This is a genomic window from Rhodococcus sp. NPDC019647 (assembly GCF_044389235.1).
GTDB classification, from domain to species: Bacteria; Actinomycetota; Actinomycetes; order Mycobacteriales; family Mycobacteriaceae; genus Rhodococcus_F; species Rhodococcus_F oxybenzonivorans.
On record NZ_JBIRXS010000009.1, the window covers coordinates 1 to 57,671 of the forward strand.

The 57,671-nt window shown below is 65.8% G+C and carries 53 protein-coding genes; 19 read left to right on the forward strand and 34 right to left on the reverse strand.

Translation table 11 applies throughout. The annotated features are described in order from the left end of the window. Positions 1–220: 220 nt before the first annotated feature. Positions 221–1,498, reverse strand: coding sequence for a tyrosine--tRNA ligase (gene tyrS, locus ACH49N_RS18210; RefSeq protein ID WP_358273945.1), 1,278 nt, complete (start codon positions 1,496–1,498; stop codon positions 221–223). 8 nt (positions 1,499–1,506) lie between these two features. Then, positions 1,507–2,178, reverse strand: coding sequence for a DNA-3-methyladenine glycosylase (locus ACH49N_RS18215; protein ID WP_213572326.1), 672 nt, complete (start codon positions 2,176–2,178; stop codon positions 1,507–1,509). A gap of 39 nt (positions 2,179–2,217) precedes the next feature. Here ACH49N_RS18215 and ACH49N_RS18220 point away from each other — a divergent pair, with 39 nt between their 5' ends. From ACH49N_RS18220 to ACH49N_RS18230, 3 genes are read left to right on the forward strand one after another with little or no spacing between them, the layout of a single operon-like run. After that, entirely contained in the window at positions 2,218–2,949 is a 732-nt protein-coding gene (locus tag ACH49N_RS18220; protein ID WP_358273943.1) for an ABC transporter ATP-binding protein, read from the forward strand. After that, complete coding sequence (locus ACH49N_RS18225; RefSeq protein WP_250774378.1) at positions 2,949–3,704, forward strand: ABC transporter permease; 756 nt, start codon at positions 2,949–2,951, stop codon at positions 3,702–3,704. The genes ACH49N_RS18220 and ACH49N_RS18225 overlap by 1 nt, the downstream gene beginning before the upstream one ends. Then, on the forward strand, positions 3,701–4,309 hold the full coding sequence (locus ACH49N_RS18230; RefSeq protein WP_109329436.1) for a TetR/AcrR family transcriptional regulator: 609 nt from the start codon (positions 3,701–3,703) through the stop codon (positions 4,307–4,309). Before ACH49N_RS18225 ends, ACH49N_RS18230 begins: the two co-directional genes overlap by 4 nt. 15 nt (positions 4,310–4,324) lie before the next feature. Here the strand turns inward: ACH49N_RS18230 and ACH49N_RS18235 are convergent, their stop codons facing one another. The 17 genes from ACH49N_RS18235 to infC all read right to left on the reverse strand — a co-directional run bounded on the left by ACH49N_RS18235 (position 4,325) and on the right by infC (position 22,626). Beyond that, the gene (locus tag ACH49N_RS18235) at positions 4,325–4,537 is read right to left on the reverse strand and encodes a Trm112 family protein (protein WP_109329435.1); all 213 of its coding nucleotides are present in this window, start codon (positions 4,535–4,537) and stop codon (positions 4,325–4,327) included. A gap of 38 nt (positions 4,538–4,575) precedes the next feature. Beyond that, positions 4,576–7,560, reverse strand: a complete 2,985-nt coding sequence (locus ACH49N_RS18240; protein WP_358273942.1) for an acyl-CoA synthetase — start codon at positions 7,558–7,560, stop codon at positions 4,576–4,578. 110 nt (positions 7,561–7,670) lie between these two features. Continuing rightward, positions 7,671–9,089, reverse strand: coding sequence for an argininosuccinate lyase (gene argH, locus ACH49N_RS18245; RefSeq protein ID WP_358273940.1), 1,419 nt, complete (start codon positions 9,087–9,089; stop codon positions 7,671–7,673). Between the two features lie 2 nt (positions 9,090–9,091). After that, entirely contained in the window at positions 9,092–10,291 is a 1,200-nt protein-coding gene (locus ACH49N_RS18250) for an argininosuccinate synthase (protein ID WP_109329432.1), read from the reverse strand. A gap of 47 nt (positions 10,292–10,338) precedes the next feature. Beyond that, the gene (locus ACH49N_RS18255; RefSeq protein WP_230990167.1) at positions 10,339–10,857 is read right to left on the reverse strand and encodes an arginine repressor; all 519 of its coding nucleotides are present in this window, start codon (positions 10,855–10,857) and stop codon (positions 10,339–10,341) included. After that, the gene (gene argF, locus ACH49N_RS18260; protein WP_317768209.1) at positions 10,854–11,801 is read right to left on the reverse strand and encodes an ornithine carbamoyltransferase; all 948 of its coding nucleotides are present in this window, start codon (positions 11,799–11,801) and stop codon (positions 10,854–10,856) included. Before argF ends, ACH49N_RS18255 begins: the two co-directional genes overlap by 4 nt. Next, on the reverse strand, positions 11,798–12,997 hold the full coding sequence (locus ACH49N_RS18265) for an acetylornithine transaminase (protein ID WP_159921891.1): 1,200 nt from the start codon (positions 12,995–12,997) through the stop codon (positions 11,798–11,800). Before ACH49N_RS18265 ends, argF begins: the two co-directional genes overlap by 4 nt. Beyond that, positions 12,994–13,920, reverse strand: a complete 927-nt coding sequence (gene argB / locus ACH49N_RS18270; protein ID WP_109329429.1) for an acetylglutamate kinase — start codon at positions 13,918–13,920, stop codon at positions 12,994–12,996. The genes ACH49N_RS18265 and argB overlap by 4 nt, the downstream gene beginning before the upstream one ends. Next, positions 13,917–15,158, reverse strand: a complete 1,242-nt coding sequence (argJ, locus tag ACH49N_RS18275) for a bifunctional glutamate N-acetyltransferase/amino-acid acetyltransferase ArgJ (RefSeq protein ID WP_201453568.1) — start codon at positions 15,156–15,158, stop codon at positions 13,917–13,919. The genes argB and argJ overlap by 4 nt, the downstream gene beginning before the upstream one ends. After that, complete coding sequence (gene argC / locus ACH49N_RS18280) at positions 15,155–16,210, reverse strand: N-acetyl-gamma-glutamyl-phosphate reductase (protein ID WP_159921889.1); 1,056 nt, start codon at positions 16,208–16,210, stop codon at positions 15,155–15,157. Before argC ends, argJ begins: the two co-directional genes overlap by 4 nt. Before the next feature lie 63 nt (positions 16,211–16,273). Continuing rightward, complete coding sequence (locus ACH49N_RS18285; RefSeq protein ID WP_213572332.1) at positions 16,274–16,672, reverse strand: hypothetical protein; 399 nt, start codon at positions 16,670–16,672, stop codon at positions 16,274–16,276. A 44-nt stretch (positions 16,673–16,716) separates the two neighbouring features. Continuing rightward, a complete protein-coding gene (gene pheT, locus ACH49N_RS18290; RefSeq protein ID WP_358273937.1) occupies positions 16,717–19,203 on the reverse strand; it encodes a phenylalanine--tRNA ligase subunit beta in 2,487 nt (828 codons plus the stop codon). A gap of 62 nt (positions 19,204–19,265) precedes the next feature. Then, positions 19,266–20,336: a phenylalanine--tRNA ligase subunit alpha gene (gene pheS, locus ACH49N_RS18295; RefSeq protein WP_358273935.1), complete on the reverse strand. Its 1,071-nt coding sequence runs from the start codon at positions 20,334–20,336 to the stop codon at positions 19,266–19,268. Positions 20,337–20,428: 92 nt separating this feature from the next. Then, complete coding sequence (locus ACH49N_RS18300; protein WP_358273933.1) at positions 20,429–21,238, reverse strand: RNA methyltransferase; 810 nt, start codon at positions 21,236–21,238, stop codon at positions 20,429–20,431. A 38-nt stretch (positions 21,239–21,276) separates the two neighbouring features. Beyond that, positions 21,277–21,666, reverse strand: coding sequence for a 50S ribosomal protein L20 (gene rplT / locus ACH49N_RS18305; RefSeq protein WP_005247385.1), 390 nt, complete (start codon positions 21,664–21,666; stop codon positions 21,277–21,279). Between the two features lie 64 nt (positions 21,667–21,730). Beyond that, a complete protein-coding gene (gene rpmI / locus ACH49N_RS18310) occupies positions 21,731–21,925 on the reverse strand; it encodes a 50S ribosomal protein L35 (protein WP_109329424.1) in 195 nt (64 codons plus the stop codon). Between the two features lie 59 nt (positions 21,926–21,984). Beyond that, complete coding sequence (infC, locus tag ACH49N_RS18315; protein ID WP_159927154.1) at positions 21,985–22,626, reverse strand: translation initiation factor IF-3; 642 nt, start codon at positions 22,624–22,626, stop codon at positions 21,985–21,987. 374 nt (positions 22,627–23,000) lie between these two features. On the opposite strand from infC, the gene ACH49N_RS18320 reads away from it, so the two are divergent. Both ACH49N_RS18320 and ACH49N_RS18325 read left to right on the forward strand, forming a co-directional pair. After that, positions 23,001–23,387 carry a DUF1844 domain-containing protein gene (locus ACH49N_RS18320; RefSeq protein ID WP_358273931.1) on the forward strand — a complete coding sequence of 129 codons (387 nt, stop codon included), beginning with the start codon at positions 23,001–23,003 and terminating at the stop codon, positions 23,385–23,387. A gap of 11 nt (positions 23,388–23,398) precedes the next feature. Beyond that, positions 23,399–24,133 (forward strand): alpha/beta hydrolase, encoded by a 735-nt coding sequence (locus ACH49N_RS18325; RefSeq protein WP_358273929.1) that lies wholly within the window; start codon positions 23,399–23,401, stop codon positions 24,131–24,133. A gap of 6 nt (positions 24,134–24,139) precedes the next feature. Here ACH49N_RS18325 and uvrA read toward each other — a convergent pair whose 3' ends face one another. After that, the gene (gene uvrA, locus ACH49N_RS18330) at positions 24,140–27,160 is read right to left on the reverse strand and encodes an excinuclease ABC subunit UvrA (RefSeq protein ID WP_201453567.1); all 3,021 of its coding nucleotides are present in this window, start codon (positions 27,158–27,160) and stop codon (positions 24,140–24,142) included. Between the two features lie 152 nt (positions 27,161–27,312). Here uvrA and ACH49N_RS18335 point away from each other — a divergent pair, with 152 nt between their 5' ends. The 4 genes from ACH49N_RS18335 (at position 27,313) to ACH49N_RS18350 (ending at position 31,891) form a co-directional block, all read left to right on the forward strand. Then, positions 27,313–28,002: an MBL fold metallo-hydrolase gene (locus tag ACH49N_RS18335; protein WP_159921877.1), complete on the forward strand. Its 690-nt coding sequence runs from the start codon at positions 27,313–27,315 to the stop codon at positions 28,000–28,002. Between the two features lie 125 nt (positions 28,003–28,127). After that, complete coding sequence (locus ACH49N_RS18340) at positions 28,128–29,066, forward strand: DoxX family protein (protein WP_159921875.1); 939 nt, start codon at positions 28,128–28,130, stop codon at positions 29,064–29,066. Between the two features lie 159 nt (positions 29,067–29,225). Beyond that, positions 29,226–31,508 (forward strand): ATP-binding domain-containing protein, encoded by a 2,283-nt coding sequence (locus tag ACH49N_RS18345; RefSeq protein ID WP_358273927.1) that lies wholly within the window; start codon positions 29,226–29,228, stop codon positions 31,506–31,508. After that, positions 31,505–31,891 (forward strand): DUF732 domain-containing protein, encoded by a 387-nt coding sequence (locus ACH49N_RS18350; protein ID WP_358273925.1) that lies wholly within the window; start codon positions 31,505–31,507, stop codon positions 31,889–31,891. Before ACH49N_RS18345 ends, ACH49N_RS18350 begins: the two co-directional genes overlap by 4 nt. Before the next feature lie 15 nt (positions 31,892–31,906). Here ACH49N_RS18350 and ACH49N_RS18355 read toward each other — a convergent pair whose 3' ends face one another. From ACH49N_RS18355 to uvrB, 3 genes are all read right to left on the reverse strand, one after another. Then, on the reverse strand, positions 31,907–32,359 hold the full coding sequence (locus ACH49N_RS18355) for a universal stress protein (RefSeq protein ID WP_109329417.1): 453 nt from the start codon (positions 32,357–32,359) through the stop codon (positions 31,907–31,909). Between the two features lie 199 nt (positions 32,360–32,558). Next, the gene (locus ACH49N_RS18360; RefSeq protein WP_317768200.1) at positions 32,559–33,431 is read right to left on the reverse strand and encodes a hypothetical protein; all 873 of its coding nucleotides are present in this window, start codon (positions 33,429–33,431) and stop codon (positions 32,559–32,561) included. 22 nt (positions 33,432–33,453) lie between these two features. Beyond that, positions 33,454–35,616 (reverse strand): excinuclease ABC subunit UvrB, encoded by a 2,163-nt coding sequence (gene uvrB / locus ACH49N_RS18365; protein WP_109329415.1) that lies wholly within the window; start codon positions 35,614–35,616, stop codon positions 33,454–33,456. A 76-nt stretch (positions 35,617–35,692) separates the two neighbouring features. Here uvrB and ACH49N_RS18370 point away from each other — a divergent pair, with 76 nt between their 5' ends. Beyond that, the gene (locus ACH49N_RS18370) at positions 35,693–36,208 is read left to right on the forward strand and encodes a DUF402 domain-containing protein (protein WP_317768198.1); all 516 of its coding nucleotides are present in this window, start codon (positions 35,693–35,695) and stop codon (positions 36,206–36,208) included. A 2-nt stretch (positions 36,209–36,210) separates the two neighbouring features. Here the strand turns inward: ACH49N_RS18370 and coaE are convergent, their stop codons facing one another. Continuing rightward, positions 36,211–37,425, reverse strand: a complete 1,215-nt coding sequence (coaE, locus tag ACH49N_RS18375; protein WP_358273962.1) for a dephospho-CoA kinase — start codon at positions 37,423–37,425, stop codon at positions 36,211–36,213. Positions 37,426–37,594: 169 nt separating this feature from the next. On the opposite strand from coaE, the gene ACH49N_RS18380 reads away from it, so the two are divergent. After that, the gene (locus ACH49N_RS18380) at positions 37,595–37,816 is read left to right on the forward strand and encodes a hypothetical protein (RefSeq protein WP_358273922.1); all 222 of its coding nucleotides are present in this window, start codon (positions 37,595–37,597) and stop codon (positions 37,814–37,816) included. A 151-nt stretch (positions 37,817–37,967) separates the two neighbouring features. Here ACH49N_RS18380 and rpsA read toward each other — a convergent pair whose 3' ends face one another. Next, a complete protein-coding gene (gene rpsA, locus ACH49N_RS18385; protein ID WP_358273920.1) occupies positions 37,968–39,455 on the reverse strand; it encodes a 30S ribosomal protein S1 in 1,488 nt (495 codons plus the stop codon). Between the two features lie 214 nt (positions 39,456–39,669). On the opposite strand from rpsA, the gene ACH49N_RS18390 reads away from it, so the two are divergent. Further along, a complete protein-coding gene (locus tag ACH49N_RS18390) occupies positions 39,670–40,566 on the forward strand; it encodes a class I SAM-dependent methyltransferase (protein ID WP_358273919.1) in 897 nt (298 codons plus the stop codon). Positions 40,567–40,594: 28 nt separating this feature from the next. Here ACH49N_RS18390 and ACH49N_RS18395 read toward each other — a convergent pair whose 3' ends face one another. The 6 genes from ACH49N_RS18395 to ACH49N_RS18420 all read right to left on the reverse strand — a co-directional run bounded on the left by ACH49N_RS18395 (position 40,595) and on the right by ACH49N_RS18420 (position 46,014). Next, positions 40,595–41,374, reverse strand: a complete 780-nt coding sequence (locus tag ACH49N_RS18395; protein ID WP_358273917.1) for an ABC transporter permease — start codon at positions 41,372–41,374, stop codon at positions 40,595–40,597. Further along, positions 41,371–42,063: a phosphate ABC transporter ATP-binding protein gene (locus ACH49N_RS18400; RefSeq protein WP_358273916.1), complete on the reverse strand. Its 693-nt coding sequence runs from the start codon at positions 42,061–42,063 to the stop codon at positions 41,371–41,373. The genes ACH49N_RS18395 and ACH49N_RS18400 overlap by 4 nt, the downstream gene beginning before the upstream one ends. Next, positions 42,060–42,821, reverse strand: coding sequence for an amino acid ABC transporter ATP-binding protein (locus ACH49N_RS18405; protein ID WP_109329408.1), 762 nt, complete (start codon positions 42,819–42,821; stop codon positions 42,060–42,062). Before ACH49N_RS18405 ends, ACH49N_RS18400 begins: the two co-directional genes overlap by 4 nt. After that, positions 42,818–43,801, reverse strand: a complete 984-nt coding sequence (locus tag ACH49N_RS18410; protein ID WP_284708525.1) for an amino acid ABC transporter permease — start codon at positions 43,799–43,801, stop codon at positions 42,818–42,820. The genes ACH49N_RS18405 and ACH49N_RS18410 overlap by 4 nt, the downstream gene beginning before the upstream one ends. Positions 43,802–43,821: 20 nt before the next feature. Continuing rightward, positions 43,822–44,751 carry an ABC transporter substrate-binding protein gene (locus ACH49N_RS18415; protein ID WP_358273914.1) on the reverse strand — a complete coding sequence of 310 codons (930 nt, stop codon included), beginning with the start codon at positions 44,749–44,751 and terminating at the stop codon, positions 43,822–43,824. Positions 44,752–44,916: 165 nt separating this feature from the next. Next, on the reverse strand, positions 44,917–46,014 hold the full coding sequence (locus tag ACH49N_RS18420) for an isocitrate/isopropylmalate dehydrogenase family protein (protein WP_250774404.1): 1,098 nt from the start codon (positions 46,012–46,014) through the stop codon (positions 44,917–44,919). 19 nt (positions 46,015–46,033) lie between these two features. On the opposite strand from ACH49N_RS18420, the gene ACH49N_RS18425 reads away from it, so the two are divergent. From ACH49N_RS18425 to trxA, 3 genes are all read left to right on the forward strand, one after another. Further along, positions 46,034–46,555, forward strand: coding sequence for a 2'-5' RNA ligase family protein (locus tag ACH49N_RS18425; RefSeq protein WP_358273913.1), 522 nt, complete (start codon positions 46,034–46,036; stop codon positions 46,553–46,555). Between the two features lie 210 nt (positions 46,556–46,765). Further along, entirely contained in the window at positions 46,766–47,764 is a 999-nt protein-coding gene (locus tag ACH49N_RS18430) for a helix-turn-helix domain-containing protein (protein WP_109329404.1), read from the forward strand. 73 nt (positions 47,765–47,837) lie between these two features. Beyond that, positions 47,838–48,206, forward strand: coding sequence for a thioredoxin (gene trxA / locus ACH49N_RS18435; RefSeq protein WP_109329403.1), 369 nt, complete (start codon positions 47,838–47,840; stop codon positions 48,204–48,206). A gap of 87 nt (positions 48,207–48,293) precedes the next feature. On the opposite strand, the gene polA is transcribed toward trxA, so the two are convergent. Continuing rightward, positions 48,294–51,038 (reverse strand): DNA polymerase I, encoded by a 2,745-nt coding sequence (polA, locus tag ACH49N_RS18440; protein ID WP_358273910.1) that lies wholly within the window; start codon positions 51,036–51,038, stop codon positions 48,294–48,296. Positions 51,039–51,264: 226 nt separating this feature from the next. On the opposite strand from polA, the gene ACH49N_RS18445 reads away from it, so the two are divergent. Genes ACH49N_RS18445 through ACH49N_RS18460 form a run of 4 tightly spaced genes read left to right on the forward strand, consistent with a single transcriptional unit; the run spans position 51,265 to position 55,432 of the window. Then, positions 51,265–52,635, forward strand: a complete 1,371-nt coding sequence (locus ACH49N_RS18445; protein ID WP_236603450.1) for a branched-chain amino acid ABC transporter permease — start codon at positions 51,265–51,267, stop codon at positions 52,633–52,635. A 4-nt stretch (positions 52,636–52,639) separates the two neighbouring features. Beyond that, positions 52,640–53,629 (forward strand): branched-chain amino acid ABC transporter permease, encoded by a 990-nt coding sequence (locus ACH49N_RS18450; protein ID WP_159921853.1) that lies wholly within the window; start codon positions 52,640–52,642, stop codon positions 53,627–53,629. Further along, on the forward strand, positions 53,622–54,641 hold the full coding sequence (locus ACH49N_RS18455; RefSeq protein WP_358273908.1) for an ABC transporter ATP-binding protein: 1,020 nt from the start codon (positions 53,622–53,624) through the stop codon (positions 54,639–54,641). The genes ACH49N_RS18450 and ACH49N_RS18455 overlap by 8 nt, the downstream gene beginning before the upstream one ends. Continuing rightward, positions 54,638–55,432: an ABC transporter ATP-binding protein gene (locus ACH49N_RS18460; RefSeq protein ID WP_358273906.1), complete on the forward strand. Its 795-nt coding sequence runs from the start codon at positions 54,638–54,640 to the stop codon at positions 55,430–55,432. The genes ACH49N_RS18455 and ACH49N_RS18460 overlap by 4 nt, the downstream gene beginning before the upstream one ends. A gap of 78 nt (positions 55,433–55,510) precedes the next feature. Here ACH49N_RS18460 and ACH49N_RS18465 read toward each other — a convergent pair whose 3' ends face one another. Together ACH49N_RS18465 and ACH49N_RS18470 are read right to left on the reverse strand one after the other, a co-directional pair. After that, positions 55,511–56,836, reverse strand: coding sequence for an ABC transporter substrate-binding protein (locus tag ACH49N_RS18465; protein ID WP_109329397.1), 1,326 nt, complete (start codon positions 56,834–56,836; stop codon positions 55,511–55,513). 159 nt (positions 56,837–56,995) lie between these two features. Beyond that, positions 56,996–57,622: an ANTAR domain-containing response regulator gene (locus ACH49N_RS18470; protein ID WP_109329396.1), complete on the reverse strand. Its 627-nt coding sequence runs from the start codon at positions 57,620–57,622 to the stop codon at positions 56,996–56,998. Between the last annotated feature and the right edge of the window lie 49 nt (positions 57,623–57,671).

A 57,671-nucleotide genomic window follows, 5' to 3' on the forward strand; every position in this document is an offset into this window, starting at 1 on the left:
GGGAAGTTCAGGCGCCTTCGTCCAACCTCGTGTCCCCCGCCTTCCGGCCGGGGTCGGTGTCCGTGTCGCTCTGACTTGGAATAAGTTACGCGACGGATAACGGAGCGTCAAATCCCCAGTTCGGAAAAGTCCGGCGCGTTAAATCCGCAGGTGGAACGCGCACAGCGTCAGCCACCTGCGGATCACGTCCCGAACTTACAACGGTGTGATGCCGGGCACCCTAGCCCGCAACCACCTGGATGCCGGCGAAGTGCCGTTTACCGCGCCGAATCACGAGCCAGGTTCCATGGAGAAGATCGTCGCCCGAGGGGGTCCACTCCTCGCTGCTGATCTTGGTGTTGTTCACCGACGCGCCGCCTTCCTTCACCGCACGGCGGGCAGCGCCCTTGCTCTCGCACAGCCCACTGAGCACGAGCAGATCCACGATGCTGGCAGGCGACCCGGGCGCCAACTCTGCGACCGCCGCTTCGCGGAGCGCCGCAGCCAGCGTCGGTTCGTCGAGATCCCGCAATTCACCCCTGCCGAACAGTGCCTTGCTAGCCAGCTCCACGGCGTGGGTGTTCGCTTCTCCGTGGACCAGAGTTGTCATTTCCGCTGCCAGCCTCCGCTGGGCCTCGCGAGCATGCGGACGTTCAACTGTCGCCGCCTCGAGCTCCGCAAGCTCCTCCGGCGAAAGGAAGGTGAACCATCGCAGGTATTTCACGACATCGGCGTCGCTCGTGTTCACGAAGTACTGGTACCAGGCGTAGGGGCTCGTCATCTCGGGATCGAGCCACAGGCTCCCACCACCGGTCGACTTGCCGAACTTCCTACCGTCGGCGGAGGTCACCAACGGAACGGTGAGTCCGTGCACCGTCGCGGCGTCGATACGGCGGTTCAGGTCGACACCGGCGATGATGTTGCCCCACTGATCCGACCCGCCCACCTGCAACGTGCACCCGTGGCTACGGCGCAGATGGAGGTAGTCGTTGGCCTGGAGCAGCATGTAGCTGAACTCCGTGTAGGACATGCCGTCGGATTCGAGCCTGCGTTTCACCGTGTCCCGCGCCAGCATGACGTTGACCGAGAAGTGCTTGCCGACATCTCGGAGGAAGTCGATCGCCGACAGCTTCCCGGTCCAGTTCATATTGTTCTCGACGACGGCGCCGCTGGGGGAATCGTCGAAGTCGACGAACCGTTCGAGTTGGCCGCGGATGCGATCGGCCCACGCGGCCACCGTGTCGGAGGAGTTCATTGTCCGTTCACCGACATCACGCGGGTCACCGATGAGTCCCGTCGCGCCACCTGCCAGGACCACTGGCCGGTGCCCTGCGCGCTGGAACCGTTTGAGCGCGAGCAGAGGTACCAGGTGCCCGGCGTGCAGACTGGGTCCAGTCGGGTCGAACCCCGCATACAGCGTGACCGGTCCGGCGTCGAGATCACGACGCAATGCGTCCAGATCGGTTGATTGAGCGATCAGCCCGCGCCAGGTCAGTTCATCGATGATGTTCTCAGTCACGTGATCGATCATCCCATCCGCTCGTCGACGGGCATCGCACGCGGGCTTCTCCGATAGGCCGACACGGCAGCGGACTCGGGAATCCAGAAACGCCACGGCCGGTCAGCGGCCGCGCTGACCCCCACCCGGGGACCACTCACCCATCCTTCCGACTCGGTGATCTCGAGCCGGATCGGTGAATCAGCCGCGAACAGCGGCGCACCATTGTCGGCGAGGGTGACGCCGGTGGCCGACCCCAAGTTCCCGGGACCGCGCGCGAAATCAGCGGGCCGGGTGACCCGCGATCGTCGTGCACGGACAGTCTCCGCACCGTCGAGGATTTCACCTGCGCGCAGAAGCACTCCGCCGGCCGTCCCGACCGGCCCGTACGACACATTCATGCAGAAGTGCATTCCGTAGCTGCGGTACACGTACAGGTGTCCGGCAGGGCCGAACATCACCGCGTTCCGCGGCGTCTTCCCCCGATACGAGTGCGATGCCGGGTCCGGCCATGGTCCCTCGGCTTCTCCGCCGTACGCCTCGACCTCGACGATGCGAAGGCGTACGTCCGCGACGATCAAGGTGGACCCCAGCACGATTCTTGCGGCTTCGGTGGGGTGGGCCTCGGCAAGTCGATCGACAGTCACCCTCCGATTGTGCCCAACCGTTGACGCACAGCTCTCCGTGGACGCATAATTCATCAGGCAGTGAATTCACCCAGTGATGAATTGAGGCACGCCATGAACGGCAGCCCTGCGATCGACATCCGGGATCTCCGCGTACGGCGAGGAAAGCACGAGGTCTTGCACGGCGTCGACGTGCAAGTACCGGGCGGGTCCATCACCGGACTTCTCGGTCCTTCCGGGTGCGGCAAAACGACACTGATGCGGTGCGTGGTCGGTACTCAAATCGTGGAGTCCGGTTCCGTCACCGTCCTGGGATCGCCCGCTGGTTCGGTCTCGCTACGGAGCCGAGTGGGGTACGTCACCCAAACACCGAGCGTGTACACCGACCTCACCGTCAAGAAGAACGTCGCTTACTACGCCGCGCTCTACGGCCGGCCGGCAGGTGCGGTCACCGACGCGATCGACGCTGTCGGACTCACCCGGTTCGCCGGCCAGAAAGCAGCGGACCTCTCCGGGGGCCAACTCGGACGAGCTTCACTCGCCTGCGCACTGGTCGCGGACCCGGAGATCCTCGTACTCGACGAGCCCACCGTCGGCCTCGATCCGTTGCTTCGTGTCGAACTGTGGGAGCGGTTCGAGGCCCTCGCTGCCGGAGGAACGACCCTCCTGGTGTCCAGCCATGTGATGGACGAGGCCGAACACTGCGATTCACTGCTCCTGATGCGCGACGGGCACGTACTCGCGCAGGAATCTCCCACCGGCCTGCGCCGCCAGACCGGTGAGTCGAGCCTAGAAGACGCCTTCTTGACCTTGATCCGCACATCACAGGTGGGAAGTGAAAACTGATGAACGCCAGAATCTTCCTCGCGACGGCAGGTCGGATACTCGCACAGTTGCGGGCCGACCATCGCACGGTCGCCATGATCCTCGTGGTACCGAGCCTGCTGATGGTGTTGCTGTATTTCCTGTACCAGAACGTGCCGGCGGCCCCCGGCCAACAATCGCTTTTCGAGCGGGTCGCGATCACGATGCTCGGCATCCTTCCCTTCGTGGTGATGTTCCTCGTCACGTCGATTGCGATGCAACGCGAACGCACGTCGGGAACCCTGGAACGCCTCCTCACGACACCACTGGGCAAACTGGACCTTCTCGGCGGCTACGCGGCAGCCTTTTCCACGGCAGCCGCCGCACAAGCCGCACTGGCCTGCGCCGTCGCATTCGGCTTACTCGGTCTCGACACCGAAGGCAGCGTGAGCTGGGTTCTGCTGATCGCGGTACTGAACGCGATTCTCGGTGTTGCGCTCGGTCTCCTGTGCAGCGCCTTCGCCCGCACCGAGTTCCAGGCCGTGCAGTTCATGCCCGTCATCGTGGTTCCCCAACTGTTCCTGTGCGGGCTGCTCGTCCCCCGCGATCAGCTCCCCACCTGGCTCGAATGGATCAGCAACGTCCTGCCCCTGAGCTACGCCGTCGAAGCGCTCCAACAGGTCGCGACCCACCCGGGTACCACCGGAATCATGTGGCGCGATCTCACCGTGGTCGCCGCCTTCGCACTACTCGCGCTGTCGCTCGGAGCCGCCACACTGAGGCGTCGCACACCATGACGGCACCACGCGCACGAACGCGTTCGGGCCGCAGACCCGGAAATCAGGACACTCGATCTCGGATACTGGCAGTCGCACGAAAGCTGTTCGCACAGAATGGTTTCGACAAAACGAGTGTGCGTGCAGTCGCCCTGAGCGCAGGCGTCGATGCGGCGCTCGTGCATCACTACTTCGGGACCAAACGCCAGCTGTTCCTGGACTCCGTCGACATTCCCGTCGACCCCACCCAGGTGATTGCACCGGTCCTCGACATCCCGACCGACGAGGTCGGGCGCCATCTCGCGGAAGCTGTCTTCTCGGTCTGGGAGTCACCGCACCGACCGGCAGTTGTCGCGGCGTTCCGTTCCGCGATGGCGGGAAACGAACCGACCCTGATCCGAACCTTCCTCGTGGAAGTGGTATTTCGTGACCTCGGCCCGAGAGTCGACGAGCCACCCGGAACCGGGATCCTGCGTATGCAGCTGGTGGCGTCGCAGATGGTAGGGATTCTGGTGACCCGGTACATCCTCGAGTTCGAACCCCTCGCTTCTCTCCCGATCGAGGATCTGGTCGACGTGATAGCGCCGACGCTCCAGCGCTATCTCACCGGACCCGTGCCGGGCTGATTCAACGCGCCGCGATCACGACTGCGCAGATGCCCGGGCGACCAGCTGCTCGTGCTCCTCGGCATCCACGTCCCGCGCCTCGTCGATGAGGAGGACCGGGATCCCGTTCTCGATGGGATAGGCGCGCCGAAGTCGAGGGTTGTAGAGCAACTCGTCTCCGACCAGCAGGAGCGGGCCCTTGTCCTGCGGGCACGCCAGAATGCTGAGCAGTGTCGGATCAATAACCACGGATGTCCTCTCCAACCGTTCGGGTGAGCAGCCTCAGGTTACCGCGCACCAGCGGGCATGCCGGCCGAGCCGTCGTGGAACTGCGCTGCTACTGCTTTCGTCAGCCGTTTGTACTCCTGTGAGGTCGCGTCGAGATACCAGACGCGGGTGCCCGGCTTCGGCAAACCTGCCGCACTCAGACCGTCGGCATTGGGGCGGAACGACGAGCCCAGCGGAATGGTGTCCACCGCATGGACGATGTCGGGACGCCACCCGAACGGGAGTGCTTCGATGGCCTCCGCCACATCGGCCAGCCGTGGCGGGCGTCCGTCGCGGAGGGTGAAGGCCGCAACCGCCAACGTGCTGCCGCCGACCTCGATACCGTAGGCCACGGCCAGGTCGATCCTGTCGACGGCCGCCAGGGCGTCCACGATCGGTTGCGTGAACACAGGTCCTCGGGCGGTGGTGATGACGGTCTTCTTGTGATCGACCAGCCAGTAGTCACCGTCTGCATCGCGGCGAAAGAGGTTTTCCGTCGCGATCCACGCGTCGCCGGCAGCGAAGATGCCCCGCATGGCCACACCGGACATTTCACCGTGCACGCCCGCCTTGCCGAGGAGTAGACCGACCTCGTTGTCCGCACATTCGCGGACGAAGCCCCGGTCGTCTTCGAGCAGACGTCCGGAGATCGGGTCGTATGCGGCCAGTCGCACCTCGGCGCTACCCGGCAACGGCCTGCCTTTGCACCCGATCTTGGCGCCTGCGACGTTCGCGAGAACGACATCACCTTCGGTCGACGCGTAGAACTCCAGCACCTTCGCGGGCGCGAAGCACTCGGTGGTGCGCCGCCACAACCCCTGTGGCATACCGGAACCGAGGAACAGGCGGATCGGGTAGTTACCGAGCAGATCGAGGCTTTCCGCATCGAGGATTTCACGCATCATCGTCCACGTGTAGCTGACGACGGTCACGCCGTAACGCTGGACCTCCTCGGTGAAGCGCTCGGCGTCGAGGCCCTTCGACAGGGCGATACGTGAGCCGCCCGCCACCGCTCCCCCCACTGCCGCGAGGAGACTGGATGAATGATGCAGGGGAGCAATGCAATACACCGTGTCGCCGCGATCGAGATCAGCGGCCGAGGCGGTACCGAAGGCAGACAGCGCCCACCGGTAGTTGGTGATCTGCTTGGTCTCCCAGTGCCCGTTGGATTCACTGCAGATGATGAAGGCCAGCTCTCGTGCCAGCCCGGGGTCGGGCCGGTACCAGCCTGGCAGAGCGACGGACTCCGGGTCGATCTGCTCGAGATCGACGACGTTCGACCCGGGCTCGACATCGAGACTGCGGAGGTCTCCCCCACCGAGGACGAGAACCTGCATCCCGGTGGCGAGGGCGGCGTCGAGATTCTCGGGGTCGGTGACGATGCGTTCGACGCCGTCGATCCGGATAGCGGTGTGGATTTCGCGGCCCGGAGGAAGGAGAACTGCCACGGCGCCGAGCCGGGACAGCGCCGCGATGACAGCCAGCGCACTCGGCCGGGTTTCCATGACCACACCGACGTGTGCAGCGGGCCGCACGCCGGCGGACATCAATCCGCGAACGACATTGTCGATCCGCTGGTTCACCGCCTCGTAGGTATGTACCCGGTTGTCGAAGAGGAAGCACTCACCGTTCGGCGCCTTCCGACGCTGCTCCGCCAGAAGCCGGCTGAGGGAGACCTGAGTGTGCGGTTGCATCTGGCCGAGACGCGCGAGACGCGGAAGAGCGCGCGTGGCCTCACCGGACAGTTCCACTGTGCCGCGAACCGCTCCCGAGGCGAATCCTGTGATCCCCTTGCCGACCCCCACACCGACTTCCGCGACCGAGGCCACCGTGTGGATGATGCGATCGCTGATCGACACTCCGGTCTCGCTGCCGAAGTGTTCGTCGTACCGCATGAGATCCACAGTCGACGGTTTTGGCCCCATACCCTCCTTCCACCGCACCCATTCACCGGTGGTCGGCCATGTGTGCGCGGCCGCCGCTGAACCGACCACGAGCCCGAAATGCCCTACCCTCAAAGTAGATTCGTACACATTGGCACGCGGTGCGGCCCGGCGAATCCCGCGGACCGCCAGCGGCTGCCCAATGTCGTCGACTTCACCGACGAACGCCATGATCGGGCAGGTGAGCTCGGCGAGTGACACGACGCGGTCCTTGATGACGAAACCGCCGGTCATCATCCGGTTGTGGACGATGAACTGCTTGAGCAGCTCCGCCACTGCGGGACCCGACCAGGCAACCCATCCCTCGGTCGCGAGAAACCGGCGCTGTTGTTCCCGTGGGAGGAGCGCCTCCCTGTCGTGCAGCTGCCGAAGAAATTCGAGACGGGACTTGAGGGTCTTCACCGGGTCGAGGAGCTGAAAACCGGTGCGCGCCATCCACCCGGACACCGCGAGACGGTTGAACACATGGTCCGCGAGGAAAGCGGCTGCGTCGCTGGCAAATCCGGCGGGAATTCCGAACGGCAGACCGGCCAGAGTGTCCACGGGGCTGCCGAAGGTGATCAGACTCGCAATGTTGCGACTGCGGCGGTAAGCAGCCGCCTGGTAGGCGAACATGCCACCCTGCGAATACCCCGAGAGATGGACGTCGCGGCCGGTGTGGGCACGGACCTTGTCGATGATCTCGCTGATCGCGACGATGTGATCGGCGAGATTTCTGTCCCATCCCCCCTCTTCGGTGTCCGGCGACCCGAAGTCGACAACCCAGGGATCGATCCCCATTCTGTGCAGGATGCCCACGGCGCCCTGATCGCGGGTCACGTCGTAGACGTCGGCCGACATCATCATCGGCGGCACCAGCACGATGGGAGGGCCGACCTCCGCCGGGTCGGTGTCGGGGAAGTATCGCCGGAGTCGATACATAGGCCGCCGTTCGACCACCTCGAACGGCGAGGTGGTCAGGTCTGTCTCGAGTCCGCCGAGGCGGACTACCTCCAAACCGTTCTGCGCCGTCGCCACTACCCGACGGATCGGGCCCTTTACCGTTTCGGTAGAAAAACCCACGAATACTCTCCCAGACTCTCGAACCGCGACGTACGTCTCACTGCCGCCGCCCTCACCCTACTGCGCCCGACGCGTCACACTGCCCTATTGGAGGGTCGACGACGGAGGCATCACCGGCACCATTCCCGCATGGACTCGGAGAGTCGGCGAACACCACCCAACTGCTCGGCTACCCGGATACCGGCCGTGCCACCGCGGGCGTTGCGCGACGCAATCGAGCCCTCGACCGTGAGCACCTCCCGAACGTCCGGCGTCAGGGAAGGATCGACTGCTGCCAGTTCCTCCTCGGTGAGATCCTCGAGGCCGACACCTCGTGCCTCGGCGACACGCACGCAGGCACCCGCCGCCTCATGGGCGACGCGGAACGGTACGCCCTGGCGTACCAGCCACTCGGCGATATCCGTGGCCAGCGTGAAACCGGCGGGCGCCAATTCCGCCATCCGGTCGGTGTGGAACTCGAGAGTCGAAATCAGCCCGGTGATCGCAGGCAGCAGCATCTCGAGTTGTGCCACCGAATCGAAAACCGGTTCCTTGTCTTCCTGCAGGTCCCTGTTGTAAGCGAGCGGCTGCGCCTTCAACGTGGCCAGCAGACCCGTCAGGTTGCCGATCAGCCTGCCCGACTTTCCGCGAGTCAGCTCGGACACGTCCGGATTCTTTTTCTGCGGCATGATCGACGAACCCGTCGACCAGGCATCGGCCAGCGTGATGTAGCCGAATTCCGGAGTGCTCCAGAGGATGACCTCCTCCGCCATCCGCGACAGATCCACGCCGATCATCGCGAGCACGAACGCGGCCTCGGCCGCAAAGTCCCGCGACGACGTCGCGTCGATCGAGTTCTCGGCCGAAGAGTCGAACGCGAGTTCCGCGGCGATCGCCTCGGGGTCGAGTCCGAGTGAGGACCCGGCGAGCGCCCCCGATCCGTACGGGGACACCGCGGCTCGCACGTCGAAGTCCCGCAGGCGCTGCACGTCTCGCAGCAAGGGGTGCGTGTGCGCCAGCAGATGATGTGCCAGCAGAACCGGCTGCGCGGCCTGCAGGTGCGTCTTGCCGGGCATCACCGCGGACGGATGCGCGGCCGCCTGCGTCGCGAGCGCATCCACGACGTCCAACACCCCGGCCGCGACCCGGCGGACCGCATCCCGCAACCACATGCGAAACAGCGTCGCCACTTGATCATTCCGTGAGCGACCCGCCCGCAGGCGTCCCCCGACTTCCGGGCCGACCCGATCGATCAGGCCCCGTTCGAGGGCGCCGTGCACGTCCTCGTCGGATTCACTCGGACCGAATGTTCCGCTCGCCACATCGGCTGCCAGGCTGTCCAGCCCACCCAGCATCGTCGTGAGGTCCTCGGCACTGAGCAGTCCCGCCTTGTGCAGGACCCGTGCGTGCGCCTGCGACGCCCGCACGTCATACGGTGCGAGAACCCAATCGAAGTGGGTCGACTTGCTCAGGGCCGCCATGGCGGCGGCGGGTCCGGACTCGAACCGACCGCCCCACAACGCACCTTCGTTGGTGCCGTGCGCCGTCATGCCTACAGGCCCAGATCGCGCTTCGCGGCGACCTTCGAGGACAGACCGTGGATCTGCACGAACCCCTTGGCGAACGACTGGTCGAAGGTGTCGCCCTCGTCGTAGGTGGCCAGGTTGAAGTCGTAGAGCGACTGGTTGCTCCGGCGGCCGTTGACGATGATCGCGCCGCCGTGCAGAACCAGGCGGATGTCACCCGAGACGCGCTCCTGGGTCTTCGCGATGAAAGTGTCCAGTGCCACCTTCAGCGGCGAGAACCACAGGCCGTCGTACACCAGCTCGCTCCAGCGCTGCTCCGTCTGCCGCTTGTAGCGGCCGAGTTCGCGTTCCTGCGTGACGTGCTCGAGTTCCTGGTGCGCATTGATCAGCACCATGGCGCCCGGAGCCTCGTAGATTTCGCGGCTCTTGATGCCCACCAGCCGGTCTTCCACGACGTCGAGGCGACCGACCCCCTGAGCGCCGGCGCGACGGTTCAGTTCCTGGATCGCTTCGAGGACCGACACCGGCTTGCCGTCGATCGCGACGGGGCGGCCTTCCTCGAAGCTGATGATCAGTTCGTCCGGGGCCTGCCAGTTGACGGTCGGGTCCTGGGTGTAGTCGTAGACGTCCTTGGTCGGTGCATTCCACAGATCCTCGAGGAAGCCGGTCTCGACCGCGCGGCCCCACACGTTCTGATCGATCGAGAACGGGGACTTCTTCGAGACATTGATCGGGATCTCGTTCTCCTCGGCGAACGCGATGGCCTTCTCACGGGTCCAGGCATAGTCGCGAACGGGAGCGATCACGTCGAGGTCAGGGGCCAGCGAACCGAACCCGACCTCGAAGCGGACCTGGTCGTTGCCCTTGCCGGTGCAGCCGTGCGCGACGGTGGTGCCGCCGTAGGCGCGGGCCGCGTCGACGAGATGCTTGACGATCAACGGGCGGCTGATGGCCGACACCAGGGGGTAACGATCCATGTACAGGGCGTTGGCCTGGATGGTCGGGAGGCAGTACTCGTCGGCGAATTCGTCCCGTGCATCCACCACGACCGACTCGACCGCGCCGCAGTCGAGCGCACGCTGGCGCACGACCTCCATGTCCTCGCCGCCCTGGCCGAGATCGATGGCGACAGCAACAACTTCCTTGCCCGTCTCCTTGCCGATCCAGCTGATGGCGACTGAGGTGTCCAGCCCGCCCGAGTAGGCGAGTACGACGCGATCGGCCATGGTCCTTGTGCTCCTTAGGTTGAAGATCTGTAGAGATGATTCAGTTGTCAGGCGAGGGATTCGATCTTCGCCGCGAGTTCCGCCCCGGTCAGCGGCTCACGGGCCACCACGAGAAGGGTGTCGTCGCCGGCTACGGTTCCCACGACGTCAGGTAATGATGCCCGATCGAGTGCACTCGCCAGATAGTGCGCCGCCCCGGGAGGCGTTCGCAGCACCGCCAGGTTGCCACTCGAGTCCGTGGACACCAGCAACTCCCCCAGCAATCGCGCCAATCTGTCCGTTCCGCCCGAGACTCCGCGCACCGGGTTCCCGTCCTCGGGTACCACGTACACGCCGGCGCCACCGTCGGCCGCGCGCAGCTTGACGGCCCCGAGTTCTTCGAGGTCACGGGAGAGCGTGGCCTGGGTGGCGTCGATCCCTTCGGCGGCCAGCAGGGACGCGAGCTCGGTCTGGCTGCGGACCGGGTTGGTCGAGAGGATCGCCACGATCCGGGCCTGACGCCCTGCCCGCGTCGGCGCGGTCGCCGCGTTGGTGGCACCCACTCGATGTGGCGGAACCGGACTCACGGACGATCCCCGGATCGTTGTGCGAGAAGCCACACCAGAAGCGCCTTCTGCGCGTGAAGCCGGTTCTCGGCCTCGTCCCACACCACGCTCTGCGGTCCGTCGAGCACAGCGTCGGTGATCTCCTCCCCGCGGTGGGCGGGAAGGCAGTGCAGAACCACAGCTTCGGAATCGGCTCGCGCGAGCAGTGCCTCGTCGACCTGGAAAGGGCGGAACGGTCCGACTCTGTCGAGCCCATCGTTCTCCTGTCCCATCGACGTCCACGTGTCGGTCACGAGTGCGTCCGCGCCCGCGACCGCCGAGTGCGCATCGCCCGTAAGCGTGATCGTGGCACCGGTCTCGGCCGCGCGTGCCCGCGCCACCTCGACTACCCACGGCAACGGCGCGAATCCGTCCGGGCTGGCGATCGTGACGTCGACGCCCGCGGTGACTCCGCCGAGCATGAGGGAGTGGGCCATGTTGTTGGCGCCGTCCCCGAGGTAGGTCAGTTTCAGACCCTTCAACGATCCCTTCCGCTCGGCCAGTGTCTGGAGGTCGGCCAAGACCTGACAGGGATGGAACTCGTCGGACAGGGCGTTCACGATCGGAATGCTCGCCCCGGAGGCCATCGACTCCAGGCGCTTCTGCCCGAACGTCCGCCAGACGACTGCGTCGACGTACCTCGACAGCACCCGGCCGGTGTCCTGGAGTGTCTCCTCGCGGCCGAGCTGGGTGCTGCGTCCGTCGACCACCACGGCGTGGCCGCCCAGTTGGGCGATGCCCATCTCGAACGAAAACCGGGTACGGGTGGAGTTCTTTTCGAAGATGACGCCGACACCGCGCGGGCCTTCGAGCGGGCGCTCCGCGAAGGGATCCTTCTTGAGCCGGGCTGCGAGGTCGAGAACCTCGGCCTGCTGGGCAGGGGTCAGGTCGTCGTCCCGTAGGAAGTGTTTCACCACGATCGTCACTGCTTTCCCGGCTGAGCGGCCGATTGCGCGTTGTCGAGGATTGCGGGCAGTGCCGCAACGAAGCCTTCGGCCTGATCGTCGGTCAGCACCAGCGGTGGAGCCAACCGGATGACACCGGGCTGTGCAGCATTGAGCAGGTAACCGGCCTCGCGCGCCGCGTTCTCCACTGCGGGTGCGACGTCCCGGGTGAGGACGATGCCGAGCAGCAACCCGGCGCCGCGGACGTGGTCGACCAAGGGGTGTCCGAGCCCCTCGATACCCGCAGACAGCGACTTCCCCAGTGCGTCGGCGCGGGAGACGAGGTCTTCCTCGGCGATCGTGCGGAGCACGGCGAGCGCCGCGGACGCGCACACCGGGTTCCCGCCGAAGGTGGTGCCGTGTTTACCGGGACCGAACAGATCTGCGGTCGCGCCCGTGGCGATACAGGCGCCGATCGGCATTCCCCCACCGAGTCCCTTTGCCAGCGTCATGACGTCGGGAATGATGCCGACGGACTGATGGGCATAGAACCAACCGGTCCGGCCGATCCCGGTCTGCACCTCGTCGAGCACCAGCAGCGCACCGCGGTCCGCGGTGATCTTCCTTGCACCGACCAGATACCCCTCCGGAGGAACGACGACGCCGCCCTCACCCATCATGGGTTCGAGGAAGACCGCCGCGGTGTCTTCGTCGACGGCGCGGTCCAGCGCATCGAGATCGCCGTACGGCACGTGCTCGACACCGGGCGGCATCGGCTCGAACGGGGCACGCTTGGCTGCCTGCCCGGTGAGCGCCAGCGCGCCCATGGTGCGGCCGTGGAAGGAGTTCTCCGCGGCGATGATCTTGGAGCGACCTGTCGCGCGGGCGAGCTTGAAAGCCGCCTCGTTGGCCTCGGTCCCCGAATTGCACAGGAAGACCCGGCCGGGTGCGCCCAGGTGCGAGAGCAATTCCTCCGCCAGGGCGATCGCGGGTTCGCTGGCATAGAGGTTGGACACATGTCCCAGCGTCGACAGCTGGTGGGTGACCGCCTCGATGATCGCCGGATGCGCGTGTCCGAGGATGTTGACAGCGATGCCGGCGAGAAGGTCCACGTACTGCTTACCCTCTGCGTCCGTCAGCACCGCGCCACGGCCGCCCGTAAGCGCGACCCGGGGGACGCCGTACGTGTTCATCAGCGCGCCCGACCACCGCTGCTGAAGTTCCGGAGTTCCGGTCATGACACAACTCCCTCGGTAGATGACGACGGTGTCGGGGTCACCATGGTTCCGATGCCCTCACCGGTGAAGAGTTCGAGCAGCACCGAATGTGGGATGCGCCCGTCGATCACGTGCGCGGTGGGTACACCGCCGCGGACAGCCCGGAGGCAGGCCTCCATCTTCGGCACCATTCCGGCGTCGAGACTCGGCAAGAGCTGGGCCAGCGCCGCAGCGTCGATCTGCGTGGCCAGCGAATCCCGATCCGGCCAGTTGGTGTACAGCCCCTCGACGTCGGTAAGGACGACCAGCTTCTCGGCACCGATTGCCTCGGCGAGCGCCGCTGCCGCCGTGTCGGCGTTGATGTTGTGCACGACGCCGTCCGAATCGGGCGCGATGGTGGAGACCACCGGTATCCGGCCGGCATGGATCAGGTCGAGCACCGCGTCCGGACTGACCGTCGTGACGTCACCGACGAGGCCGATGTCGGTGGGATTCCCGTCGACCATCACGGTGCGCTTGGTCGCAGTGAACAGATGGGCGTCCTCGCCGGAAATGCCGACCGCGTAGGGCCCGTGCGCATTGATCAGGCCCACGAGTTCGCGGCCGACCTGGCCGAACAACACCATCCGTACCACGTCCATCACCTCGGGCGTGGTGACCCGGAATCCACCCTTGAATTCGCCGGTCATTCCGAGCTTGGCGAGCATGGCATTGATCTGAGGTCCGCCGCCGTGCACGACGACCGGGTGGATTCCCACCGTGCGGAGAAACGCCATGTCGGCCGCGAACGCCGTCTTCAGTGCGTCGTCGATCATGGCGTTGCCGCCGTACTTCACGACCACGACCTTGCCACGGAACTGCTGCAGCCACGGCAGGGCCTCGGCGAGCACGTGTGCCTTCTGGTGATCGGTGATTCCGACCAGTGTTTCGCTGCCCGGGGTCATGACGAGTACGCCGAGTTCTCTTCGACGTAGGCGTGTGAGAGGTCCGTGGTCCGGATGGTCACGGCATGCGCGCCGACACCCAAGTCGATGTCGAGGGCGATGTCGACACCGCTCAGATCCACGTCACGGGCGCCGGGCGCACCGACCCCGTCGATACAGACCGGGGACCCATTGAACGAAACCGCGATCTTGTCCGGGTCCAACTCGATCGGTGCGATACCGATGGCGGCGAGCACACGCCCCCAGTTGGGGTCGGAGCCGAAGATTGCCGTCTTGACGAGGCTGTCGCGGGCCACGGTTCGGGCACCGATCAGGGCGTCGTTCTCGCTCGCGGCTCCACGGACGGTGACGCGCACCCGCTTGGTGACTCCCTCCGCGTCGGCCATCATCTGGTCGGCGAGGTCGTCACACACCGCGGTGACCGCGGCATCGAGTTCCGCCTGGCTGGGGGCGACGTTGCTCGCACCCGACGCCAAGAGCAGCACAGTGTCGTTGGTCGACGTCGCACCGTCGACATCGAGGCGGTCGAAAGTCACGCGGGTGGCCGCACGCAGAGCCGCATCGAGTTGGGCGGCGGTGGCCACCGCATCGGTGGTGATGACGCAGAGCATGGTGGCCAGCGCGGGGGCGAGCATGCCGGCGCCCTTCGCCATCCCGCCGACATTCCACTTGTCAGCGTGGTGCAAGGCCGACTGTTTCGGAACGGTGTCGGTGGTCATGATGGCGTAGGCCGCGTCCGTGCCACCCGAGATGCCGCCGGCCAGTTCGTGCACCGCCTCGGTGACGCCGGGAAGAAGCTTGTCCATGGGCAGCCGGTCGCCGATCAGACCCGTCGAGCACACCGCGACCTCGACCGCGCCGGTCTCGGTTCCCCAGTTACTGAGCGCGGACGCGACTTCCTCGGCCGTCCTGTGCGTGTCCTGGAATCCGCCCGCGCCCGTACAAGCGTTGGCCCCACCGGAGTTGAGTACGACTGCGCGCAGCCGGCCCGTCGTCAGGACTTGCTGTGACCACAGCACCGGGGCCGCCTTGACCTTGTTGGTGGTGAACACCCCCGCAGCTGCGAGCTCGGGACCTTCGTTGAGCACGAGCGCGAGATCGGCGTTTCCGTTGGCCTTGATGCCCGCCTTGATCCCCGACGCCCGGAACCCGGCCGGACCGGACACCCCTTGGGTGCGGACGAGTTTGCCGCCCGCGATGTCGCGGGTGTAGGCGGTGTCGATTCTGTCGTTGCTCACGGTGCGACTCCCACTGTCGAAAGCCCGGCGGTCTCGGGTAACCCGAGCGCGAGATTCATCGATTGCACGGCCCCTCCGGCCGTGCCCTTGGTCAAATTGTCGATCACGGCGACGACGACGAGCTGACCGGCGTCCGCATCGACTGCGACAGCGATCTGAACGGCGTTGGACCCGGTGACCGCGCCCGTCTGCGGCAGCATTCCCGCCGGAAGCACGTGCACGAAAGGTTCGTCGGCGTACGCCTTTTCGTAGATTGCCCGAATCTCGTCCTCGGATGCGGTGGTCACTGCCGTGCACGTGGCGAGGATGCCGCGGGGCATCGGCGCCAGCACCGGGGTGAACGACACGGTGACCCGTTCACCTGCGAGTGCGGACAGGTTCTGAATGATCTCCGGAGTGTGCCGGTGTACGCCGCCGACTCCATAGGCGCGCACCGAGCCCATCACCTCGGAGCCGAGTAGATCCGCCTTGGGTGCGCGGCCCGCACCGGACGCCCCGGTGACCGCGACGATCGTGACACGTGGTTCCACGACACCGGCCGCGACGGCGGGGGCCAGCGCCAGGCTCGACACCGTCGGGAAGCAGCCGGGCACGGCGATCCGTGTCGCTCCGGTGAGCTTTTCGCGCGCACCGGGTAGCTCGGGAAGTCCGTAGGGCCAGCTGCCGGCATGTGGGCTCTTGTAGTACCGCTCCCAGTCGTCGGCGTCGGAGAGCCGGAAGTCGGCGCCGCAGTCGATGATCACGGTGGATTCGGGCAGGGCCTTCGCGTATTGCGCCGAATTGCCGTGGGGCAAACCGAGGAAGACGACATCGTGGCCGCTGAGAGTCTCGACTGTGGTGTCCTCGAGAATGCGGTCGGCGAGCGGGAGGAGATGCGGGTGATGTGAGCCGAGACTCGATCCGGCGCTACCGCCGGCGGTGAGCGCGCCGATGAGGAGGGACCCGTCGGCGTAGGACGGGTGCCCCAGCAGCAGACGCAACACCTCGCCTCCGGCGTATCCGCTCGCGCCGGCGACGGCAATCCTGATCGGTTTTCCCGCGTGCTCAGTCATACGATTGATTATGCATCATCATGCAAGCTAATTCACGTCTGGGTGACCCCGAGCCGTGATCGGTCACTGCTTGCCGAGTGACCGCCTGATCTCATCCAGTTTGGCCTTGCCGGCTTTCTTCCGCGCTTCCCACTGTTCGTCCACCGATCGGCCGGACGGGCTTTCGTGCGCTAGTTCCGCCGACCCGATCGCCGTACCGACCCGCTCCTCGATCCGATCCCGCACACGATCGAACGTCGGGACGCCCCCCGCGGTGTAGTCGGGCTCGGGCAACCGCGGAGTGGTGTCCGGCACGATCTCCGCGGTGACGGGGTCTTCCGTCGGGACCGCGCTTCCGACGTCGACGGCGGCGAGGAGTGCCCCGAGGCCGGGGCGACCGGCGGCGACTGCCCGCACCACCGCGAGGAACTCGGCGTCGGTCAGCTCACTCGCCGCTGCTACGACGTCGCGCACTTCGGCCATCTGTCCCGCTCCTCACGCCCCCGCTGTGGTTCCCAGGCTACGGGTCAGCTGCGCAATTCGGCACCCACCGAGGCTGCGGCGGCCGCGACCGCAGCGTCGCGGGCTGCACTCGCCTCGTCCTCGGTCAGCGTGCGGTCCGCTCCGCGGAACCGGAGTGCGAAGGCGAGCGACTTCCTTCCGGGCCCGACCTGGTCCCCCTCGAAGACGTCGAACAGACGGATGTCCTCGAGAAGTTCACCGCCACCCGAACGCAGAGCCTCTTGCACGGTGGCCGCGGGCACGGTGGCATCGACGACGACCGCGACGTCCTGCAGCACAGCAGGGAATGGCGACACCTTCGGGGCGGGAAGATTCTCCACGAGTGGAAGGGTGTCGAGGTCGATTTCGACAGCGCACGTGCGCGGCGGCAACCCTGCCCGCTCGAGGACAGCGGGGTGAAGCTCACCGGCATGCCCGACGACGACCCCGTCGAGCAACAACTCCGCGCCGCGTCCCGGGTGCCACGGTAGATACTGCGTCGCGCGGAACTCGAGTTCGACTCCTGCTGCGGACGCGACTGCGCGAGCGGCAGCGAATGCATCACTCGCTTCGGCGGGGCGACCCGGGCCCCAGGGTCCGCTCGGTTCGCGCATCCCGGTGAGCACGGCTCCGACGTGTACCGGCTGCGCCGGCAGCGACTGCAGCAACTCGGCAATCTCGTCGTCCGTCGGCCGGCGATCGACCGGGAGGACACCGACCGGCTTCGTGTCGGGACCGGGCAACACGACCTGCGCGATGCCGAAAAGCGACAGGTCGCGCTGGCCGCGGGAGACGTTGCGAGCAAGAACCTCGAGGAGCCCGGGCAACAGGGTCGTCGCCAACTCCGGGCGGTCCGACTCGAGCGGGTTGAGCACCCTGACGGTGTTTCGGCGCGGATCTTCCGGGTCCAGTCCCCACGAGTCGAAGACGGCAGCGGGAAGGAATACCGGCGGAAGCACCTCGACGTATCCGGAGAAGGCGAGCGCCCTGCCGACGGCGCGCTTGCGGCGCTGGGCGGGTGTCAATCCGCGGCCGGCAGGCGCCGCGGGAAGCACCGACGGGATCTGCTCGAGCCCCTCGAGACGCAGTACCTCCTCGACGAGGTCGGCGGGCTGGACGAGGTCGGGCCGCCACGAGGGCGGGGTGGCCACCAACTGCCCTTGCCCACCGTCGCTGACGCCGACTTCGACGTCGCAACCGATCTGCGTCAGCCTGCGTGCCGCCGTGCCGTTCGGGTAGGTCACCCCGGCGACGCGGTCCGGCAGGTCGATGTCCATCCGGATCGGCGCTGTGCCGGTGACCCCACCGACATCGGTGAGGACCGGCTCGATGCGTCCGCCGGCGATCTCGACCAGTAACGACGCCGCGCGGTCGAGGGCGGCCACAGGGATCCGAGGGTCGACCACGCGCTCGAATCGCTTGCTCGCCTCGCTGGACAACTTGTGCCGACGTGCCGTCTTGAACACCGCAAGCGGATTCCAGGTGGCCGCTTCGAGGAGGATGTCGGTGCTCGCGGAGTTGACCTCGGTGGTCGCTCCACCCATGACACCGGCGAGAGAGATGACGCCGGAGTCGTCGGCGATGACGACGTCCTCGGGGTCGAGGACCCGCTCGACCTCGTCCAGGGTGGTCAATTTCTCGCCGTCCACCGCTCGGCGCACCACGAGGTCGCCGCTGATCTTTGCGGCATCGAACGCGTGTAGTGGCTGACCCAACTCGAGCAACACGTAGTTGGTGACGTCGACGGCCGGCGAAATAGGCCGGACCCCCGACAGCAACAGGCGTCGCTGCAGCCACCACGGGCTGGCCGCCGTCGGATCGATACCCGTGACCCGCCGTGCGGCGAACCGGGTGGCCTGCGTGTCGGGGTCGACGCGCACGGGCCATGCCTCGCCCTCGGCGGGATATGCAGGCACCACCGCAGGGTCGAGGTACTCGAGATCGAACCCACACGCGAGTTCACGGGTCAGCCCGCGCACCGAGAAGCAGTAACCACGGTCCGGCGTGATGTTCAGCTCGATGATGGTGTCGTCCAGACCCAGCAGAGCATTCGCGTCGGCACCCGGAGCCGCGGCCCCCGGCTCGAGTACCAGAATTCCCGAGTGGTCCTTGCCGATGCCGAGTTCGGCCACCGAGCAGATCATTCCGTCGGAAACCTGCCCGTACGTCTTGCGGGACGCAATCGCGAAGCCGCCCGGAAGCACTGCGCCGGGAAGTGCGACGATCACCAGATCGCCCTCCGCGAAGTTACGGGCACCGCACACGATGCCCTGCGGTTCCGGTCGACCGACGTCGACTTTGCAGAAGCGGATGGGCTTCTTGAACTCAGTGAGCTCGGTGATCTCGACAACCTTGCCGACGACGAGCGGGCCGTCGACGGCCTCGAGGCGATCGACCTCCTCCACCTCGAGACCGACGCGGACGAAGCCCGCGTCCAACTCCTCCGCGGTGACGCCCCACTCCGGGGTGGCACGCTGCAGGATCTCGGTCAGCCAGGATTGCGCTACTCGCACGTCTGCTCAGCTCTCTCGTTCGTGAAATGTCGTGACTGTGGACGGATGCGGCGCGATCGCGCTCAGCCCTGGACGCCGAAGGGCAGCGTGAACCGCACGTCACCCTCGACGATGTCGCGCATGTCCGGGATGCCGTTCCGGAACTGCAGCGTGCGTTCGAGACCCATACCGAACGCGAAGCCGCTGTACACGTCGGGGTCGATCCCGCAGGCGCGCAACACGTTCGGGTTGACCATCCCGCAGCCACCCCACTCGACCCAACCGGCGCCGCCCTTCTTGTTCGGGAACCAGACATCCACCTCCGCGGAGGGTTCCGTGAAGGGGAAGTAGTTGGGACGCATCCGGGTTCGGGTGTCCGAGCCGAACAGCGCCCGGGCGAAGGCGTCGAGCGTGCCCCGCAGGTGGGCCATCGTGAGGCCCTTGTCGACGGCGAGGCCCTCAACCTGATTGAAGACAGGGGTGTGCGTGGCGTCGAGTTCGTCGGTGCGGAAGGTTCGTCCGGGGCAGACCACATAGATGGGAAGTTCCCGGGAGAGCATCGTGCGCACCTGAACCGGCGACGTATGCGTGCGCAGTACCTGACGCGACCCCTCCGGGGCGATGTGGAAGGTGTCCTGCATCGTCCGCGCGGGATGGTCGGGAAGGAAGTTGAGCGCGTCGAAGTTGAAGTGCTCGGTTTCTACTTCCGGCCCTTCGGCGACCTCCCACCCCATGCCCACGAACACGTCCGCGACCTGTTCGGAGATGATGCTGATCGGGTGCCGGGCCCCTACCGGCTGACGCTGCGACGGCAACGTGACGTCGATGGCCTCGGCGACGAGCACTGCAGCATCACGTTCGGCCAGCAGAACGGCGCGCCGATCGTCGAAAGCCGCGCTGATCCGGGTGCGGGCGACGTTGACGCGCTTCCCTGCGTCGGCCTTCTCCTTACCCGGAAGGGCTCCGAGTCCACGGCGAGCGAGGGCGATGGGCGACTTGTCCCCCAAGTGGTCGACTTTCGCCTTGGCAAGGTCGTCCAGGTTCGCGGCGGCGGAGAATGCTTTCTCGGCGTTTTCCGCTGCCGCAGTCAAGGCCTCTTCGGTGAGCGCACTCGCATCGACCTCGGGTGACGCAGCGCCCTCTTTTTTAGCCACGACCGGTGCCACTCCTTCAGTTCTTCTCGGCAGACTCTCGACGAGCCGAAACGGCCCCTCGGGAGAATCCTATGCGATCGAAAATTTCCGTTTCAGCTGTCGGTTCGCGTGCTGTTCTGGACTCGTGCACTCGAGTACAGGCAGATAGCTGCCGCGGTCGCCAGATTCAGGCTCTCGGCACGGCCGTGGATCGGGATGCGCACCCGGTGATCCGCCCTCGCCGCCACGTTCACATCGAGGCCGTGGGCCTCGTTCCCGAACAACCACGCCGTCGGACGCGACAACAGGTCGTCGGCGTCGTCGAGGTCTACTTCACCGTCCGCCGCGGTGGCCAGCAACTGAATGCCTGCCGCGCTGATCGCGTCCAGAACAAGAGCCGTATTCCGTTCACGCACCAGCGGAAGATGGAACAAGCTGCCCGCGGACGCGCGAACGCACTTCCCGTTGTGCGGGTCGACGCTGTCGCCCGCCAGAATGGCAGCGTCTGCACCCACCGCATCGGCTACCCGGATAACTGTCCCTGCATTGCCCGGTTCTGCCACCGCGACCGGGACCGCAAGTAGCCGCGTGCCTGGACCCACCGCCTCCGACAGCGGAACGTCGAGGAGGTCACAGACGGCGACCAGTCCGGGTGGAGTGACCGTGTCGCTGAGACCACGCACCGCCCGGTCCGTCACCAGCGCCGTCCGAACTCCGATGGTCTCGGCCCGGCCGATCAACTCGGCGTACCGCTGCAGCGCGTCCTCGGTGTAGAACAGATCGTGCACGGCGCGGGTACCCAGGGCCTCCCCCACCGCGTTCTCCCCCTCCACGAGGAAGCGCCCTGCCTTGCGCCGTTCCGCCGCACGCAGGAGCTTCACAGCAGAAACGACCCGCGGGGTGCGCTCGGTGAGCGGGTCCACGGGTCGTTTCCGGTCTGCTGAACTGCGGGGTGCGAGACTCAGGCTGCTTCTCCGGCCGGAGCGTTCACATCAGCCGGGAGCGCTGCCTTGGCAAGAGCCACGAGACCGGCGAACGCAGCGGCGTCCGACACGGCGAGCTCGGCCAGGTTCTTACGGTCCACCTCGATCTCGGCAAGACGCAGACCCTGGATCAGACGGTTGTACGTGATGTCGTTCGCACGTGCAGCAGCGTTGATACGCGTGATCCACAGCTTGCGGAAGTCGCCCTTGCGCGCACGACGGTCACGGTAGGCGTACGTCAGCGAGTGGAGCTGCTGTTCCTTGGCCTTGCGGTACAGACGTGAGCGCTGTCCGCGGTAGCCGCTGGAGGCTTCGAGAATCGAACGACGCTTCTTCTGGGCGTTTACCGCCCTCTTTACGCGTGCCACTGAAAAATCCTGTCAATCTTGGGGCAGCTAGCTGCCCCGGGTGGTCAGTAAAAGGGGTGTCGACTCAGATGTCGAGCAGGCGCTTGATGCGCGGGGTGTCAGCCTTGCTGACGACAGCCGTGCCATCGAGGCGACGAGTCACCTTGGTGGGCTTGTGCTCGAGCAAGTGGCGGCGACCGGCCTTCTGGCGCAGGATCTTTCCGGTGCCGGACACCTTGAATCGCTTCGCGGTGCCGCTGTGGGTCTTCGACTTGGGCATGGAGTCCTCAGTTCTGTGTTTCCGGATCTGAACATCCGGATCGTGCTGGTGGAGTCGGACTAGCTGGTGGGCGCTTCGCCGGGCGCACTTCCGCCCGCCGGCTCCGACGGCGCCTGTTCGGCCGGCGCCGGAACTGCACGCTGAGCCGGAGGCGCTGCTGCGCTTTCCTGCGCCTTGACGCGTGTCTTCGCGCCCTTGTGCGGAGCGAGCACCATCGTCATGTTCCGGCCGTCCTGCTTGGCGGACGTCTCGACGAACCCGAGATCGGCAACGTCTGCACCGAGACGCTGCAGCAACCGGAAGCCGAGTTCCGGCCGCGACTGCTCACGTCCACGGAACATGATGGTGACCTTGACCTTCGACCCGGCCTCGAGGAAGCGAACGACATTCCGCTTCTTGGTCTCGTAGTCGTGATCGTCGATCTTCGGACGGAGCTTCTGCTCCTTGATGACCGTGAGCTGCTGGTTCTTCCGCGACTCACGCGCCTTCTGCGCTGCCTCGTACTTGAACTTGCCGTAGTCCATGATCTTGCAGACCGGCGGGCGAGCGTCGGGGGCCACCTCGACCAGGTCGAGATCGGCCTCGAGGGCCAAGCGGAGTGCATCTTCAACACGCACGATGCCAACCTGTTCACCTCCGGGTCCGACGAGGCGGACCTCGGGAACTCGGATGCGATCGTTGATGCGGGTCTCAGTGCTGATGGGGCCTCCTAGGTTGAACGGTCTGGTCTCGAGACCGCCAGCAGCCCGTACGCCCGGATTCCCAACAAAAAAGCCCCGCTGCGGTGAGAATTCACCATGCGGGGCCCGATGTCGACCGATCAGACAATCTCACGGCTTGCGCCGCTCCACCATCTCCTCGCGTGAGGAACCTGAATCGAGGCTCGCCTCGAAGCAGGTGACCGGACCACTGAACTGCAGTTTCACTGCCGCGCAGAGGTGGGAGTCGGACTCCACTTGCTGCCCCCGACAAAATCCGAAGGCGGTCGTTGGGTCAAGGGTAACATTTGCGCACCTCGTCGGCTAATCGACACCGGTGCGTTGCGGGTGAACGCCGAGATGGAAAGCTCTTCCGCATGACGCAGAACTCCGACGACGCCGTTACCGGCGGTGGCCTGAATGACAACGGGGGCCAGAATACCGAAGTGCGTGAGCTGGCCGAAGTGCCCGCAGTCGAGGTGATCAGCCGCGCAGCAGTCATGCTGATGAGTTCGGCGGCCGAAAAGCTCGGCCTGTCGGATCCGGACCCCGAATCCAGTCCGCACCTCGACCTCGACGAGGCCCGGCGCGTCATCACCGCACTCGCCGGCCTGGTCACTGCCTCGATCGAATACCTCGGACCGCACGCCGGACCCATCCGCGAGGGATTGCAGGCACTGCAGCGCGCATTCCGTGAGGCTTCGTCGCATCCCGACGAACCCGGCAAGGGTCCCGGCGAGAAGTACACCGGCCCGGTGTACTGAGGGGCGAGGCGATGACAACTTCCGCTCCCACGCAGGCGCACATCGTCCTTGTTCCCGGTTTCTGGCTCGGCGCGTGGGCCTGGGAGTCGGTCGCGGCCGACCTGCGGGACCGCGGCCATCATGTGACGGCCGTGACACTGCCGGGACTCGACTCGGTCGATACGGATCGCAGCGGCATAGGCCTCGATGATCACATCTCAGCGGTAGCCGGCGCGGTCGCAGCCACACCAGCGTCGGAGCGGGCAGTCCTCGTCGCCCACAGCGGTGCAGGTCCGGTGGCCTACGCCGTGACTGATCGCATCCCGGACGCGCTGGCGCGAGTCATCTACGTCGACTCAGGTCCTCTTCAGGACGGCGCAGCCCTGCGGAACGACCTCGATCCGTCAGCCACGGAGCTTCCGCTGCCCGGCTGGTCGGAGCTGGAAGCCGAGGGCAACAGCCTGGAGGGACTGGACAAGGCCATGCTCGAGACATTCCGCAGTCGAGCCGTGCCCGAACCCGCAGGGCCCGCCAGGGCCACGTTCGCACTGAGAAACAGCCGCCGCCTGGAGGTGCCCACCACAGTGATCTGCACCAGCTTCCCGTCCGAGGCCATCCGGCAGCTGGCCGGCGTGGGCCACCCAATGGCCGCCGAACTGGGCCGGATCACGAACGTCGACTACGTCGACCTTCCCACCGGCCACTGGCCGATGTGGTCGCGGCCGGCCGACCTCGCCGAGGAGATCGACGCGGCCGCCGCTCGATAGTCGACGTCAGCCCACTGCCGCGGTGTTCTTCGGTGCCCGCTTCCGCGACGTCACCGACTTCACCGCAGTGGTGGCTTTCGCGGAACCGGCCTTCGGCGAGGCCGGGGATTTCGCCGAAGCAGCTTTCGCCGACTTGCCCGCTCTGGCCGGCTTCTTCTTCTGCGCAGGTGTCACCGCGAGAACGCTGTCGAGGAACTTTCCGGTGTAGCTCTCGGGGACCTGAGCCACCTCTTCCGGGGTGCCCTGGGCCACCACCGTTCCCCCGCCGGATCCACCTTCCGGTCCCATGTCGACCACCCAGTCGGACGTCTTGATCACGTCGAGGTTGTGCTCGATGACGATGACGGTGTTGCCCTTGTCGACCAACCCGTTGACGACCCCGAGCAGCTTGCGGATGTCCTCGAAGTGCAGACCAGTCGTCGGCTCGTCGAGGATGTACACCGTGCGCCCCGTCGACCGTTTCTGCAGTTCCGCGGCGAGCTTCACGCGCTGCGCCTCACCCCCGGACAACGTGGGTGCCGGCTGACCGAGGCGCACATACCCGAGGCCGACCTCCACCAGCGTCTTCAAGTAGCGATGGATCGAGGTGATCGGCTGGAAGAAGTCCGCGGCTTCCTCGATGGGCATGTCGAGCACTTCGGCGATGGTCTTGCCCTTGTAGTGCACTTCGAGGGTCTCCCGGTTGTACCGCGCGCCGTGGCATACCTCGCACGGAACGTAGACGTCGGGCAGGAAGTTCATTTCGATCTTCAGGGTGCCGTCGCCGGAGCATGCCTCGCACCGACCGCCCTTGACATTGAACGAGAATCTGCCGGGCTGGTATCCGCGCACTTTCGCTTCGGTCGTGGACGCGAACAGAGTGCGGATCTTGTCGAACACGCCGGTGTACGTGGCCGCGTTCGATCGCGGTGTGCGTCCGATCGGCGACTGGTCGACCTGCACCAGCTTGTCGAGCTGATCGAGCCCGTTGATGCGGGTGTGACGACCGGGCACCTGCCGCGCACCGTTGAGTTTGTTGGCCATGACGGTGGCAAGAATGTCGTTGACGAGTGTCGACTTGCCGGAGCCGGAGACACCGGTGACCGCCGTGAGTACACCCAGCGGGAAGCTCACATCGATACCGCCGAGGTTGTGTTCCCGCGCGCCGATGACGGTGACCTGGCGTTTGCGGTCCACGGGACGCCGAATGGCCGGAACCTCTATGTGGCTGCGGCCCGACAGGTAGGCGCCGGTCAGCGACTCCTCGCACTCGAGCAGTTCCTCGTACGGGCCACTGTGGACGACCTTGCCTCCGTGTTCACCGGCGAGCGGGCCGATGTCGACGACCCAGTCCGAGGTCCGGATGGTGTCCTCGTCGTGCTCGACCACGATGAGAGTGTTGCCGAGGTCCCGCAGACGCGTAAGGGTCTCGATGAGTCGACGGTTGTCGCGCTGATGCAGGCCGATGGACGGCTCGTCCAGCACGTACAGCACACCCACCAGGCCGGAGCCGATCTGCGTCGCCAGCCGGATGCGCTGCGCTTCACCACCGGACAGCGTGCCTGCGGCACGCGCAAGGGACAGGTATTCGAGTCCGACGTCGAGGAGGAATCCGAGACGGGCCTGAACTTCCTTCAGCACCTGACCGGCAATTGCTTCCTCACGACTGCCCAATGTGAGGCTGTTGAGGAAATCGGCACAATCGGAGATCGACAGCTCACACACTTCAGCGATCGACTTCTTGCCGAACTTCTCGCTCGCAATGGTGACGGAGAGAATTTCCGGACGCAGACGTGCGCCAGCACACGCGGGACACGGTGTGTCGCGCATATAGCCGTCGTACCGCTCCTTCATCTGATCCGACTCGGTCTGGTCGAGGCGGCGGTGCAGGAAGGGCATGACCCCTTCGAACTCGGCGTAGTACGAACGGGTACGCCCGTACCGGTTCTTGTACCGGACGTGCACCTGCTCCTCGCTACCCTCGAGGATGGCTCGGCGCGCCTTCGCCGGAAGCTTGTTCCACGGCGTCTTCATATCGAAGCCGAGGATGTCTCCCAAGCCGGACAACAGCCGTCCGAAGTACTCGGAACTCTGCCCCATCGACCAGGGTGCGATGGCGCCGTCCTCGAGAGACAACTCGGGGTCCGGCACGACAAGGTCGGGGTCGACTTCCTTGCGGATGCCGAGACCGGTGCATTCCGGGCAGGCACCGTACGGGGAGTTGAACGAGAAGGAACGCGGCTCGAGGTCGTCGATGGACAGGGCATGGCCGTTGGGGCATGCGAGCTTCTCCGAGAAACGGCGTTCACGATCGGCGGCATTTTCTTCGCGATCGACGAAGTCGAGCACGACGATGCCTTCGGCGAGCCGCAGTGCCGTCTCGACGGAATCGGTGAGGCGCTGTTTGGAACTGGCCTTGACGGTGAGACGGTCGACGACCACCTCGATATCGTGCTTTTCCTGCTTCTTCAGCTTCGGCGGATCGGTGAGCGGATACACCACCCCGTCTACCCGCACACGCGAATAACCCTGGACGTTCAGTTGATCGAAGAGGTCGACGAACTCACCCTTGCGGGTGCGGACCACCGGAGCGAGTACCTGAAAGCGGATGCCCTCTTCCATGTCGAGCACCTGGTCGACGATCTGCTGCGGCGTCTGCCGGGCGATCTGCTCACCACACACCGGGCAGTGAGCCGTGCCTGCCCGCGCGTAGAGGAGTCGAAGGTAGTCGTAGACCTCGGTGATCGTACCCACGGTGGAACGCGGGTTCCGGTTGGTCGACTTCTGGTCGATGGACACCGCGGGCGACAAGCCCTCGATGAAGTCGACGTCCGGCTTGTCCATCTGACCGAGGAACTGGCGTGCGTATGCCGACAGCGACTCGACATAGCGTCGCTGACCCTCGGCGAAGATCGTGTCGAACGCCAGGCTCGACTTACCAGAGCCCGACAAGCCGGTGAACACGATCAGGCTGTCGCGGGGTAGATCGAGATCGACCCCTCGCAGATTGTGCTCACGGGCACCCCGCACGATAAGGCGATCCGCCACTCCAATTCCCTTCATTGTTCGACGGCCGAGGACGCTGCGCGTTCGTCGGGTCCTCCAGCCGTGTCATGGTAAGCGCGGCCACCGACACGTTTCCGCCGGACGGATGGCCGCCTGCCACTCACCTGCCTGTATTCGACGGTAGCCTCCCCACCATGACCGAGCAGCCCATGGTGATAGAAGACTCGTATACCGGCCACGTCTCCCCCGGCTCGGCGCCTCGACGCCGGACCGTTCCCGGAGCCACGATCACGAAGATGTCCGTCGGCCCCATGGACAACAACGTGTACCTGGTCGTCTGTTCCGCGACCGGAAAATCGGTCCTGATCGACGCCGCCAACGAGGCCGAACGGCTCGAACAGTTGATCCGCGAACACGCACCCTCCCTCGAACTGATCGTGACGACCCACCAGCACGGTGACCACTGGCTCGCCCTCGAAGCGGTCACTACCGCGACCGGAGTACCCACGGCCGCCCATCCCCTCGATGCGGAAGCACTGCCGGTCCGGCCCGACCGTCTCCTCGACGACGGCGACACCCTGTCCATCGGTGAGGTCACCTTCGACGTGATCCACCTCGCGGGTCACACCCCCGGTTCGATCGCACTGGCGTTCGCGGAGGCGGGCAATGGACGCACTCACCTGTTCACCGGCGACTCTCTCTTCCCCGGCGGAGTCGGCAAAACCGCTGATGCGGACATGTTCGCGTCGTTGCTGAACGATGTGGAGCAGAAGTTGTTCGCTCGCTATCCCGACGACACCGTCGTCTACCCCGGTCACGGCGACGACACCACCCTCGGTACCGAGCGTCCGCACCTCGGCGAGTGGCGCGACCGCGGTTGGTGAACCGCCCGACTGGGTACTGGGGAAGGGGCAGCCGGTCGGAAGTACAAGACTGTCGTACTCGGGACGGCTGCCTCGAACTCTCGTTAGTGTGAGACGGGAGAAACTCGATGATTGGGAGGCTAGGAATGCTTGTCCGTCGTATCGCTCGCCCACTGCTGTCGGCCGTGTTCATCAGCGGAGGGATCGATGCACTCCGAAATCCGGCACCGAGGGCCCAGGCCGCAGGACCGCTGATCGACAAGTCAACCGAAACGCTTCCTGAGTCCGTCACACAGAAGATCCCGTCCGACCCGGAGACGCTGATCAAGATCAACGCAGCCGTGCAGATCGGCGGTGGTGTTCTGCTCGCCACGGGCAAGGCGCCTCGTCTCGCGTCCCTGGCGCTGGCCGGAAGCCTGATTCCCACGACGGTGGCGGGCCACGCCTTCTGGAACGAGACCGATCCGGCCGCGAAAGCTGCCCAGCGCACCCAGTTCCTCAAGAACGTCAGTTTGCTCGGTGGTCTGCTGATCGCCGCAGTCGACACGGAAGGCAAGCCGTCGCTGGGGTGGCGTGGGCGCCGCGCCGCACGAGCAGCCCAGGCCAGTGTGGCGGCTGCGCTTCCACTCGGATCGAGCGACGATCATCACGGACCTGAGATCGCCGAGGCTCTGGCCGCGGCGGCGGAGCGGGCCAGGGTGCTTTCCGGTGAAGCCGCGGAGCGCGGTTCCGACCTGCTGGAGATCGCCAAGGAACGTGTGACGCCCATCGCGAAGGTCGCGGCGGACCGCGGCGCGGAGTGGGTGGACGTTGCCAAGGACCGCGGCGCGGAGTGGGTCGACGTCGCCAAGGACCGCGGCGCGGAGTGGGTGGATGTCGCCAAGGACCGCGGCCCTGTGCTGGCCGAACTCGCTCGGGAGAAGGGTGCCGACTTGGCAACGGTGGCCGTAGAACGAAGCGAGGTTGCGGGCAAGGCCGCCCGCAAGCAGGCGGAAATCGCCCGTAAGCAGGCCGAAATCGCCCGCGAGAAGGCGGAGCTCGCGTTGGAGAAGGCGCGCGCCAAGAAGATCGATCTGACGCACTGACGTCATTCTGCGGCGTCGACGCCCGCCGCAGACCATCTGATCGGCCCCGGAGAATGCCCTGACCTGCGACATCGGCGGGAGCACTCCGGGGCCGACTAGACTGTCCAGGCACTTTTGCAGCCGCGCCGGATCTGCAGCCGAACCAGTCAAGGAGACCTCTTGCCCGACCAGGACACGTCACGCGACGAGCGCGAGCTCGAGCAGCAGTACGTGACGATGCTCTACCACCGACTGGACGGGCTTCGCGACTATGCGGCCACCCGGTTGAGCCGTGTTCTGCTCGAGACTGGCGGTACCCCCCAGGCACGCAGTGAGCGCGAATCGTTCAACCAGCTCTACACCGAGGACCTCGCCAAGTATGACGCCGCCGAAAACGGCCTCTGCTTCGGAAAGATCGATCTGGATGGAGAGCACCGTTACATCGGGCGTCTCGGCATCCTGGACGAGGAAAACGACTACGAGACCATGCTGCTCGATTGGCGTGCGCCTCTGGCGCGCCCGTTCTACCTCGCGACCCCCGCCGCACCCGATGGTGTGACGCGACGCCGCCACATCCGTACGCGAAGCAGACGCGTGACGGCGGTCAACGACGAGTACTTGGATCTCGCGGCCGCGGAGGCCGCCGGGACCGTCACCGGTTCCGACGGTGTCGCGGGTGAGAGCGCCCTGCTGGCCGCATTGAACGCTGCCCGCACCGGGCAGATGAACGACATCGTCGAGACCATCCAGGGTGAGCAGGACGCCATCATCAGGTCCGAGCACAAGAGCGTGCTCGTGGTGCAGGGCGGTCCCGGTACGGGAAAGACCGCTGTGGCCCTACATCGCGCCGCCTACCTTCTGTACACCTACCGTCAGCAGCTCGCGAAAGCCGGTGTCCTCATCATCGGCCCGAACGCCACGTTCCTCGACTACATCGGCCAGGTCCTGCCGTCGCTCGGTGAGACAGGCGTGCTGCTCTCCACTATCGGCGACCTCTACCCCGGTGTCCGTGCCACGCGCGAGGACAGTCTCGAGGCCGGAACGATCAAGGGCTCCCTCGACATCCTCGATGTGCTGAAGAAGGCGGTCCGGGACAGGCAGGAGGTGCCGGCGCGGCCGATCGAGCTGACCTTCGACACCTACCGAATCACGTTGGATCGCAAGGTGGTCACGCGTGCCCGTGGCCGGGCGCGGTCGTCGCGGCGTCCCCACAACCTGGCCCGGCCGATCTTCGTGTCGGCGGTGATCGACGCCCTCGCCCAGCAACTCGCCGACACGCTCGGCGCCAACGTCGTCGACGGCGGCAACCTCCTCAGCCGGGAGGACATCGCCGACATGCGCGATGAGATGCGTGAAGACCCGGACATCATGAGCGCGATCAGCGCTCTGTGGCCGGAGCTGACTCCGCAGCGGGTCCTCGCAGAGCTGTTCGCCTCGCCGAAGCGACTGGCCGACGCCGCGCCCCAGTTGACCGAGACTCAACGCGCCGCATTGCACCGCACCGAGTCCGGAGGGTTCAGTGCCGCCGACGCACCGCTACTGGACGAACTCGCCGAACTCCTCGGAGTGGACGACGCCGCCGAACGGGAACGGGCGCGGCGGCAGTGGCGGGCTCAGATCGCCGATGCGCAGGGCGCACTCGACATTCTCACCGGTTCTGCGCCCCAGGATCTCGAAGACGAGTTGGATCCGGAAATCCTCATGGCCTACGACCTCATCGACGCGAGCCAGCTCGCCGAGAGACACGACGTGGGAGCACACCAGACGACGGCCGAGCGTGCGGCCGGTGACCGCACCTGGACCTACGGACACGTGATCGTCGACGAGGCACAGGAGCTGTCCGAGATGGCTTGGCGCATGCTGATGCGTCGCATCCCGAATCGATGGATGACCCTGGTCGGTGACACCGCCCAAACAGGTGACCCCGCCGGAACATCCTCTTGGCAGCGGATATTGGAACCGTACGTTGCCCAACGCTGGAAGCTGACGGAGCTGACAGTCAATTACCGCACCCCGGCAGAGATCATGACAACGGCGCGCCGGGTGCTCGCCGAGATCGATACCGAGCAGACGGTACCGCGCTCGGTCCGGGAATCCGGCTTCGTGCCGTGGTCCCGAAACGTGGCCACGTCGGACGTGGCGGACACGGTCCGTACTTGTGTGGCAGAGGAAACCGGCCCTGGCACCACGGCCGTGATCGGGGATCACGGCCTCGTGTCGGCCCTCGCGGATCTTCGCTCCGATTCGGTGAGCGTCCTGACCGTGAAGGATGCCAAGGGCCTGGAGTTCGACTCGGTGCTGATCGTCGAACCGCAGAGCATCGTCGACGAGTCGCCGCGGGGAATGAACGACCTCTACGTCGCGCTCACTCGCGCCACTCAGCGTCTCGGGGTGGTCCACGCGCGGCCCCTGCCCGCGGCGTTGTCCGATCTGACACCCGCAACGGTGGCGAACCCGTCGTGACGTCGTTCGGACGGAGCTTGCTGATCTGGTGCGCCTGTGCCCTCGGAACTGTGGCATTCAGCGCCTGCTCCCAGGCCACTGCCGCCGACGACACGTCGACAAGCCCGGCAGCGACGACAACCGCGTCCAGCAGCCTCGACGCCCGTGGATTGCGGTATCAGCAGACATTGGTCGATGCTGGACTCCCCGCCATGCCGGCGGACACCGTCATGGCCATCGCCAACGGCGTCTGCGGGCAGCTGTCCCGGGGAACCGATGAGGCGACCATCATGGAGCACTTGACGCCGATGGCGCAGTTCGCCTCGGCCGCATCGGATACGCACCTGACCACCGAGCAGGTGGCGCGGGTATTCCTCGATGCAGCCGAGGCGAATTACTGCTGACTGATCAGGCGCCGCTCAGCGGACCGTGTGGACGATCAGAACGTCGGACGTGGACTTGCGGGCCGCATCCGAGGGAACGGAGCCGAGCAGTCGTCCGGTCAACGTGTTGAGGCCGCGGTTTCCGATCACCAGAAGCCCGCCGTCGACCTCGTCGACCAACGCGAGAAGGGACTCGACGGGCGCACCCACGACTGCGCGTTCCACGACATCCTTGGCCCCGGTGGCGTGGGCGCGCTCCTTCGCGGTACGCAGGATCTCGTATGTGGGCGCGGAACCAGTGATCTGGTAGGCCTCGTCGCCCAGCGCATCAGCCGCATGGCCGACGTCCTTGGGATCAGCCGGGTAGTACGCACACGCGATGATCAGCTTGGCGCCGGCGTCCCCCGCAATGGCAGCGGCCTTCTCGACGGCCCGAAATGACGACTCGGAGCCATCGGTTCCGACGACAACGGTCCGGTAGGCGCTCATTCATTCCTCCATGTCTGGGGTGGTCACTTGGCCGGGGCCCCGCACACGTCGTGTCCGGACCCAGCGGCCACTGCGCTGACCCTAGCGGTATCGGTGCGTACATAGGGGTATTTGCAGCACAAGCCACAGCGCACCGCCCCCCTGCGTGATCAGTCACATTGCCGCGCTGTCCGCGTCTGTGACCTCCCCCGACGAGAAATCAGCTCGCGGTGCGGACCTTCGGACCGAACACTCCTGCGGGGAATACCCCGGCGGCCACGACGGTGTCGCGCCACGGCGTCGCGAGCTCGACCACGCGTGCCACCCCGTCTTCACCGAGCGCCGCCCACGGTGTGAGCGCAATATCGTCGGTGAGATCCTCGATCAGATTGCGCAGGTCGCTGCCGTCCGCGGTGAGTTCACCCCGAGCGTCCAGCAACTCCCGATCTCGAAGGCTGTCGCAGGCGGCGTTCCACTGGTCCTCGCTCCACCCGCGACGGGTCAGCGCGAACTTTTTCTGGAACCCGCGGCCCGTCGCGGTATGGGTGATCAGCGCCTCGAGCCCGCTCAGACCGGCGGTCTGCAACGCCGCGGTATGCCCGTCGCCGCGGTACTCGCGCAACACTGTCAGGGCATGCCAAAAGCTGAGATGCGGCGCCGACGGCCACTCCAACGCCGCGTAACCGGCGTAGAGCGGCCTGCCTTCGACCCCGGGGATGCCTCGCGCCGCGGTCGACAGCAGGTCGGCCGCCTCCGCCATCTCCGGTGACGCGATGACAGACTCCCCCAGCAGGCGGACATACGCCTCACCGACCGCACGGTAGCGAGCCTCGACGATCACGTGCGGCGCAGCCAGATCCCACGCCCGCGGGATCACCGCGGCGACGGCGTCGGGGCTGAAATTGAAGAAAGCGGCGGTGACGACCCCTGCGTTCACCGCACCCATGGGAGCCGCCCGACCGGCGAAGTAGCCCATCCGGCCCGGCTCCAACCCCACCTCGGCCAGTCGTTCCCCGACCTCGGGTACGAAGTAGCTCAGGGAATGAAGCAACTCCAACGATCGAGCGGCTCGACCGGCGCTCTGTGCATCCATGAGTCAGACGGTACTGCCTCGGCTACTTCAGGCCCGCGGCGTCCATCCCACGCAGCTCCTTCTTCAAGTCCGCGATCTCGTCGCGTAAACGTCCGGCAAGCTCGAATTGGAGGTCGCGTGCAGCGTTCATCATCTGATCCGTCAACTGCTTGACCAGGTCCGCCAGCTCGGCCCTCGGCATCGACTTGGTGTCGCGGCCTTCGTAGACGCCCGCACTGACCGCGCGGCCGGCTTCACCCTGGGCGCGGCGACCGCGCGAGGCGTTGCGGCCGGAACCACCCACGTCGACGCCGGCAGCGGTGTCCTCGGCCTCCTCGTACACCTGATCGAGGATGTCTGCGATCTTCTTGCGCAGCGGCTGCGGATCGACGCCCATCTTCTTGTTGTAGGCGATCTGCTTCTCGCGGCGCCGCTCGGTCTCCTCGATGGCGTGCTGCATCGAGTCGGTGATCTTGTCGGCATACATGTGGACCTGACCGGACACGTTACGAGCTGCGCGACCGATCGTCTGGATCAGACTCGTCGAGCTGCGCAGGAATCCCTCCTTGTCGGCGTCGAGGATCGCCACCAAGGACACCTCCGGCAGGTCGAGTCCCTCACGCAGAAGGTTGATACCGACGAGCACGTCGTACTCACCGAGCCGCAACTGGCGGAGGAGTTCGACGCGACGCAGCGTGTCGATGTCCGAGTGCAGGTACCGGACCCGGATACCGAGCTCGAGTAGGTAGTCGGTGAGGTCTTCCGACATCTTCTTCGTCAATGTCGTGACGAGCACCCGCTCGTCGCGGTCGGCCCGCTCCCGGATCTCGTGAACGAGGTCGTCGATCTGCCCCTTGGTGGGCTTCACCACCACCTCCGGGTCGACCAGACCGGTGGGACGGATCACCTGCTCGACGAACTCCCCGCCGGCCTGGCCCAGCTCGTACTTGCCAGGTGTCGCCGACAGGTACACCGTCTGCCCGATGCGCTGCGTGAATTCTTCCCACGTGAGCGGTCGGTTGTCGGTGGCCGAGGGGAGCCGGAATCCGAACTCGACGAGATTCCGTTTCCGGGACATGTCACCCTCGTACATCGCTCCGATCTGCGGCACGGTGACGTGCGACTCGTCGATGACGAGCAGGAAGTCCTCGGGGAAATAGTCGATGAGCGTGGCGGGAGCGGTGCCCGGGCCGCGGCCGTCGATGTGACGCGAGTAGTTCTCGATTCCGGAGCAGAATCCGACCTGCTTGATCATCTCGAGGTCGTACTGGGTGCGCATCCGCAGCCGTTGCGCCTCGAGCAACTTTCCCCGGTTCTCGAGGTCGGCGAGGCGTTCCTCGAGTTCGGCTTCGATGTCTTTGACCGCCCGCTCCATCCGTTCGGGACCCGCCACGTAGTGGGTTGCCGGGAAGATGCGCACGGAGTCGACCTGCCGGACGACGTCGCCGGTCAGCGGATGCAGGTAGTACAGCGCTTCGATCTCGTCACCGAAGAATTCGATGCGGACGGCCAACTCCTCGTACGACGGAATGATCTCGACGGTGTCGCCCCGGACCCGGAAGGAACCGCGGGTGAACGCCAGGTCGTTACGCGTGTACTGAACATCGACGAGAAGCCGGAGAAGCGCGTCGCGCGGAACCTCGACACCTACTTCGAGTTGCACCGACCGGTCGAGGTACGACTGCGGAGTGCCCAGGCCGTAGATGCACGACACCGAAGCCACGACCACCACGTCTCGACGGGAGAGCAGGCTCGACGTCGCGGAGTGGCGAAGGCGCTCGACGTCGTCGTTGACCGACGAGTCCTTCTCGATATAGGTGTCGGTCTGAGCGATGTACGCCTCGGGCTGGTAGTAGTCGTAGTACGACACGAAATACTCGACTGCGTTGTGAGGAAGCATGTCGCGCAGTTCGTTGGCGAGCTGCGCCGCTAGAGTCTTGTTGGGCGCCATGACCAGCGTGGGGCGCTGCACTTTCTCGATGAGCCACGCCGTGGTGGCGGACTTGCCGGTACCGGTGGCGCCGAGCAGGACCACATCCTTCTCGCCCGCGTTGATCCGCTTCTCGAGTTCCGCGATTGCCGCCGGCTGGTCACCCGCGGGTTTGTGATCGCTGACGACCTCGAACCGCGCCTCCGACCGCTCGATCTCACCGATGGGTCGGAACTCGGAATGTGCTACCACCGGGTGCTCGGATGCAAACGCCATGTCACCAGGGTAAGCGCAGGGACCGACAAGGTCCCGACCTGCGCCGGTGGCAGCGCAGTGCCGTAGGTTCTGCCTCATGGAAGGCGCTGCTCATCCGCACCCACCCAAGATCGAATATTTCGATCTCCGCAACAGCACCAACACGGATCCGAAAGGATTCGTCCGTCCGGTGGAGCAATTCCGCGTCGAGCCGTGGGGGCTCTACATGGCGCGGACGGCCGACCATCGGCAGTTCGACTACCTCGAGTCGTGGCTGCTTCCCGACCTGGGACTCCGGGCATCCATTTTCCATTTCCGGCCGGAGCATCGGCGGGACCAGGACCACTACGTCGACATCGGCGTGTTCACCCGGGGCGACGACATCTGGACGTCGGAGGACCACTACCTCGATCTGGTCGTGCGAACCGGGCGGAGCACCGAATTACTGGATGTGGACGAGCTGATGGAGGCGCACAGCGCCGGTCTGCTCGATACGGCCACCGCCGAGAAGGCGATCAGTACCGCCGTCGCCGCCATCGAGGGCCTGGCCACACACGGCCACGACCTCGGGCGGTGGCTGGCCTCGCTCGGAATGCCGATCGACTGGCGGTGATGTCAGGCCTTCCAGCCCGCGCGATCGGCCCATTCCCAGGCCCGGGAGTAGGCCGTGTCGAACCAGGGAGTCTTCGCGTCGATGTAGGCGGTGACCGCATCCTCGTACGAGCTGTGGCCGGCGGCCTTGTCTGCCGCGCCCTCCTTGATATCGGCGTACTCGGCCCGGACATCCGGATCGGCTCGGAGCCAGTCGCGAAACACCAGTGCGAACTGCTGTCCGGGCCATCCATCGACCCGAAGATGAATGTTGACCGGTCGGCCCGGATCGGCTCCCCCGTGAATTCTCTTGTCCCACAACGCTGGATCGGTCTCGCCACCGAGATAGGATGGCTTGGGATCGTCCGCCGTGATGTGCTCGATGCGGGGAAAGCCCGCCTCGGCAAGCGGTTCGGCGAGGTCGTCCGCCGTCGCGAGGTCGGCAACGGTGACCTGCAGATCGATGACATCCTTTGCCGGCATACCCTCGACCGCGGTAGACCCGATGTGATCGACCCGCACCGCCCGGTCCTCGCACACCAACTGCAGTCGGGCGATCAACCGCGCGGCCTCTCCCGCCCACCGCGGATCCGGCGCCACGAGTGCAGGCAACGGCCGCACGACGGTGCGGGTACGGATGTTGGACGCGAAGGGAGCGATCCGCTCCGACCACAGGGCCCTGACCACTGGTTCGAGCGCCCCGGGCTCCCCACTGTTGTCGAGTAGGACGTCCGCGGCTGCCCGGCGCTGCTCGTCGTCCGCCTGCGTGGCGATCCTCGCCCGCGCGTCCGCTTCCGGCATGCCTCGGGACCCGACGAGTCTGCGTACCCGTTCCTCCGCGTCGACGAACACGATCAGGACCAGATGGAACGCGGCGCCCAGACCGCCCTCGACCAGCAACGGAATGTCCTGTACCAGCACCGCGTCTTCAGATGCTGAATCGATGAGTTCCGCCGTGCGCGCACCGACGAGTGGATGCACGATCGAGTTCAGCGCCAACCTCGATTCCTCGTCCGCGAAGGCACGTGCCGCCAGGGCCGCCCGGTCGAGCGCCCCGGCCTCCGTGAGGATGTCGTTGCCGAATCGCTCCACGAGAGCGGTCAGGCCGGGGGTGCCCGGCTCGACGACCTCACGGGCGATCAGGTCTGCGTCGACGATCACGGCTCCCAGTTCCGCCAGGATCTTCGACACGGTGGACTTGCCGGCTCCAATGCCTCCGGTGAGGCCGATTCTCAACACGTCACCCAGTGTGGCATCCACCCTGCCCTCGCCTGCGCGACCCCACCGACATCATCTCCCCCACCGTTACCGGCAGACTCACCGATCCCAAATACCACCGATGGGCAGCACGGTCGGTTATGTTCTAGCGAACGGCCCGACCTGCACCTTCTCGAAGAAGAGGAACGCCATGCGCGAGCAACGCCTTCAGCGCGGTCGGCACCGCCTCGGCACCGCGGGTGGCGTGCATTGCCTCGAGATACCCGCGGTCGCTTCGGCACTCGCCGAGCATCGTCGGACGTGGCTCACCGCGATGATCAGCCAGGGCAAGCACAGCTTCGCGTCGATGCGTAAACGCTCGGAGGGCCAGGCGTCGTCGTCGAGTTACTGGATTCCCGTCACCGCGAACTGAACCCCAGCGTCCTTCCACGCGACTGTGGCCCGGCCTTCACCAAAGGCCGGGCCACAGTCGTTTCGGGCCGCAGCACCGGCAAAAAACCCCGCTCCTGCCGTGGCAGGAGCGGGGTCTCGTTTTCTGTGCCTGACTGGGTCAGGCGGGCCTACTAGGCGTTGCCCGACAGCTTCTCGCGCAGAGCGGCGAGCTGTGCATCGCTCGCAAGCGATCCACCAGCAGATTCGGACGCCGGAGCAGATGCGGACGACGACGCGTTGTCGGCATCGCCTGCGCCCGACTCCGAGGAGTAGCCGGCAGCAGCGGTGGCAGCCTCGGCGGCCTCGTCTGCAGCGGTCTTCTCCATCTGAGCGGTGTGCATCTTGTGGCGACGCTCAGCCTCGGCGTAGCGGTTCTCCCACTCTTCACGCTGCTTGTCGAAGCCCTCGAGCCATTCGTTGGTCTCGGGATCGAAGCCCTCGGGGAAGATGTAGTTGCCCTGCTCGTCGTAGCTGTCCGCCATGCCGTACTTGGACGGATCGAACTCGGCGTTGTAGTCCTCGTTGGCCTGCTTCAGCGACAGCGAGATACGACGACGCTCGAGGTCGATGTCGATGACCTTGACCAGCGCATCGTCGCCGACGCCGACAACCTGGTCCGGAACCTCGACGTGGCGCTCGGCCAGCTCCGAGATGTGGACGAGGCCTTCGATTCCCTCTTCGACGCGCACGAAGGCACCGAACGGAACCAGCTTGGTGACCTTACCGGGCACGATCTGGCCGATGGCGTGCGTGCGGGCGAACTGACGCCACGGATCTTCCTGAGTGGCCTTGAGCGACAGGGACACGCGCTCGCGGTCGAGATCGACGTCGAGAACCTCGACGGTGACCTCGGTGCCGACCTCGACAACCTCGGAGGGGTGGTCGATGTGCTTCCAGGACAGCTCGGACACGTGCACCAGGCCGTCGACGCCGCCCAGGTCCACGAAGGCACCGAAGTTGACGATGGAGGACACGACGCCCTTGCGGACCTGGCCCTTCTGGAGCTGGTGCAGGAACTCGCTGCGAACCTCGGACTGCGTCTGCTCGAGCCATGCGCGGCGCGAGAGGACGACGTTGTTGCGGTTCTTGTCGAGCTCGATGATCTTGGCCTCGATCTCCTTGCCGACGTAGGGCTGGAGGTCGCGGACACGGCGCATCTCGACGAGCGAAGCGGGAAGGAAGCCACGCAGGCCGATGTCGAGGATCAAGCCGCCCTTGACGACCTCGATGACGGTGCCCTTGACGGCCTCGTCCTTCTCCTTGAGCTCCTCGATGGTGCCCCAGGCACGCTCGTACTGAGCGCGCTTCTTCGACAGGATCAGTCGGCCTTCCTTGTCCTCCTTGGTGAGGACGAGAGCTTCGACCTCATCGCCCACGGAGACGACCTCGTTGGGGTCGACATCGTGCTTGATGGAGAGCTCACGGGAAGGGATGACGCCTTCGGTCTTGTAACCGATGTCGAGCAGAACCTCGTCGCGATCGACCTTGACGATGGTGCCTTCGACGATGTCACCATCGTTGAAGTACTTGATCGTTGCGTCGATGGCGGCGAGGAAGTCCTCGGCGGAGCCGATGTCGTTGACGGCTACCTGCGGCGAGGTGACGGTGGTGGAGGGCATATGTTGAGTTGCTCCGGACGGGTTGTGGTCGGTTGATGGTGTTCTGTCGGACAAAGCACGAGAACAGTGCAACGACACCTGACCGGAACCGAACGAAAACTCGAACCGTACCCAATCGGATGTCGCGCACGTAGACACTCGCGTGCAATAGGCTACGCGCCCCTGGGCAAGCTGGGCAAACCCGGGTCCGTTCCCACGCTCTAGTCTGTTGCGCATGCCCGACTCTCGTGCGACAGATCCCGCCCACTCCCCCGAAGACGACCGCCACGGCACCGCCAACAGTGTCCTCGGAACCGCCGGAGTCAGCCGCATCCGGGTCGACTCGGAGGCCAGCGAACGCGCGAGCCGAGCGTGGTGGGACGCCGACGCCGACGACTACCACCGCACCCATGGCGAGTTCCTCGGGGTGGACGCGGCGGACGGCGAGTTCGTGTGGTGCCCGGAGGGGCTTCACGAGGGCGATCACCACCTGCTGGGCGACGTCGCCGGCAAGGACGTCCTCGAAGTCGGCTGCGGCTCGGCTCCCTGCGCACGGTGGCTTGCCGGCCAGGGGGCGCGGGCGGTGGGACTCGACATTTCGCGGGCGATGCTCGACCGCGGCGTCGACGCCATGCGGGCGGGAGGACCGGTGGTGCCGCTGATTCAAGCAGGAGCCGAGCACCTCCCGTTCGCGGACGGAAGCTTCGACCTCGCATGTTCGGCTTTTGGCGCAGTTCCGTTCGTCGCCGATTCCGCGGGGGTCATGCGCGAGGTGGCCCGGGTCCTGAGGCCCGGCGGTCTGTGGGTGTTCGCCGTCAACCATCCGATCCGGTGGATCTTCCCCGACGATCCCGGGCCGCGTGGCCTCACCGCCACGCTCCCCTACTTCGATCGCACGCCCTACGTGGAGGTGGACTCGGCCGGCGTGCCGACCTACGTGGAGCACCACCGCACCATCGGTGACCGCGTTCGCGAGATCGTCGCCGCCGGACTCGAAGTGCGCGACATCATCGAGCCCGAGTGGCCCGAATGGCTCGATCGGGAGTGGGGTCAATGGAGCCCGCTACGGGGCCAACTCTTCCCCGGCACGGCGATTTTCAGTTGCCGCAAACCTGTCGCCGACAGCCCGTAGCCCGGGGCAGCCACAGACACCCGAGAGGTCAGCGGGCGCGGGCGACGGGAACCAGTCGTTGATCGGCCGTGGTGAGCCTCCGCAGCGTGCCGAGACCCGTCACCACGACAGCGATGACGACGCCGGCCAGAATGACGTACATCAGTGCGAGCTGAGCGAACACCGCTTCCATGGGGTCGACGCCCGCGAGAATCAGACCGGTCATCGCGCCGGGCAGGAACACGATGCCCAGAGCTGCCGTCTGCTCGATCTGGGACGAAATAGCCGTTCGCAGAGCCGACCGTAGCTGCCGATCGAAGGCGCGGCGAGGTGTCATCCCGAGAGCGAGTCCGGCCTCGATCTCCGCGCGATGGTCGGCCACCGACTCACTGACCCGCGTGGCGGCGATGGCGGCGGACTTCATCGAGTTCCCGACGATCATGCCGGCGACGGGCACGAGCGTCCGCCCGTTCAGCTCGAAGATCCGAGCGCCGAAGATCACGGCCAGGCCCACCACGGCCACCGCCGCCATGGCGGCCAGCGCGATGACATACAACGCGGGGACCGTCGGTGCCCGGCGCGTGATCGTGTACGCGGCGAAGAATACGATGCCGATGACCCACAGCCACGACCACCACAGCGGGGTCTGTGGCCGCACGAGTGGAACCAGCGCCACCCCGACGATCATCATCTGCACGAGGGAACGCGCCACGGAGACGACGATCGGCGTCGTCAGCGAAAGCCGTTGCTGCGCTGAGAGTCCGATAGCGACAGCGACGAAGATCAGCGATGCGAGAAGACCGGCCCATCCGATGATCGTCGAGCTCACGTCTCCGACTCCCCCGCCATCGGACGGTCCGAATAGTCGCCGGGGGCACCGGTATAAACGATGTGCCCCGAATCGAGGGCCACCAGGTGATCTGCCATCCGGCGCATCTGTCCGAGATCATGGGTGACCCAGAGAATGGGCATCCCCTCCTTCGCCAGTCGCAGCACGAGCGACTCGAGCTGCGCCGAAGATTCCGTGTCGAGGGCCGCGGTCGGTTCGTCTGCGAGCAGAACCGACGGCCGGGTCGCGAGCGCCCTGGCCAGGACCATGCGCTGCATCTCGCCTCCCGACAGGGTGTCGGCCACCTGCCCGAGCATTGCGGGGTCGAGCCCGACGTGGCGAAGTAACTCACCTCCGCGCGCCTCGTCGACACCGGGGTCGGCGGCACGGAGGTTGTCCAGCACCGTTCCCGGAAATGCGGTGGGCTGCTGGAACACCATGCCCACCGTCCGCCGGTGCGCCAGCACGTCCACGTCGGCCAGCGACCGTCCGCGAAACCGAACGACTCCAGTGGTCGGGACCTCCAGCCGGTTGCAGCATCGCAGCAGCGTCGACTTCCCGGCTCCCGAACGCCCCACCAGCACCGTGATTCCCGCTTCCGGAATGGTCACGTCGATGTCGCGCAGCACACGGGTCCCGCCCTGCTCGACGTCGACACCGACGAAGTCGAAGAGCGCCGGCTCGCTCACAGCAACTTCGACAGGAACGCCTTGGTGCGGTCGTGCTGCGGATTGGCCAGCAGTTCGCGTGGCTCTCCCGATTCGACCACCACGCCGGCGTCCATGAACACCAGTTGATCGGCCACCTCGCGGGCGAAACCCATCTCGTGAGTGACCACGACCATGGTCATGCCGCCTGCCGCAAGGTCTTTCATGACGGTGAGGACCTCACCGACGAGTTCCGGGTCGAGCGCCGAGGTGGGCTCGTCGAACAACATCAGCTTCGGGTCCATCGCGAGTGCCCGGGCGATGGCGACCCGCTGCTGCTGACCGCCCGACAGTTGGGCAGGGTAGGCGTCGGCCTTCTCGCTCAGCCCGACCTGGGCCAGCAGTTCACGTCCACGCTCGACGGCCTTCTTCTTGCTGAGCCGCTTGACCTGGGTGGGCGCCTCGATGATGTTCTCGAGCGCGGTCCGGTGCGGGAAGAGATTGAAGTGCTGGAAGACCATGCCGATGTCGCGCCGCTGCTTCGCCGCCGCACGGGGATGCAGTTCGTACAGCTTGCCGTTCCGCTCCGAGTACCCCACGAGTTCACCGTCGACGTAGAGCCGCCCGGCATTGACCTGCTCGAGGTGGTTTATGCAACGCAGGAATGTCGACTTGCCGGACCCCGAGGGGCCGACCAGGCACAGCACCTGCCCGCGGCCGATTTCGAGTGAGATGCCCTTGAGTACTTTCAGCGCACCGAAGTTCTTGCACACCTGGTCCGCCTTGACCATCGGCGTCATTTTCGTTCCCCTCCGGGTGTGTCGGGCAGCGTCTCGGGGCCGGGCTCGATCACCAGCGGCTTGCCCTGCGCGTCGGCGAGCGCCTGCAACTGCCGGGCGGTGAGCTTGCGCGTCGCGCCCTTCGAGTAATACCGCTCCAGGTAGAACTGCCCGATCATCAGGAGACTCGTAATGGCGAGGTACCAGGTGGCCGCGACCATCAGCAACGGAATCGGTTGGAAGTTGGCACCCGAAATGTCTCTGGCACGGCCGTACAGTTCGAGGCTGTACGGGACCGCGGTGACCAGCGAGGTGGTTTTCAGCATGCTGATCAGTTCATTGCCGGTGGGCGGGATGATGACCCGCATAGCCTGTGGCAGCACTGTCCGCCGCATCGTCTGCGACCACGTCATGCCCAGCGCCACCGACGCCTCGGTCTGCCCCTCGGCGACCGAGTTGACGCCGGCCCGGACGATTTCGGCCATGTACGCGGCCTCGTTGAGGCCCAGGCCGATCACCGCGAACAGGAACGCCGCGTTGATGCCCTGCAGGTCGATGTGCACGAACTGGTGCACGAAGGGGATGCCGAGGTCGAGTTGCTTGTAGATGGACGGGAACAGGCCCCAGAACACCAACTGGACGTATACCGGGGTGCCGCGGAAGATCCACAGATAACCCCAGGACGACGCCTTGAGCACCGGGTTCGGCGACAACCGCATGACAGCGAGCAGCACGCCGAGCACGATGGCAATCGCCATCGACAGAATCGTCAGCTGAATCGTGTTCCAGGCTGCTGCGGAAATTCGCGCGTCGAACAGGTAGCGGATGTAGATGTCCCAGCGATACGCCTCGTTGGTGCGGGCACCGTTGACGAACAGAGCGAGGAGTAACCCGACGACGATTGCAGCGATCCAGCGCCCGGGCCGTCGCAGCGGGATCGCTTTGATCGGCTCGGGATCCGAACCCGTCGCGGTCGTGACATCGCCCGGCACCTTTTCCAGATCAGACACTCGTCAACCGCTCAGCTCGTGGCGCCGTTGATTTGCGAAGTCGTGATGACGCCGGCCTGGACGCCCCAGTTCTCCGCGATCTTCTGATATGTGCCGTCGTCGATGAGGTGTTGCATGGCCTTCTGGAGAACGGGTCCGAGGGGCGATCCCTTGGCGACGGGCCAGCCGTAGGGCGCGGCGTCGAAGACCTCGCCCGCCGCCTCGATCCTGCCGTCGCTCTGCTTGATCGCGTAGGCGGTGACGGGCGAATCCGCGGACATGGCATCGACCTTGCCGAGGGCGACCGCGTTGGCGGCGTCGTCCTGGCTGTCGAACTTCACGATCTCGATCGCCGGCTTACCGGCCGCCACACACGCGGCACTCTTGGCGGGTACTTCCTCGAGGTCCTCGATGGTGGTGGTTTGCACCCCGACCCGCAGACCGCACGCGTTGTTGGGATCGACATTCTTACCGACAGGCTGGGCCCACTGCACACCCGCGCTGAAGTACGTGACGAAATCGACGGACTGCTCGCGTTCCTTGGTGTCCGTGAACGAGGACATGCCCATGTCGTAACTGCCGGCCTGGATCGACGGGATGATCTTGTCGAAGTCGGCTTCGGTGTACTCCGGCGTGACCCCGAGTACCTTGCCGACCGCGTCGACGAGATCCACGTCGAAGCCGACGATCTTGCCGCTGGGATCCTTGAACTCGTTGGGCGAGTACGGGATGTTCACGCCGACCACGATCTTGCCCGACGACGCGATCTTTTCCGGCAGCTCGGCCGCGATGGCATCCACCTTCTCGACTTCCACCGTGGCGGCGGCGTCACCCGAAGGGGAACCGCCACCTTCGGTATTGCTGGCACAGCCGGCGAGGAGCAGCGCGCTGCTTCCCGCCAGTGCACAGATGGTTCGGGCCACGCGCCGACGCGTGAAGACGGATCGACCAGACACTGGCATGTCCTCCAGAAAAATCGTGATGCTTCGAAAATCGTGTTGCACCGTACGAGCTACGGCGACGGAGAACTCGCGAACTCCGAATAGTCGAACGGTAGGTTACGGCACCCACATCTGCAGACGTCGTTACCGAACATTAACGGCCCGTGCCGTGCCGTGACCGCGCTTTCACCGACGCAGGGTACGGGCGAGGACGGTCTCGGTGAATTCGCTGGTCGACGCGAGTCCACCCAGGTCAGAAGTGGCCACTCCGGACGCGATCGTCGACCGGACGGCATCCCGGATCCGGGTCGCGGCGCCGACCAGGTGCCGGTCGGCTCGGCGCTCGCCGAGCAGGTCGAGCATCATCGCGGCCGACAGCATCAGCGCCGTGGGATTGGCCCGGTTGTGTCCCGCGATGTCCGGGGCCGCGCCATGTGCCGCCTGCGCCATGACCTGGGTGTCGGAGCTGTTGATCGACGGCGCGGTGCCGAGTGAGCCGGACAGCTCGCCCGTGAGATCCGACAGGATGTCACCGAACATGTTCTCCGCCACCACGACATCGAAGTCGCGTCCGCGGCGCACCAGGTGGGCGGTCATCGCGTCGACGTGCTGGTCATCGATCTGAACATCCGGGTAGTGGCGCTCGCCCACGTCCCGGCAGACGTCACGGAACAGTCCCGTCGTCAACGACAGGACGTTGGCCTTGTGCACGATCGTCACATGGCGCCGCCGGGTCCGGGCGAGCGCGAACGCTGTGTGTGCAATGCGTTCACAGGCCCGCCTGGTGACGACGCCGACTGCGAGGGCCACATCGGGGGTGGGCATGAACTCGCCACTGCCCGCGAACATGTTTCGATCCGCATACAGGCCTTCGGTGTTCTCGCGAACGATCACCAGATCCATGTCCGGCACCATCGAGGCGACCCCCTCCAGCGAACGGGCCGGGCGGATGTTGGCGAACAGGTCGAATTCCTTGCGGATGACTCCCCCAGGGGTCAGCTGCCCGCGGAACGGTTCCGGATAGGCCGCGCTGTCGTGCGGACCGAGGATCCACGCGTCGAGCTCCGCCAGGGCCGCCAGGGTGGAGTCCGGCAGCGGCGTGCCGTGGGAGTCGATCGCATCGAGCCCGAGGGGCAACGTCACCCAGTCGACGTCGGCCCCACCGGCGGCGGTGACGGCCGCGGTCACCACGCGCTGCGTTGCCGGAACGATCTCGTGACCGATGCCGTCACCGAGGACCACGCCGATGCGTTTATCCGAGTTGTTTGCCGTAGGACCACCCATGAGGCCATCATTGCCTACCATGGTCCAGTCGGTGGAACTGCTGTTCGACGAGGCGACCGACGACGCCGTGCGCGCCGAGTGGAGACTCCTCTGGGACGCTGGTCTGCCGAGCAGGACTCGCGTTCGCGCACTGTCGAATCGGCCGCACGTCACACTGTTCGTCGCGCGCCATATCCCGCCCGAGATCGACGAGCTCCTGGGGCGCCGTATCCCCACCCCGTCGTTCCATGTCCGTCTGGGAGGACTGGTCATGTTCGGCGGCAGGCACGTCACGTTGTCGCGTCTGGTGGTGCCGTCCAAGGCCCTGTTGTCGCTACACCGGTCGGTGTTCGATCTCGCTGAGCACGCCACCGAGGTGACGCCGCACATCCGTCCGGGTGAATGGACTCCCCACGTCACACTGGCGCGGCGCCTGCCAGCGGATCAGATCGCCGACGCCGTACGACTACTCGACGGCGGCGACATCATCGGCCGCGCCTCGGTGGTACGGCGATGGGACGGAGATGCCAAACGCGAGTGGACCGTGACGGCCCCGCCGTGACCGGACTCGCCCTCAAAACCGGAAATCGCCGTGCTGGGTGACGTCGTTGTGCGTGTCGGGCGTGCGGTCGGCGAGCGCCAAGGCAGCCAGTGCCAGGAACACGAGCAGAACCACAACCAGGATTGTCATGCCCTAAGCCTTACGCCGGCAGCTTCCGAGAAATAGTGGCAGAAACGTCATAGTTCGACTTATTTCTGCCATACTGGTGCGGTGTTGAAAAAGGTCGTAGTACCGCTGATGCCGCTTACCGAAGCCTTCGAACTCGGCGTCGCCTGCGAGGTGTTCGGATTCGACAGATCCGACGACGGACTTCCCACCTACGACTTCTCACTCGTCGCCGGCGTCTCCCAACCGATCCGCACACGATTCGGCTACGGCATCGACGTCCCGTATGACCTCGACCGGCTCGACGACGCAGACCTCATCATCGTCCCGGCGGGCGGAACCTACGCGGAAGCGGACGGGTCGTACGTCTGCGCGAAGGATCCCGACCCGTGCATGGACCCGTTGCTGGACAAACTTCGTGCCGCCGTCGAGCGCGGAGCGAAGGTCGCGAGTCTGTGTAACGGCGCTTTCGTTCTCGGCGCCGCGGGACTTCTCGACGGCCGCCGCTGCACCACCCACTGGCGGCACGCCCAGCGGCTCGCCGCACTGCATCCCGGCGCCACCGTCGATCCCAATGTCCTCTACGTCGACGACGACCCCGTGCTGACGAGCGCGGGCACCGCGGCCGGCATCGATCTGTGCCTGCACATCGTGCGCAAGGAACAGGGCAGCAGAGTGGCCAACGGTATCGCCCGCCGCATGGTGGTCCCGCCGCATCGAGACGGCGGTCAGGCCCAGTACGTCGCGATGCCGTTGCCGTCGACGTCGATCGACACCCTCGGGCCGGTGCTGGACTGGATGACCGAACACCTCGCCCTCGACCTCTCGGTGACGGCGGTCGCGGCAAAGGCCAATATGTCGCCACGGACCTTCGCGCGGCGATTCCAGGCCGAGACCGGCACCACCCCGGCGCGGTGGCTCAGCGATCAGCGCGTGCTGGCCGCCCAACAGCTCCTCGAGAATTCCGATCTGTCGGTCGACGTCATCGCCGAACGGGTCGGCTTCGGCGGTGGGGCTGTGCTGCGTCAGCACTTCCTCCGCCTACGACACACCACCCCACAGGCGTACCGGCGCACCTTCCGGAACACCGAGCGCGTCGGCTGAGGCGGTTGCGGGGGAAGAATCGGCGACACTCCCGCGTTGTACTGGCACGACCTCCCCGAACGAAAGGACCCTCGTGGCCACCAAGACCCTGACTCAACAGAATTTCGACGAGACCGTGACCGGCAACGATGTGGTCCTCGTCGACTTCTGGGCGTCCTGGTGCGGCCCGTGCCGCAGCTTCGCGCCCACCTTCGAGAAGTCATCGGAGCAACACCCGGACGTGGTGCACGCGAAGGTCGACACCGAGGCCGAACAGGGAATCGCGGCGGCAGCGAACATCCGCTCGATCCCGACCATCATGGCGTTCCGGGAAGGCGTTCTCGTCTTCAACCAGCCGGGAGCTCTCCCGCCGGCGGCGCTCGAAGATCTGGTGACGCAGGTCAAGGCCCTCGACATGGACGAGGTACGCAAGCAGATCGCCGAGCAGACGCCGGCCGAATAACGCGAACGACGTCGTCGCCCCGAATCCCTCTGAGGTCCGGCCCCGAGTCTCTTGGAGGCTCAGCTCAGAATCTCTGTGAGGCTCAGCTCAGTGGGCGGCGGCGTCCCAGCTGCGTCCGGTGCCCACCGACACGTCGAGCGGCACCGAAAGCTCGATGGCCGAAGACATGTTGTCGCGGACCAGCTGCTCCACCTGCTCCCGCTCCGTCTCGACCACCTCGAGTACCAGTTCGTCGTGGACTTGCAACAGCATCCGCGACTTCAGTCCCGCCTCGCGCAGTGAACGCTGCACATTGATCATCGCGACCTTGATGATGTCGGCTGCGGTGCCCTGAATCGGGGCGTTGAGCGCCGCCCGCTCCGCCACCTCACGCCGTTGACGGTTGTCGCTGGTGAGGTCGGGAAGGTAGCGGCGACGGCCGTACAGCGTCGACGTGAACCCGTCCTTGCGTGCCTGCTCGACTACCACGTGCAGGTAGTCGCGGACCCCGCCGAATCGCGCGAAGTATGCCTCCATCTGCGACTTCGCCTCTTCGGTCGAAATCTTCAGCTGAGCGGCGAGGCCGAAAGCGCTCAGCCCGTATGCCAAGCCGTACGACATCGCCTTGACGCGCCTGCGCAGCTCGGGAGTGACCTCCTCGATGGGCACGCCGAAGGCCCGTGCCCCAACGAAGCTGTGTAGGTCCTCCCCCGTGTTGAATGCCTCGATCAGTCCTTCGTCGCCGGAGACGTGGGCCATGATGCGCATCTCGATCTGGCTGTAGTCGGCAGTGAGCAGCGTGTCGAACCCTTCACCGACCACGAACCCGTCCCGGATCTGTCGGCCGGCGTCGTTGCGTACAGGGATGTTCTGCAGGTTCGGCTCGGTGGACGACAATCGGCCGGTGGCCGCGACGGTCTGGTTGAAGGTGGTGTGGATGCGCCCGTCCTCGGCCACCGTTTTGAGCAGCCCGTCGACCGTGACCTTCAGCCGGGTGGCGTCGCGGTGAGCCAGCAGATGTTCGAGGAAGGGATGCGACGTCTTCTCGAAAAGGCTCTGCAGCGCCTCGGCGTCGGTGGTGTATCCCGTCTTGGTCTTTTTCGTTTTCGGCATCTCCAGTTCGTCGAACAGCACAACCTGCAGCTGCTTCGGCGATCCCAGATTGATCTGCTTGCCGATGACGCCGTAGGCCGCCTCCGCCGCCTGTGACACCTCGGCTGCGAAGCGGCTCTGCAGGTCGTTGAGGTGCTCGCAATCGACGGCGATGCCCGCGGCTTCGATGTTTGCGAGTACTTCGAGCAGCGGCAGTTCCATCTCGGACAGCAGGGCGGTCGATTCGATGTCTGCGAGTTCGGTGTCGAGTGCCGCCGCCAGATCGAGTACGGCCCTGGCACTGAGAATTTCCGCTTCCGCGGCCTCGGCATCTACCTGGTCGGCGTCGTCGAGCAGTGAGAGCTGCTCCTGCCCGGTCTCTTCCACGCGCAATTCCCGGCGCAGGTACCGCAGAGACAGGTCGTCCAGGTTGAAGGTGCGTTGACCCGGGCGGACCAGGTAGGCCGCCAGGGCCGTGTCGCTGGTGAGTCCGCCGAGTACCCAGCCGCGTCCGCGCAGAGCATGCATTGCCCATTTCGCCTCGTGCAGGGCTTTCGGCTGCTCCGCGTCGGCGAGCCAGGAGCCGAGTGCCTTTTCGTCCTCCGGCGTGGCGCCGACCGTGGTGATGTAGGCACCTTCCCCGTCCGCCGCGGCGATCGCGATGGCTGTCACGTCACCGCCGTACGGGGTGCGGGTGCCGACGACGGACACACCGGAGCGCGCACCGCTCGACGCGTGTGCCGCCAGCCAGTCTGCGACGGCACCCGGTTCGAGCGCACCGCCGCGGACCTCGAAGCCCTCCTCTGCTTCCGCCTCCACCGGCGCCAGCGTGGCGAACAGCCGATCCCGCAGCACCTTGAACTCGAGGTCGTCGAACAGCGCGTGAATCTTCTCGCGATCCCATTGGGCCAGAATCAGCTGGTCCGGCGTGTACGGCAGGGGCACGTCCCGCACCATTTCGGTGAGTTCCCGGTTGAGCAGGACGTTGGGGAGGTTGGCGCGCAGCGCGTCACCGACCTTGCCGCGCACCTGATCGACGTTGTCGACGAGGCCCACCAGATCCCCGTACTCGCGGATCCACTTGGTGGCGGTCTTCTCGCCTACTCCGGGGATACCCGGCAGATTGTCACTCGGGTCGCCGCGGAGGGCAGCGAAGTCGGGGTACTGCGCCGGGGTGAGCCCGTACTTCTCCTCCACCGCGGCCGGGGTGAACCGGGTCAGATCCGACACACCCTTCTTCGGGTACAGCACGGTGACCCCGTCGCTGACCAACTGGAGCGAATCGCGGTCACCGGTCACCACGAGGACGCGGTAACCGAGCGCCTCGGCCTGGGTGGTGAGGGTGGCGATGATGTCGTCCGCCTCGAACCCCTCCTCGGCCATCACCGGGATACCGAGAGCCCCCAGGACGTCCTTGGTGATCTCGACCTGCCCCTTGAACTCGTCGGGAGCCTTGCTGCGGTTCGCTTTGTAGTCGGGGAACTTCTCGGCCCGGAACGTCTGCCGCGACACATCGAAGGCGGCGCCGACATGCGTGGGCTGTTCGTCCCGCAGCAGATTGATCAGCATCGACGTGAACCCGTAGACGGCGTTGGTGACCTGCCCGCTGTGAGTCTTGAAGTTTTCGGCGGGCAGGGCGTAGAACGCGCGGAAGGCCAGCGAATGGCCGTCGAGCAGCATCAGGGTAGGGCGAGTCTCGTCCGGCGCGGCCGTGACGGACGCGAGGGACGTGGTGGACCGGGGTGTGGTTGCGGGGCTCACGGTTGCCCAGTCTAGGGAGCGGATCCGACACCGATCAGCCGGACGGTTCGAAACTCAACCGAAACGCGCCGGAAATCGTAGAACCCGATTTCGCGCGACTCGACCCGTTAGAGTCCGGAAATCGCAGCCCGGGCTGAAAGACGGGCCCGACGCTGCACGACCTGACCGAACTACACGTCCTCGGAGGACCTGCGTGGCCCCAACCGTGAGGAAGCGACTCCCAGCAGTGAGTGCGCGACCGATGTCCGTGAGGGAACGCACGAGACGGGGGCCGGTCACCCGGCAACTGCGCCGTGCGTTCGTCCTCCTCCTGCTCGGGTTCGTCGCGGCGATCGCGTTCGGCGGTTCCGCGGCAGCACAGCAACCCACCCCGACACCGGCGCCGCCGCCTGCCACCGGCCAACCTGCGCCCCCGGAGAATGCCGTTCCGGTCAGCGGCAATCTCAACAACGCCGGAGAGCGGCTCGCGGGTGTGACGGTGCGGGCGCTGGACGCCGACGGAACAGAGGTCGCCTCGACGGAGTCCGCGGAAACCGGGCGTTGGGAACTCCGGGTCGCGCCGGGCAGGTACACCTTCGAGATCGTCGCCGAGTCGCTCCCCGAGGGCGTCAGCGTGCAGGGAACCGTAGATCGTCAGGTGGTGGCCGGCCGCGCGAACACGGTCATCTTCTCCTTCGGTGAGGCCCGGACAGGTTCGGCGGTTCCGTTCTACGAGAAGCTGATCCGCCAGCTCATCGACGGCCTGAGGTTCGGCCTCGTGATCGCCATCGCCGGGGTCGGGCTGAGCCTGATCTACGGCACCACCGGCCTGACCAACTTCGCGCACGGTGAACTCGTCACGCTCGGCGCCGTCGCCGCCTGGGTCATCAACGTGTCGTTCGGGGTGCAGCTGATCCCGGCCACCATCCTGGCGATCATCGTCGGTGTCCTGATCGGCGTCGCCAACGACGCCGGGATCTGGCGACCCCTGCGGAAGCGCAAGACCGGACTGATCCCCCAGCTCGTGGTGTCGATCGGCCTCGCGATCGCCCTGCGGTACCTGATCCTCATCTTCTTCTCCGACCGCGCCGAACCCTTCGTCGACTACCAAGCCCAGGTGGAGAGGCATTGGGGTCCGATCGCCATCACCGACGCCAACCTCGTGTCCATCGGGATCAGCCTCGTCGTCCTCGTCGGCGTTGCCCTCCTGCTGCAGAAGACCCGCATTGGCAAGGCCATGCGTGCCGTCGCCGACAACCGCGACCTCGCTGCGTCCTCCGGCATCGACGTCGAACGAGTCATCCGGTTCGTCTGGGGGCTCGGCGGCGGACTTGCCGCACTCGGTGGCGTCCTGTTCGGCATCTCGGAACTCGGTGGACGCGTGCAGTGGGAGATGGGTTTCAAACTCCTGTTGCTGATGTTCGCAGGTATCACCCTCGGCGGACTCGGCACCGCCTACGGCGCACTGCTCGGCTGCGTGATCGTCGGCATGCTGGTACAGCTGTCGACCCTGGTGATCAACCCCGACCTCAAGTACATCGGAGGACTGCTCATCTTGATCGTCATCCTCGTCGTCCGGCCTCAGGGCATTCTCGGCAGCCGCCAAAGGATCGGGTGATCGTATGGACATTCCCGGAGCACTCCAGGTCTCACTCGCCCAGCTGATCGGCCCCTCCGCGATCTTCTACGCGCTGCTGGCAATCGGTCTCAACCTCCACTTCGGCTACGCCGGCCTGCTCAACTTCGGCCAGATCGGTTTCGCACTCCTCGGCGGATACGGTGTGGGCATCATGACCGTCACCTACGAGCAACCGCTCTGGCTCGGCATCCTGGTCGGTCTCGCCGCCGCCGGCCTCCTCGCTCTCGTTCTCGGTATTCCGACTCTGCGGTTGCGGGCCGACTATCTCGCCATCGTCACCATCGCGGCGTCCGAGATCCTACGACTGATCTTCCGTTCCACCGCATCAGATTCCATCACCGGTTCGACCAACGGGCTGTTCGGCTTCGCCGACCCGTTCACCTCGCTCAGCCCATTCGACTCCGGTAAGCAGTACAACTTTCTCGGCGTGAAGTTCTACGGCGACGACCTGTGGTCCATGGTGGTCGGCTGGACCCTCGTGCTGGTCCTTTGCGGGTTCGTGTACCTCCTCACCCACAGCCCGTGGGGTCGCGTACTCAAGGCGGTTCGCGAGGACGAGGACGCCGCCCGTTCGCTCGGCAAGAACGTCTTCGTCTACAAGATGCAGGCGCTCGTTCTCGGCGGCATGATCGGCGGGCTCGGCGGCGTGTTCAACGCGTTGCAGACCAAATCGATCAACCCCGACTTCTATTCCACCGCCCAGACCTTCTTCGCATTCGGGGCCCTCATTCTCGGCGGCGCGGCCACCGTCTTCGGACCCGTGATCGGCGCGATGCTGTTCTGGTTCCTGCTGGCAATTCCCGACGCGCTCTTGCGGCAGGCCATCTCCGGCCCCGACCCCCTCTTGCCGCTGACGGAACAGCAGGTCGGCGCGATGAGGTTCGTCCTGCTGGGAATCATGATCGCGGTCCTGATGGTGTTCCGTCCGCAGGGCATACTGGGCAACAAGCGGGAGGTGCAGCTCAATGCCTGACCACAGACTGCCCGACGATCAGCAGACCGTCACCACCCTCACGACCGAGGAGCGGGAGGCGATCTTTACCGACGTCCCCCAGGTCCCCGGCGCGCCCAAACCCGACCCGATTCTGGTGGTGGACAACGTGTCCCGCACCTTCGGCGGACTCAAGGCCGTCGACGTGGCACACCTCGAGATCCAGCGTGGGTGCATCACCGGGCTGATCGGCCCCAACGGTGCGGGCAAGACCACCCTGTTCAACCTCCTCACCGGTTTCGATCGGCCCGACAGTGGCACCTGGTCGATGGACGGCCAGTCCCTCGGCCGGATGTATCCGCATCAGGTGGCACGCAGGGGCGTGGTACGCACGTTCCAGCTCACGAAGGCGCTGTCGAAGCTGACTGTGCTGGACAACGTCCGTCTCGGCGCCACCGGCCAGCGCGGTGAACGCATGCTCACCAGCCTGTTGCCGTGGATGTGGAAGGCGCAGGAGAAGGACGTCACCGAGCGGGCCAATGAACTGCTCGCACGATTCAAGCTCGACACCAAGGCCGACGACCTCGCCGGCTCGCTGTCCGGTGGCCAGCGCAAGTTGCTGGAAATGGCGCGCGCGCTGATGACCGAGCCGACCGTGGTGATGCTCGACGAACCCATGGCGGGCGTGAATCCGGCCCTCACTCAGAGCTTGCTCGGGCACATCAAATCGCTGCGCGACGAAGGCATGACCGTCGTCTTCGTCGAACACGACATGGACGTGATCCGCGACATCAGCGACTGGGTGGTGGTCATGGCACAGGGCAGCGTCATCGCCGAATCCACACCGGCTCACCTTTCGTCGAACAACGCCGTCGTCGACGCCTATCTGGGCAGCCACCACGATCAGGCACTGGAGTTCGACGAGGAAGGAAACCCCGTCGGCGAGACTGCGGCGCTCGCCGAGGCGCTCGAGACTGCGGAGGCGCAGACCCTCGAGACCGGCGGCGACCTCTCCGAACCCGACATCACCGAGCTGAGGCGTGAGAACCCATGACCGAATTGACCCCAGCGGAATTCGCGGCGACGCCCGAGGAGCACGCACGGCTCGCCGAGGGCGCTCTCGTCCGGGCCGACGGTGTGGTCGCGGGATACATTCCCGGCGTCAACATTCTGCGCGAATGTAACTTCTTCCTTCGCGAAGGCGAAATCGTCGGCATCATCGGCCCCAACGGCGCCGGTAAGTCGACACTGCTGAAGTCCTTGTTCGGACTCATTCCGGTCCGGCAGGGCTCGGTGACGCTGCGTGGCGAGGACATCACGGCCAGGCCCGCGCACGTGCTCGTCCAGAAGGGTGTGGGCTACGTTCCGCAGACGCAGAACGTTTTCCCTTCGCTCACCATCGAAGAAAACCTCGAGATGGGAATGTATCTGCGCCCGAAGGCATTCGACGAGCGATTCGCCTTCGTGGGCGATCTTTTCCCGCTGCTGATCGAACGCAGGAAAGTGAAGGCCGGCGCCCTCTCCGGCGGTGAACGGCAGATGGTGGCAATGGGCCGGGCGCTGATGATGGACCCGTCCGTACTGCTCCTCGACGAACCGTCCGCCGGACTCTCCCCGATGTTCCAGGACGAGGTGTTCATTCGCTGCAAGAAGATCAACGCCGCGGGCGTCTCGGTGATCATGGTGGAGCAGAACGCCCGTCGATGCCTCCAGATCTGCGACCGTGGCTACGTTCTGGACCAGGGCCGCAACGCCTACACCGACTCGGGACCCAACCTCATGCACGACCCCAAGGTGATCGAACTGTACCTGGGCACGCTGGCGGGAAGTCAAGAGAAGAAATAGTCCGCACACACGAACTGTGGGCCAGGGTTTCCCTGGCCCACAGTTCGTTAAAACACAGAACGTTTCAGCTGGGAAGGATCACTCCCCCACGACGATGTATCCGTCCGTCGTCAGCTTGTTGTCGGCACCGAACTTCATCTTGCCGTACGAACCGATGGAGGGTTCGCCCGCATCACTGAAGTCGAGTTTGCCGGTGACGCCGTTGTAGTCGATGTCCGTTCCGGCCTGCACGAGCGGCAGGCACTCCTGGTAGGACGTGCACGGCGTGCCACCCTCGGTGACGTTGTTGATGTTGGCGGCGATGTCGCGGCCCGCCGTCGACTTCGCCGCCTCCGCAGCCAGCGCGGAGACCACGACGGCGTCGTAAGACTCACCGGCGTAGTTGAAGTCGATCAGCGCACCGTTGATGCCCTTGAGGCGATCCTGGAACGCAGGACCGACGTCGGTGAGCGGAGTGGTGCCCTGCATCCCGTCGAGCAGCGGCGGCGCAACGGCCTCGCCCAGCGCGTTACCCATGTTGCCGTCGACACCGTAGACCTTCATGCCGTCGGATGGGCCGATGCCCACCTCGTGCATACGAGTGATGATCTTGGCCGACTCCTCGAATCCCACTACTGCCACAGCATCCGGGGCGAAGTCCTTGACCTGATCGATCTCCGAGTTGAACGACTGTGCGTTGGGGTCGTAGATGATCTTCTGGATCTGATCTTCCGGGATGCCGGCGTCGGCGAGGTTCTTCACGATGTTGTCGGCGAGCCCGGTGCCGTAGGGATCGTTCAGTGCGAGGACGGACACCCGCTGGCCGCCGTCGTCCGAGATGAGCTGCGACACAGCCTGAGCCTGCAACACGTCCGTGGGGGCCGTACGGAAGTACTGCCCCTTGTCGGCGTAGCAGACGAACTGGTCGGACGTGTTCGCCGGCGAGAACATCACGACACCCGCGCTGGCCACCTTGTCGATGACCTTGAGCGACACCGAGGACGACGCCGCACCGACGATCACCTGTGTGCCCGCGGCCAATTCGCGGTCGACCGTGGAGTTGGCGGTATCCGTGGTGGTGTCGCCCGAGTCGCCGGGAATCAACTGCACGGGCTGACCGAGCACTCCGCCGGCCGCGTTGACGTCGTTGACACCGAGCTGGGTGCCCGCCACCATCGGCGGCCCGAGGAAGGAGAGGCTACCGGTGTCGGGCAGCAGGGTGCCGATCTTCAGTGGCGCCGTGGACGGTGTCGTTCCGGCCGTCGCCTCTTCGGGGGTGCAGTCGGTGGTCACCGTGGTGGCCGAGGCGGCGGCACCGTCGCCTCCGCTTGCGGACTCGTCGCCACTGTCCGAACTGCAACCTGCGAGTGCGAGGCTCGCCGCGCCGAGAACCGCGGCCGCCCGCACGAGGGTCCGTTTAGCCATCCAAAGTCTCCTTAGATCACCTGTGTACGGACGCCACCCGAGTTGGCGTCCGCTGTGGGATCAGACGCTAGCTGTCCGGCGGCGTTCGCGACCCTCGGCGAACGGCTCGTGACCTTACTGTGACCTTGATGCGGTCAGTGTTTACGCGGCCGTAAAGGGTTACTGGGGCTTCTCGCCGCCGAGAGTCTCGAGGACCACCTGGGCCACCGCTTTCATGGTCGAACGGCGATCCATCGCTGCCCGCTGAATCCACCGGAACGCTTCGGGTTCCGTGAGTGACTGCTTGTCCATCAGCACGCCCTTGGCGCGCTCGACGACCTTGCGTGTCTCGAGCCGTTCGGACAGGTCGGAGATCTCCCGCTCCAGTGCGGTCACTTCCTTGAACCGGCTGGCTGCCAACTCCACGGCGGGCACCAAGTCGGCGACGGAGAACGGTTTGACCAGATACGCCATCGCGCCCGCGTCACGGGCCCGTTCGACCAAGTCTCGCTGACTGAACGCTGTGAGAATAACCACGGGGGCAATACGTTTCGCGGCGATCTCGGACGCCGCATCGATGCCGTCACGCCTCGGCATCTTCACATCCATGATGACGAGGTCGGGTTTCAGCTCGACCGCCAGATCGACCGCAGTCTGCCCGTCACCGGCCTCACCGACCACGTCGTAACCCTCTTCACGCAGCATCTCGACGAGGTCCAGCCTGATCAGCGCCTCGTCCTCGGCCACCACGACCCGTCGCGGCGGGGTCGGCACGCCTTGCGGCTGCGGAGCGTTCATGGTCACCATTCTCCTCTGCTCGGACGACCCCGAAGCCGGGGAGCGAACGGTTAGAGGG

Bases quoted from the DNA above. Each gene is read 5' to 3' on its own strand.
- ACH49N_RS18465 (WP_109329397.1), bottom strand. From the start codon at position 56,836: ATGGCTAAACGGACCCTCGTGCGGGCGGCCGCGGTTCTCGGCGCGGCG.
- ACH49N_RS18420 (WP_250774404.1), bottom strand. From the start codon at position 46,014: ATGGGTGGTCCTACGGCAAACAACTCGGATAAACGCATCGGCGTGGTC.
- ACH49N_RS18355 (WP_109329417.1), bottom strand. From the start codon at position 32,359: ATGAGCGCCTACCGGACCGTTGTCGTCGGAACCGATGGCTCCGAGTCG.
- uvrB (WP_109329415.1), bottom strand. From the start codon at position 35,616: ATGGCGTTTGCATCCGAGCACCCGGTGGTAGCACATTCCGAGTTCCGA.
- argC (WP_159921889.1), bottom strand. From the start codon at position 16,210: ATGACTGAGCACGCGGGAAAACCGATCAGGATTGCCGTCGCCGGCGCG.
- ACH49N_RS18220 (WP_358273943.1), top strand. From the start codon at position 2,218: ATGAACGGCAGCCCTGCGATCGACATCCGGGATCTCCGCGTACGGCGA.
- ACH49N_RS18250 (WP_109329432.1), bottom strand. From the start codon at position 10,291: ATGGCCGATCGCGTCGTACTCGCCTACTCGGGCGGGCTGGACACCTCA.
- ACH49N_RS18470 (WP_109329396.1), bottom strand. From the start codon at position 57,622: ATGGTGACCATGAACGCTCCGCAGCCGCAAGGCGTGCCGACCCCGCCG.
- ACH49N_RS18320 (WP_358273931.1), top strand. From the start codon at position 23,001: ATGACGCAGAACTCCGACGACGCCGTTACCGGCGGTGGCCTGAATGAC.
- ACH49N_RS18225 (WP_250774378.1), top strand. From the start codon at position 2,949: ATGAACGCCAGAATCTTCCTCGCGACGGCAGGTCGGATACTCGCACAG.
- ACH49N_RS18370 (WP_317768198.1), top strand. From the start codon at position 35,693: ATGGAAGGCGCTGCTCATCCGCACCCACCCAAGATCGAATATTTCGAT.
- ACH49N_RS18360 (WP_317768200.1), bottom strand. From the start codon at position 33,431: ATGGATGCACAGAGCGCCGGTCGAGCCGCTCGATCGTTGGAGTTGCTT.
- ACH49N_RS18340 (WP_159921875.1), top strand. From the start codon at position 28,128: ATGCTTGTCCGTCGTATCGCTCGCCCACTGCTGTCGGCCGTGTTCATC.
- argH (WP_358273940.1), bottom strand. From the start codon at position 9,089: ATGACGGCGCACGGCACCAACGAAGGTGCGTTGTGGGGCGGTCGGTTC.
- ACH49N_RS18380 (WP_358273922.1), top strand. From the start codon at position 37,595: ATGCGCGAGCAACGCCTTCAGCGCGGTCGGCACCGCCTCGGCACCGCG.
- ACH49N_RS18450 (WP_159921853.1), top strand. From the start codon at position 52,640: ATGGACATTCCCGGAGCACTCCAGGTCTCACTCGCCCAGCTGATCGGC.
- ACH49N_RS18425 (WP_358273913.1), top strand. From the start codon at position 46,034: ATGGTCCAGTCGGTGGAACTGCTGTTCGACGAGGCGACCGACGACGCC.
- rpmI (WP_109329424.1), bottom strand. From the start codon at position 21,925: ATGCCCAAGTCGAAGACCCACAGCGGCACCGCGAAGCGATTCAAGGTG.
- ACH49N_RS18405 (WP_109329408.1), bottom strand. From the start codon at position 42,821: ATGACGCCGATGGTCAAGGCGGACCAGGTGTGCAAGAACTTCGGTGCG.
- rpsA (WP_358273920.1), bottom strand. From the start codon at position 39,455: ATGCCCTCCACCACCGTCACCTCGCCGCAGGTAGCCGTCAACGACATC.
- ACH49N_RS18215 (WP_213572326.1), bottom strand. From the start codon at position 2,178: ATGAATTATGCGTCCACGGAGAGCTGTGCGTCAACGGTTGGGCACAAT.
- ACH49N_RS18265 (WP_159921891.1), bottom strand. From the start codon at position 12,997: ATGACCGGAACTCCGGAACTTCAGCAGCGGTGGTCGGGCGCGCTGATG.
- ACH49N_RS18335 (WP_159921877.1), top strand. From the start codon at position 27,313: ATGACCGAGCAGCCCATGGTGATAGAAGACTCGTATACCGGCCACGTC.
- ACH49N_RS18325 (WP_358273929.1), top strand. From the start codon at position 23,399: ATGACAACTTCCGCTCCCACGCAGGCGCACATCGTCCTTGTTCCCGGT.
- ACH49N_RS18230 (WP_109329436.1), top strand. From the start codon at position 3,701: ATGACGGCACCACGCGCACGAACGCGTTCGGGCCGCAGACCCGGAAAT.
- ACH49N_RS18390 (WP_358273919.1), top strand. From the start codon at position 39,670: ATGCCCGACTCTCGTGCGACAGATCCCGCCCACTCCCCCGAAGACGAC.
- ACH49N_RS18285 (WP_213572332.1), bottom strand. From the start codon at position 16,672: ATGGCCGAAGTGCGCGACGTCGTAGCAGCGGCGAGTGAGCTGACCGAC.
- ACH49N_RS18415 (WP_358273914.1), bottom strand. From the start codon at position 44,751: ATGCCAGTGTCTGGTCGATCCGTCTTCACGCGTCGGCGCGTGGCCCGA.
- ACH49N_RS18460 (WP_358273906.1), top strand. From the start codon at position 54,638: ATGACCGAATTGACCCCAGCGGAATTCGCGGCGACGCCCGAGGAGCAC.
- argB (WP_109329429.1), bottom strand. From the start codon at position 13,920: ATGACCCCGGGCAGCGAAACACTGGTCGGAATCACCGATCACCAGAAG.
- ACH49N_RS18455 (WP_358273908.1), top strand. From the start codon at position 53,622: ATGCCTGACCACAGACTGCCCGACGATCAGCAGACCGTCACCACCCTC.